The 57,671-nt window shown below is 46.1% G+C and carries 33 protein-coding genes, 16 tRNA genes and 2 rRNA genes (1 of these 51 running past the window's edge); 43 read left to right on the forward strand and 8 right to left on the reverse strand.

The window, feature by feature from the left end; genetic code table 11:
* The 13 genes from ACFQ0C_RS04470 to ACFQ0C_RS04530 all read left to right on the forward strand — a co-directional run.
* A 23S ribosomal RNA gene (locus ACFQ0C_RS04470) occupies nt 1–88 on the forward strand; the annotation flags it as partial.
* A 159-nt stretch (nt 89–247) separates the two neighbouring features.
* A 5S ribosomal RNA gene (gene rrf / locus ACFQ0C_RS04475) occupies nt 248–364 on the forward strand.
* Nucleotides 365–467: 103 nt separating this feature from the next.
* A tRNA-Ser gene (locus ACFQ0C_RS04480) sits at nt 468–559 on the forward strand.
* A gap of 15 nt (nt 560–574) precedes the next feature.
* Nucleotides 575–649: transfer RNA gene (locus ACFQ0C_RS04485), tRNA-Glu, on the forward strand.
* A gap of 15 nt (nt 650–664) precedes the next feature.
* Nucleotides 665–740: transfer RNA gene (locus ACFQ0C_RS04490), tRNA-Val, on the forward strand.
* Between the two features lie 14 nt (nt 741–754).
* A tRNA-Met gene (locus tag ACFQ0C_RS04495) sits at nt 755–831 on the forward strand.
* Nucleotides 832–864: 33 nt separating this feature from the next.
* A tRNA-Asp gene (locus ACFQ0C_RS04500) sits at nt 865–941 on the forward strand.
* Between the two features lie 20 nt (nt 942–961).
* Nucleotides 962–1,037, forward strand: a tRNA-Thr gene (locus ACFQ0C_RS04505).
* Between the two features lie 26 nt (nt 1,038–1,063).
* Nucleotides 1,064–1,139, forward strand: a tRNA-His gene (locus tag ACFQ0C_RS04510).
* 17 nt (nt 1,140–1,156) lie between these two features.
* Nucleotides 1,157–1,228 (forward strand) — tRNA-Gln (locus ACFQ0C_RS04515).
* Nucleotides 1,229–1,247: 19 nt separating this feature from the next.
* Nucleotides 1,248–1,323, forward strand: a tRNA-Lys gene (locus ACFQ0C_RS04520).
* Between the two features lie 10 nt (nt 1,324–1,333).
* Nucleotides 1,334–1,413 (forward strand) — tRNA-Leu (locus ACFQ0C_RS04525).
* A gap of 197 nt (nt 1,414–1,610) precedes the next feature.
* The gene (locus ACFQ0C_RS04530; protein WP_379364559.1) at nt 1,611–1,775 is read left to right on the forward strand and encodes an S-layer homology domain-containing protein; all 165 of its coding nucleotides are present in this window, start codon (nt 1,611–1,613) and stop codon (nt 1,773–1,775) included.
* Between the two features lie 134 nt (nt 1,776–1,909).
* Here ACFQ0C_RS04530 and ACFQ0C_RS04535 read toward each other — a convergent pair whose 3' ends face one another.
* Together ACFQ0C_RS04535 and ACFQ0C_RS04540 are read right to left on the reverse strand one after the other, a co-directional pair.
* Nucleotides 1,910–2,596 carry a response regulator transcription factor gene (locus ACFQ0C_RS04535; RefSeq protein ID WP_379364374.1) on the reverse strand — a complete coding sequence of 229 codons (687 nt, stop codon included), beginning with the start codon at nt 2,594–2,596 and terminating at the stop codon, nt 1,910–1,912.
* Nucleotides 2,597–2,673: 77 nt separating this feature from the next.
* Nucleotides 2,674–4,149: an ATP-binding protein gene (locus tag ACFQ0C_RS04540; RefSeq protein WP_379364376.1), complete on the reverse strand. Its 1,476-nt coding sequence runs from the start codon at nt 4,147–4,149 to the stop codon at nt 2,674–2,676.
* 162 nt (nt 4,150–4,311) lie between these two features.
* Here ACFQ0C_RS04540 and ACFQ0C_RS04545 point away from each other — a divergent pair, with 162 nt between their 5' ends.
* The 13 genes from ACFQ0C_RS04545 to ACFQ0C_RS04605 all read left to right on the forward strand — a co-directional run bounded on the left by ACFQ0C_RS04545 (nt 4,312) and on the right by ACFQ0C_RS04605 (nt 14,893).
* Nucleotides 4,312–5,634 carry an ABC transporter substrate-binding protein gene (locus tag ACFQ0C_RS04545; RefSeq protein ID WP_379364378.1) on the forward strand — a complete coding sequence of 441 codons (1,323 nt, stop codon included), beginning with the start codon at nt 4,312–4,314 and terminating at the stop codon, nt 5,632–5,634.
* Nucleotides 5,635–5,707: 73 nt separating this feature from the next.
* Nucleotides 5,708–6,598 carry a carbohydrate ABC transporter permease gene (locus ACFQ0C_RS04550; RefSeq protein WP_379364380.1) on the forward strand — a complete coding sequence of 297 codons (891 nt, stop codon included), beginning with the start codon at nt 5,708–5,710 and terminating at the stop codon, nt 6,596–6,598.
* A 29-nt stretch (nt 6,599–6,627) separates the two neighbouring features.
* Nucleotides 6,628–7,503 (forward strand): carbohydrate ABC transporter permease, encoded by an 876-nt coding sequence (locus ACFQ0C_RS04555; protein WP_379364382.1) that lies wholly within the window; start codon nt 6,628–6,630, stop codon nt 7,501–7,503.
* Between the two features lie 35 nt (nt 7,504–7,538).
* On the forward strand, nt 7,539–8,951 hold the full coding sequence (locus ACFQ0C_RS04560; RefSeq protein WP_379364384.1) for a sulfatase family protein: 1,413 nt from the start codon (nt 7,539–7,541) through the stop codon (nt 8,949–8,951).
* 23 nt (nt 8,952–8,974) lie between these two features.
* Nucleotides 8,975–10,105 carry a glycoside hydrolase family 88 protein gene (locus tag ACFQ0C_RS04565; RefSeq protein ID WP_379364561.1) on the forward strand — a complete coding sequence of 377 codons (1,131 nt, stop codon included), beginning with the start codon at nt 8,975–8,977 and terminating at the stop codon, nt 10,103–10,105.
* Between the two features lie 84 nt (nt 10,106–10,189).
* Entirely contained in the window at nt 10,190–11,581 is a 1,392-nt protein-coding gene (locus ACFQ0C_RS04570) for a sulfatase family protein (protein ID WP_379364386.1), read from the forward strand.
* A gap of 361 nt (nt 11,582–11,942) precedes the next feature.
* Nucleotides 11,943–12,017, forward strand: a tRNA-Gly gene (locus tag ACFQ0C_RS04575).
* Nucleotides 12,018–12,095: 78 nt separating this feature from the next.
* Nucleotides 12,096–12,170: transfer RNA gene (locus tag ACFQ0C_RS04580), tRNA-Gly, on the forward strand.
* A gap of 9 nt (nt 12,171–12,179) precedes the next feature.
* Nucleotides 12,180–12,262, forward strand: a tRNA-Leu gene (locus ACFQ0C_RS04585).
* A gap of 8 nt (nt 12,263–12,270) precedes the next feature.
* Nucleotides 12,271–12,347 (forward strand) — tRNA-Pro (locus tag ACFQ0C_RS04590).
* A 23-nt stretch (nt 12,348–12,370) separates the two neighbouring features.
* Nucleotides 12,371–12,444 (forward strand) — tRNA-Gly (locus ACFQ0C_RS04595).
* Nucleotides 12,445–12,450: 6 nt separating this feature from the next.
* Nucleotides 12,451–12,524 (forward strand) — tRNA-Arg (locus ACFQ0C_RS04600).
* A gap of 1,352 nt (nt 12,525–13,876) precedes the next feature.
* Nucleotides 13,877–14,893, forward strand: a complete 1,017-nt coding sequence (locus ACFQ0C_RS04605) for a right-handed parallel beta-helix repeat-containing protein (protein ID WP_379364388.1) — start codon at nt 13,877–13,879, stop codon at nt 14,891–14,893.
* An 80-nt stretch (nt 14,894–14,973) separates the two neighbouring features.
* Here the strand turns inward: ACFQ0C_RS04605 and ACFQ0C_RS04610 are convergent, their stop codons facing one another.
* On the reverse strand, nt 14,974–15,891 hold the full coding sequence (locus ACFQ0C_RS04610; protein ID WP_379364390.1) for an AraC family transcriptional regulator: 918 nt from the start codon (nt 15,889–15,891) through the stop codon (nt 14,974–14,976).
* A 307-nt stretch (nt 15,892–16,198) separates the two neighbouring features.
* Nucleotides 16,199–17,536, reverse strand: coding sequence for a UDP-glucose dehydrogenase family protein (locus tag ACFQ0C_RS04615; protein WP_379364392.1), 1,338 nt, complete (start codon nt 17,534–17,536; stop codon nt 16,199–16,201).
* 286 nt (nt 17,537–17,822) lie between these two features.
* On the opposite strand from ACFQ0C_RS04615, the gene ACFQ0C_RS04620 reads away from it, so the two are divergent.
* From ACFQ0C_RS04620 to ACFQ0C_RS04635, 4 genes are read left to right on the forward strand one after another with little or no spacing between them, the layout of a single operon-like run.
* A complete protein-coding gene (locus tag ACFQ0C_RS04620; protein ID WP_379364394.1) occupies nt 17,823–18,989 on the forward strand; it encodes a glycosyltransferase family 4 protein in 1,167 nt (388 codons plus the stop codon).
* Between the two features lie 31 nt (nt 18,990–19,020).
* Nucleotides 19,021–20,073 (forward strand): CotS family spore coat protein, encoded by a 1,053-nt coding sequence (locus ACFQ0C_RS04625; protein WP_379364396.1) that lies wholly within the window; start codon nt 19,021–19,023, stop codon nt 20,071–20,073.
* Nucleotides 20,060–21,121, forward strand: coding sequence for a CotS family spore coat protein (locus ACFQ0C_RS04630; RefSeq protein WP_379364397.1), 1,062 nt, complete (start codon nt 20,060–20,062; stop codon nt 21,119–21,121). The genes ACFQ0C_RS04625 and ACFQ0C_RS04630 overlap by 14 nt, the downstream gene beginning before the upstream one ends.
* Nucleotides 21,122–21,134: 13 nt before the next feature.
* A complete protein-coding gene (locus ACFQ0C_RS04635; protein ID WP_379364399.1) occupies nt 21,135–21,341 on the forward strand; it encodes an amphi-Trp domain-containing protein in 207 nt (68 codons plus the stop codon).
* Between the two features lie 115 nt (nt 21,342–21,456).
* On the opposite strand, the gene ACFQ0C_RS04640 is transcribed toward ACFQ0C_RS04635, so the two are convergent.
* Both ACFQ0C_RS04640 and ACFQ0C_RS04645 read right to left on the reverse strand, forming a co-directional pair.
* On the reverse strand, nt 21,457–23,997 hold the full coding sequence (locus tag ACFQ0C_RS04640) for an asparaginase domain-containing protein (RefSeq protein WP_379364401.1): 2,541 nt from the start codon (nt 23,995–23,997) through the stop codon (nt 21,457–21,459).
* Nucleotides 23,998–24,019: 22 nt separating this feature from the next.
* Nucleotides 24,020–25,210 carry an asparaginase gene (locus ACFQ0C_RS04645; RefSeq protein WP_379364403.1) on the reverse strand — a complete coding sequence of 397 codons (1,191 nt, stop codon included), beginning with the start codon at nt 25,208–25,210 and terminating at the stop codon, nt 24,020–24,022.
* 342 nt (nt 25,211–25,552) lie between these two features.
* Here ACFQ0C_RS04645 and bioB point away from each other — a divergent pair, with 342 nt between their 5' ends.
* The 4 genes from bioB (at nt 25,553) to ACFQ0C_RS04665 (ending at nt 29,222) form a co-directional block, all read left to right on the forward strand.
* Complete coding sequence (bioB, locus tag ACFQ0C_RS04650; RefSeq protein WP_379364405.1) at nt 25,553–26,545, forward strand: biotin synthase BioB; 993 nt, start codon at nt 25,553–25,555, stop codon at nt 26,543–26,545.
* 225 nt (nt 26,546–26,770) lie between these two features.
* Complete coding sequence (gene kduD, locus ACFQ0C_RS04655; RefSeq protein WP_379364407.1) at nt 26,771–27,526, forward strand: 2-dehydro-3-deoxy-D-gluconate 5-dehydrogenase KduD; 756 nt, start codon at nt 26,771–26,773, stop codon at nt 27,524–27,526.
* Nucleotides 27,526–28,503 (forward strand): sugar kinase, encoded by a 978-nt coding sequence (locus ACFQ0C_RS04660; RefSeq protein WP_379364409.1) that lies wholly within the window; start codon nt 27,526–27,528, stop codon nt 28,501–28,503. Before kduD ends, ACFQ0C_RS04660 begins: the two co-directional genes overlap by 1 nt.
* 56 nt (nt 28,504–28,559) lie before the next feature.
* Nucleotides 28,560–29,222 (forward strand): bifunctional 2-keto-4-hydroxyglutarate aldolase/2-keto-3-deoxy-6-phosphogluconate aldolase, encoded by a 663-nt coding sequence (locus ACFQ0C_RS04665; RefSeq protein WP_258217264.1) that lies wholly within the window; start codon nt 28,560–28,562, stop codon nt 29,220–29,222.
* 457 nt (nt 29,223–29,679) lie between these two features.
* On the opposite strand, the gene ACFQ0C_RS04670 is transcribed toward ACFQ0C_RS04665, so the two are convergent.
* Nucleotides 29,680–31,989 carry a helix-turn-helix domain-containing protein gene (locus ACFQ0C_RS04670; RefSeq protein WP_379364411.1) on the reverse strand — a complete coding sequence of 770 codons (2,310 nt, stop codon included), beginning with the start codon at nt 31,987–31,989 and terminating at the stop codon, nt 29,680–29,682.
* A 181-nt stretch (nt 31,990–32,170) separates the two neighbouring features.
* On the opposite strand from ACFQ0C_RS04670, the gene ACFQ0C_RS04675 reads away from it, so the two are divergent.
* From ACFQ0C_RS04675 to ACFQ0C_RS04715, 9 genes are all read left to right on the forward strand, one after another.
* Nucleotides 32,171–33,703 (forward strand): extracellular solute-binding protein, encoded by a 1,533-nt coding sequence (locus ACFQ0C_RS04675; RefSeq protein ID WP_379364413.1) that lies wholly within the window; start codon nt 32,171–32,173, stop codon nt 33,701–33,703.
* Between the two features lie 329 nt (nt 33,704–34,032).
* Nucleotides 34,033–35,574 (forward strand): extracellular solute-binding protein, encoded by a 1,542-nt coding sequence (locus ACFQ0C_RS04680; RefSeq protein WP_379364416.1) that lies wholly within the window; start codon nt 34,033–34,035, stop codon nt 35,572–35,574.
* A gap of 195 nt (nt 35,575–35,769) precedes the next feature.
* A complete protein-coding gene (locus ACFQ0C_RS04685; RefSeq protein WP_379364566.1) occupies nt 35,770–36,693 on the forward strand; it encodes an ABC transporter permease in 924 nt (307 codons plus the stop codon).
* Nucleotides 36,694–36,720: 27 nt separating this feature from the next.
* Nucleotides 36,721–37,602, forward strand: a complete 882-nt coding sequence (locus ACFQ0C_RS04690) for a carbohydrate ABC transporter permease (protein WP_258217259.1) — start codon at nt 36,721–36,723, stop codon at nt 37,600–37,602.
* A 65-nt stretch (nt 37,603–37,667) separates the two neighbouring features.
* The gene (locus ACFQ0C_RS04695) at nt 37,668–42,647 is read left to right on the forward strand and encodes a fibronectin type III domain-containing protein (RefSeq protein ID WP_379364418.1); all 4,980 of its coding nucleotides are present in this window, start codon (nt 37,668–37,670) and stop codon (nt 42,645–42,647) included.
* A 24-nt stretch (nt 42,648–42,671) separates the two neighbouring features.
* Complete coding sequence (locus tag ACFQ0C_RS04700; RefSeq protein WP_379364420.1) at nt 42,672–47,516, forward strand: pectate lyase family protein; 4,845 nt, start codon at nt 42,672–42,674, stop codon at nt 47,514–47,516.
* Nucleotides 47,517–47,596: 80 nt separating this feature from the next.
* Nucleotides 47,597–49,399: an S-layer homology domain-containing protein gene (locus ACFQ0C_RS04705; protein ID WP_379364422.1), complete on the forward strand. Its 1,803-nt coding sequence runs from the start codon at nt 47,597–47,599 to the stop codon at nt 49,397–49,399.
* 89 nt (nt 49,400–49,488) lie between these two features.
* The gene (locus tag ACFQ0C_RS04710) at nt 49,489–51,930 is read left to right on the forward strand and encodes a dockerin type I domain-containing protein (protein ID WP_379364424.1); all 2,442 of its coding nucleotides are present in this window, start codon (nt 49,489–49,491) and stop codon (nt 51,928–51,930) included.
* Nucleotides 51,931–52,176: 246 nt separating this feature from the next.
* On the forward strand, nt 52,177–53,136 hold the full coding sequence (locus ACFQ0C_RS04715; RefSeq protein WP_379364426.1) for a DUF4850 domain-containing protein: 960 nt from the start codon (nt 52,177–52,179) through the stop codon (nt 53,134–53,136).
* Nucleotides 53,137–53,237: 101 nt separating this feature from the next.
* On the opposite strand, the gene ACFQ0C_RS04720 is transcribed toward ACFQ0C_RS04715, so the two are convergent.
* Nucleotides 53,238–57,671, reverse strand: the 3' portion of a protein-coding gene (locus tag ACFQ0C_RS04720; protein WP_379364428.1) for a glutamate synthase-related protein. 117 nt of this gene lie beyond the right edge of the window; 4,434 of the gene's 4,551 nt are visible here — the last part of the coding sequence; its start codon lies beyond the right edge, outside the window; it ends in the stop codon at nt 53,238–53,240.

Here is a 57,671-nt window from a genome sequence, read left to right on the forward strand (position 1 = left end):
CTTGAAGACGACGAGGTTGATAGGTTCGGGGTGGAAGTGCCGCAAGGTATGGAGCTGACGAATACTAATCGGTCGAGGGCTTATCCATAAATATCTGCGATGTGTCACATCGTTAGAACAAAGCGTTGCTCGACGCTGCTTGTTTCGGATCTAGTTTTCAGGGTGCAAGCCGCCTTGAATGGAAGTAAACGATGCTTCTTGGCAGAAGCATTCAACAAATTAGTTTTGCGCAAGCAAAACACCATCGTTTGGTGATGATGGCGGAGGGGAACCACGCGTTCCCATCTCGAACACGACCGTTAAGCCCTCCAGCGCCAATGGTACTTAGACCGCAGGGTCTTGGGAGAGTAGGACGTTGCCAAGCAAANCGCCAATGGTACTTAGACCGCAGGGTCTTGGGAGAGTAGGACGTTGCCAAGCGAAAAAGGAAAAAAACAGCTCTGGTTCGATAGAACTGCATGTTAAACGGAGAGGTGTCCGAGCTGGCCGAAGGAGCACGATTGGAAATCGTGTAGGCGTCACAAGCGTCTCGAGGGTTCGAATCCCTCTCTCTCCGCCATTACATACTTAGTAAGGCCCGTTGGTCAAGTGGTTAAGACACCTCCCTTTCACGGAGGTAACAGGGGTTCGAGTCCCCTACGGGTCACCATTGTTATAATGATATGGGCGCTTAGCTCAGCTGGGAGAGCATCTGCCTTACAAGCAGAGGGTCGGCGGTTCGATCCCGTCAGCGCCCACCATAATCATTTTTTATCGCGGGGTGGAGCAGCCCGGTAGCTCGTCGGGCTCATAACCCGAAGGCCGCAGGTTCAAATCCTGCCCCCGCAACCAATTTTATCGAAGCTTATTACTTCGAAATAGCGCGGAGCCGTGGTGTAGTGGCCCAACATGCCTGCCTGTCACGCAGGAGACCGCGGGTTCGAATCCCGTCGGCTCCGCCATTTTTATTTAAAAGTTTTCTGCCGTTGTAGCTCAACTGGTAGAGCAACTGACTTGTAATCAGTAGGTTGGGGGTTCAAGTCCTCTCGACGGCACCATTTTTGATTTTCCATAGCTTAATATGGCGGTCGTGGCGAAGGGGTTAACGCACTGGTCTGTGGCTCCAGCATTCGTGGGTTCAAGTCCCATCGATCGCCCCACTTTTTTTGTTTTTTAATGGGGATTAGCCAAGCGGTAAGGCAACGGACTTTGACTCCGTCATGCCTAGGTTCGAATCCTAGATCCCCAGTACTTTACCCCAAAATTATGAGACATTAGCTCAGCTGGTAGAGCACCTGACTTTTAATCAGGGTGTCGTAGGTTCGAATCCTACATGTCTCACCACTAATAGCGCGCGCGTATGGCGGAATTGGCAGACGCACTAGACTTAGGATCTAGCGGGCGACCGTGGGGGTTCAAGTCCCTCTACGCGCATCACAAAAAAGCTCCAAGTAGATATTTCTACTTGGAGCTTTTTTTGTTGTTTTTTTATATTGACTTGGATTGACGGAAGACGATGGCAGGTTTGCTTCTTCGAAGGGTACCTCAAGAGCCCAGTTTACCGCCATGCTTGTTCGGAATTTGTATTTGAAGGGGAGTGGTCGAGCATACTTTGACGATGTCCTCAGGATATTTGGTACGCTCAGGCAGTTGCAGCAGCGGCAGAAGCTGGATTCATGACAGATCATACAAACCAATTATTTGCTCCCAATGAGCCTTTAACAAGAGAGGAAATAGCGGATAACCTAGTAAGAGCAGCAGAAGGGTTTGAGTCAATTTCATGCAGAATAACTTAGATAATAAATAAGATTAACGAGCAAAGTTGCCGCTATGCTTGCATCGCAAATCCCCTGTTTGGTTTGAAGTACAGCCAAACAGGGGATTTGTGTGGAATCAGATTTATTATTTTAGGACTTTAATAATAAACAGACTATAGCTTTTTTAATACTTCAAAGATACGTAATTCATTAACGGAGCGAATTACTTCAGCGATGCTGGGTAGCTGAAACTTTTTCAGCAGGCTATTGATCTGCTTTTTGATGGTTTCGTATTCAACGCTGCGTTCTTCTGCGATCTGCTTTCTGGATTTACCCTCGCAAAGCAATCGAAGCACTTGCAGCTCGCTTGGTGTCAGCTCGGAGATGATTTGGATGATGAAGAGCAGGCTGCTCTCGGTTCGCTTAATTCTGGCAAATTCTCCCCTTATTTTCTCAGCGATCATGGGACGGATAGGCGATCGGTTATGATAGGCGGAAAGAATAGCCTCGAGCACCTCTTCATTTGTAGATGTTTTGAGAATATAATCGATAATTCCAGTTTGGAAAGCGGAAAAAATAAAGTTTTCGTCTTTATGCACCGTAAGTACAATGATTTTGATATGGGGCAGCTTCTCGTTGATTTGCCTGGCCGCATCAATTCCGGCATAAGAGCTTTCCATTTCGATGTCCATTAGAATGATATCCGGCTGCTCGATTGCAGCGTGCATGATTGCTTCATATCCGGAAGAAGCTTTGGCTACACATTCCATCTGATTGCATTGAGCGATAACCCGTTCTAATCTTCTGCGATGGGCTTCCATATCATCCGCAATTAGAATGCGAATTTTTTGTTCTGACATGGCTGACCCTCCTTTTTTCTATCAATAAAAAAATACTTGGCGAGCTATAGGGTGAATAATTTATTCCCCCCTGTTATCTAAATTAAAGGTAAAAAAATAGTAAACTTGGTGCCTTGGCCGAGCGTGCTTTCCACCTGGATTTTACCATCGTGGCCGGATACGATCTTATGACAGTAAGAAAGTCCGATTCCCCAGTTATTTACAGAAGATTTGGTAGTGAAAAAAGGATCGAAAATCATATCCAATTGATCCTCGGGAACGCCTGGCCCATTGTCTGTGATCTGAATCAAGCCCCAACCGTTATGATGGAAGGTTTCAATGGTGATGGAGCCATTTTCCACAAGGGGCAGGGAATCGATTGCATTTTCCAGCAAGTTATACAGAGTCTCGCTCATATGATATAGATCCATATAGGCTAGCGATTGCGGTTCTTCCAGCTTCACCTGTATGTCGGCCTTTCTTTCTCTAAAGTTAATGAGTGACAGGGCTTGTTTCACAGGTTGATCAAGGGAAAGTGGTTGCAAATTTAATTCGATGTTCTTCAACTTGTCGGCTGCTTGGTCAATGCTGGTCATGGCCGAACGGCAGGATTTCAGAATAAGCTCTAAGCTGTAGGCTGTTTCTTCATCCCCGCTATGACGTTCCTTCACATATTCGGTCTCGGATTGGATCGCAATCAAGTGATTTTTTAGAGCATGTGTGAAAGCCCTCGTACCAAGGGTAGCGGTATCAATGCTTTTATTAATCTGAATATCGCGGTTTTTACGGTAAGATTCGATAGATTTAAACTTATAAACAATAAAAATAATGAAGGTTAAGGCCAAATAAAAAGCATAAGGAAGCACATACAAGCTAATTGGATGGGAGTCGAAAGGAGGCTGCAGATAGTTGTAGTATCCATCCAAATAGGTAGCTTTGATCAAAATTTTGGGGGCCCACGAGAAAAGCAGCAAATGAATGATAACGACCGGAATCAAAGCAAGAATATGGAATGCCGTCAGGTTCTTGATAAATTTAATCTTGGGGTAGTTGATGTAATAGTGCAGCAGTAAGCCGAAGGCTAAGATCACCATGGCGTATTTTAGATTCTTTAATACAAAATCCAAAGATGCAAGGATGGGGCTGGAGCTCATTTGGATTTCCCATAAAATATTAAGTGATGGATCATAAGCAAGCAGTTGAACTACAAACAAAATAGCTACTGCAGCATACATACAGCGTTGGAGCTTCGGCTTCATATTGAGTGTGAAGGAAACGGCAAAAAGAAGCACTGAGCTGTAGAAAATAATGACTCCGCCGTTCAGCATGCGAATCAGGAGGTTGGGATTAAACTGGGTTAGTACTAAATAGTTCCAGGTCCCAGGGCTGAAGTTGAAGAAAGAGTGAATGATATTGTAATAATAATTGAATTTGCTTAAGTAGAGAATGAATGAAATAAATGAAAGCACCCATCCGACGATGATCCCATACAAGAAACGGGTGGAAGAGTTGCTCAGCTTTTTATAGGTAAACAAGATAGAGGAGATCAGAAACAATAGGGTCACGAAGATCATAGGCTACCTCTTAATGAAATGACGCCCGGTTCCAGAAGTGTCCGCATCGCACCTAGGGGGAATAAAACATTCAACTATCGGGCATTTCTTTTCCCAAATATAATAAAGCTGCAGCTGATAAAAGCGTATTCAAAGCATAACAAAACAAAAGGTGGTTGTAAAATGAAAAAAATCTTGAGCCTGGCGCTAACAGGCACATTAGTTGCAGGGATTGCCGCGGGCTGCTCCCCAGCCAAAGAGACGGCTAAGGAAGGAAGCGCAACGCCGCCTGCCGGGAGTGCCAAGCCAGTTGCTTTAAAGATGACTGTTCTGCCGGATGATCTTGACACCTTCAAGCTGGTGTTTGATGAATTTAAAAAGGAGAATCCGAACATCTCACTTCAATTGGATACGATTCCCCAGCAGCAGTATTATGACAAGCTGCGCCTTCAGCTATCTGGTGGGGAAGAGATTGATTTGATAGGCGGTAATATGGACGTATTCCTGGACACCGGAATTTTGGAACCGCTTGATGAGTACATCAAGAAAGGCAATGTCGATGTCTCAGGATTCGGACCACTGTATGATAACCTTAAGGTTAACGACAAGATGTATGGTTTGCCTTACCGGAAATCCAATTGGATGCTGTACTATAATAAAACGCTTTTCGATAAAATGAATGTGCCCTATCCGAAATCCGATATGACGTGGGATGATTTCCGCGAGCTGGCCAAGAAAATGACCCAAGGCGAAGGTGCAAGCAAAATATATGGTGCTTTCCTCCACCCGTGGGCACAAACCTGGTACATCCAAGCGGTACAAACCGGGGCTTCGATTATTGATAAGGATTTGACACCGTTTAAAAAAGCTTTGCAGTTCCGCATGGATTTGGAAAAGGACGGCTCCATCATGTCCTGGGCAGAGCAAATTACTACTTCTGCCCATTACAATTCAGCATTCCAAAAAGGCAATGTAGCCATGAATCTGATCGGGGACTGGCATATAGCCCAGCTAAGAACGGCGGAGGAAGAGAAGAAAATCAGCTTCGATTGGGACGTAGTTCCTGCGCCACATCCGGCCGGAGTACCTGCGAACACGAGTCTGGCAACGCCGGTTTCCTTAATGCTGAACAAAGCATCGAAGCATAAGGAAGAAGCGTTTAAACTTCTCCAGTTTATGACAGGTGCGAAAGGCGCGAAAATATTTGCTTCCAAAGGCTTTCTTACAGGCTACACGAATGATGACATTCGCAAAGCTTATATCGGAGACGGCAGTATGAAACCGAAGAACATTCATTTCTTTGTGGAGCAAAAGGAGTATCCGGAATATCCGCTGCTGCCGGGTATAAAAAATATTGTGCTCAACAATATTTACAAGCAAGAAGGAGAAATGGCGCTGACCAAAGCACAAACGGTTGATCAGGCTATTCAAAAAATAGGCGAGCGCATTCAGAAGGAATGGGCCGACAAGTATGGCAAGGAATTCAAGGCAGCATCGAAAAAATAAGCGGAATATGCATTCCCATTCGAACTTCACTTGAGGCAAGTGAAGTTCGAATTCTAAGAAAAGGAGTCGAACCATGATGAAAACCAACAGAACCTTCCTGACACGAGGTCGCAAAGTGGGGTATACCTTCTTGCTGCCGAACATAATTGGCTTTCTGGTGTTCATCTGCTTCCCGGTGCTGGCCTCGTTTCTGATGAGCTTTACTGATTGGAACGGGTTCGGACAGATTGAGTTTGCCGGACTGTCTAACTACACCCGACTATGGGGAGATGAAACGTTCCGGATATCGCTTCTGAACAGCTTGATTATGACAGTTGTCTCTGTACCGGCCACACTATTTCTTGCGATTCTGGCTGCTGTTGTGCTTAACAAAGGGGTTAGAGCCGTCAAGCTATTCCGTACCGCGATCTTCATGCCCCATATCACTGCCACAATAGCTGTAGCTGTCGTATGGCAGTTGCTCTACAATCCTACGATGGGACCTATTAACGGGCTGCTACGAAGCTTAGGTGTGGAGCACCCGCCTATGTGGCTGGCATCTACCAACTGGGCACTTCCCTCTGTAATTATTGTAAGCATCTGGCATTCCGTTGGTTATTATATGGTGCTGTATTTGGCTGGACTACAGGGTATTCCAAAAGATTTGTATGAAGCAGCTTCGCTTGATGGAGCCGGGAAGGCTTCTCAATTCAAGAATATAACGGTGCCGATGCTTTCGCCGGTTATTTTCTTTACAGTCATTATCGGCATAATTAATTCATTTAAAGTATTTGATATGGTGTACGTTCTGACCAAGGGCGGACCGGGACGCTCGACACATGTGCTTGTTTATGATATTTACTACACGGCTTTCCAAAGATACGAGTACGGTTACGCTTCAGCTATGGCATATGTATTGTTTGCTATCATTTTAGTTATTACCTTGATTCAATTCAAAGGGCAAAAAAAATGGGTCAATGATTAAGAAATGCAATTAACAAGGAGGAAATCAGCATGAGTACTATCGTGGAACCAACGGCATCATATTCTGTTTCAAAGCCCTTTCGCTTGTCGGTTTTCATACGCCAAATACTGCTGTACGCTGTTGTTATCCTGGTATCTTTATCCATGGTTGTCCCGTTTATATGGATGCTTTCTGCTTCTGTTAAGTCGGAAGCAGAAGTTTTTTCCTTTCCGATCCAGTGGATTCCGAGCACGTTTTATTGGAGCAACTATGAGAAGGTCTGGTTTAAGCTCCCTTTTTTCTCCTATTATCTTAATACGATTAAAATTGCGGTTGCAACAACCATACTCCAGATCATTACCTGCTCTTTGGCGGCTTACGCCTTCTCTAAAGTACGGTTTCCGGAGCGGGATAAATTATTCTTTTTATATGTAGCTACGATGATGATCCCCTTTCAGGTTATGATGATTCCACAGTTTATGTTGATGAAGCAGCTTGGTCTGCTGAACTCGCACTGGGCATTGATCCTGCTTGGCGCCTTCAGTCCATTTGGTGTTTTTTTGTTTCGTCAATTTTTTATATCGATCCCGGAGGAGCTTTCAGAAGCTGCCAGAATTGACGGCTTAAGCGAGTTTGGTATTTATTTACGTGTAATTATGCCTTTGATGCGGCCTGCTATCGCCAGCTTGACGATTTTTACGTTTATGCACTCGTGGAATGATTTTCTAGGACCGCTGATTTATATTAATTCCGATCATTTGTTTACTTTGCAATTGGGAATGCAGCATTTCCAATCCGAGCATGCGACTGAATATGGGCCGTTGATGGCTGCAGCCGTATCTGCGATCGTTCCTACCATTCTTATCTACTTTTTTGCCCAAGACCACTTTGTGGAAGGCATTGCTGCCGGAGCCATAAAGGGATGACGGTATTTAACTTATGGAGAAGGAGCTGATCTGGAATGAGCAAGCCGAATATCATCTACATTTTTGCCGATCAGTGGCGCAAGCAAGCTGTCGGTTATCGAAACGAAGACCCTGTAGTCACGCCGAATATCGATCAATTTGCTGGAGAAAGCTTGGTTTTCGAAAATGCATTAAGCTGCACACCACTTTGCTCACCGCATAGGGCTGCTCTGCTAACAGGCAAATATCCGCAATCCAATGGCGTATACACCAATTGTAAGATTGGCGCTGATGTGATGCTGAGTCCGGAAGAAGTCTGCATTGGCGATGTGCTGAAGCAGGTAGGGTATGATACGGGGTATATCGGTAAATGGCATTTGGATTTGCCGGAAGAGAACGTTTGTCCGGAGCCTGCGTCAGGCGCACGCGGATGGGATGCTTACACACCGCCTGGCTTGAAGCGGCATGGCTTTGATTTCTGGTATTCCTATGGCGCATATGATAATCATCTGGAGCCGCATTATTGGAAGGACAACGCGAATATGATTTCGGTGAAACAATGGTCCCTTGAACACGAGACAGATGTGGCATTGGAATACATTCAGAAGCACTGTGACAATGACAATCCCTTCGCCTTGTTTGTTTCATGGAATCCGCCCCATAGTCCGTTTGAATTAGTTCCGGAAACATATAAAGCTGTATATGCGGATCGTCCTTTGAAGCTGCGGCCTAACGTACAAGCAGAATCCCTTATGGCTCATACCGGAGAACCGTTCGATAGCGGAATGGAAAATCTGGAGCGATATACGCGCGATTATTTTGCTGCGATAACCGGATTGGATCAGCAGTTCGGAAGAATCCTGGATGCAGTCCGTGATCTTGGGATTGAAGGCAATACGCTTATTGTACTGTCATCTGATCACGGGGAGCTGATGGGTTCTCATGGTTTGATGGCGAAGCATTCCTGGCATGAGGAATCCGTAGGCATTCCATGTTTGATGCGCTGGCCCGGTCAGGTCAAGGAGGGACGTACATCTCTGCTTTTTAACAGTGTGGACATTATGCCTACCTTGCTGGGACTTGCTGAAATCCCGATTCCTAGCTCCGTAGAGGGAAGAGATTTTTCTAATGTAATTATCGGACAGGATGAACAAACGGATGTGAGTTCGGCTTTTCTCTGTGCCTTTCCCGGTCGTAAGGAGGTTATTGAGCAGTTTGCCAAGCAAGGGCTGGATAACCGGAAATATGGTTGGAGAGCGGTTCGTACACACCAATACACGTATGTCATTCATAGAGGTTATGAGCCTGGCGAGAAGACGCAACGGTTTCTTTATGATCTGAAAAAAGACCCTTACCAGCTTGATCCATTAATCGTTACAGAGGCGTCGAGCGACGAGGTGACAGTAGAGCTGGAGCGGGAGCTTCAAGCTTGGCTGTTAAAAACAGGCGACCGATTCGAACTATACTAACGAAATGAAGGTGTCAGACGATGATGTGGAAAACAGCTATTGAAGATGCGATAGATAAAATAAGAAATAACATTACTAAGTTCGGAGATGCTTATCCTCATGTGGGGCAGCAAGGCAGATACAGTGGACATTTAAATGCGAATCAGGAATGGACCTCAGGATTTTGGCCGGGGATGCTCTGGCTCGCTTACGAATATACGAAGGATCCGTTATTCCGCGATGCTGCAGTTAAAACGGTGGAGAGCTTTAGCAACAGACTCCGAACAAATGATTCTATTGATCATCACGATATTGGTTTTCTGTATTCGCTATCGTCCAAAGCTCAATGGATCATCGAAAAGGATGAGGCGGCCAAGGAGCTTACATTGAAGGCGGCGGATAAGCTGATGTCCCGTTGGAGGGCCAAGGGGCAGTTTATCCAAGCATGGGGACCTCTAGGTGATAAGGAACAGGGAGGCAGAATCATCATAGATTGTTTGATGAACTTGCCTCTCCTTTATTGGGCTTCACAAACGACAGGTGATGATAGTTATGCGAAGGCAGCTGTGATTCATGCGGAGAAGAGTATGCGATATTTGGTTAGGGGAGATGATTCGAGCTATCATACCTTTCATTTTGACCAAGAAAGCGGGGAACCTCTTGGAGGCTCAACCGCGCAAGGTTATCGCAATGGATCAACGTGGACAAGAGGGCAGGCGTGGGGAGTATATGGGTTTGCACTATCATACAGATATACGCGTGACCCGTTATATTTGGAAACGTCTAAAAGGATGGCAAAGTACTTCCTGCGGCATCTGCCAGAGGATCAGGTTGCACTCTGGGATATCGATGTGCCGAGTGATCCCGTGCCCTATCGTGACAGTTCTGCTTCGGCCATCGTCTGTGCCGGCTTATTGGAGCTTATAGAGCTGCTGCCTTCCGATGATATTGACCGCGATGAATTGCAGCAAGGATTGGAACGGTCCATGACATCACTTATGACGAAGTATGCGACTATAGGAAATAGGGATTCCGAAGGATTACTCCAGCATGGTTCCTATAGTGTAAGAGGCGGAAATGCACCGGATGACTTCATGATTTGGGGAGATTATTACTATTTGGAGGCGCTTCTTAGACTGGAACGGGGAATGAAAGGGTATTGGTATGAATCCTGACAAGGTAATGATAGCCCAGTGGGTAGAAGGATGGCTTTATCAACATCGCCATAGGCGAAGCGAAATGCCATTGAGGACTGTCCAATGAAAGAAATGACACAGAAACGGCCTAATATTGTTTTTATTCTATCCGACGATCAGGGAGCTTGGGCGATGGGATGTGCCGGTAATTCAGAGATTCGAACTCCGAATTTGGATCGGATTGCTTCGGAGGGAATGAGGTTTTCAAGCTTCTTTTGCACCTCCCCGGTTTGCTCACCGGCACGAGCTTCTTTGTTGACAGGACGAATTCCTTCCCAGCATGGAGTTCATGATTGGATTTGCGAAGATCCGGCAGGAGCTGAATCCCCGGAGTATTTACAGGGACAAATTGGTTACACCGATATTCTGAAGGCTAATGGTTATCATTGCGGGATAAGTGGCAAATGGCATCTTGGCAATAGCTTTCAGGCTCAGAAAGGGTTCTCATACTGGTATGTTCATCAAAGCGGTGGAGGCCCCTACTATAACGCTCCAATGATTAGCAATGGACAACTGCATCATGAGGAAGGGTATGTTACGGATGCAATCACGGATGGCGCACTTCGGTTTCTTGATAAGGTGGACGACTCCCAGCCGTTTTATTTAAGTGTTCACTACACAGCGCCCCACAGTCCATGGGTGAATAATCACCCGAAGGATATAGTCGATTCATATGAGGATTGTCCTTTTACAAGCTGTCCCCAAGAACAACCGCATCCGTGGGCGATTAAAACAACGCCGTGGGGGGATGATACGAAGCAAAATCTGCAAGGCTATTTTGCCGCAGTGACGGCTATGGATCAAAATATCGGACGGATCCTCGACAAGCTGGATAATATGGAAGTGCGCGAAAAGACTTTGATATGCTTTATGAGCGATAATGGGTTTAGCTGCGGTCATCATGGGTTCTGGGGGAAGGGGAACGGCACGTTCCCGCAAAATATGTACGATAGCTCGGTGAAAGTACCGGCTTTATTCAGTCAGCCCGGACGCATACCACAAGGGATCGTCTGTGATGAGTTGGTTAGTGGTTACGACTTTATGCCGACCTTGTTGGAGTATGTTGGTTTGGAAAAGCCGGAGCATGCCGATATATTACCAGGCAAAAGCTTTGTGCCGCTGCTCTTGGGTGAACAGAGTGCCAATGAAAATCCAATTGTTGTTTTTGATGAGTATGGTCCTGTGAGAATGATTCGCACTAAAGAGTGGAAGTACGTGCATCGATATCCGGACGGTCCGCATGAACTGTATGATTTACTTCACGATCCGGAGGAAATTTATAATCTAATTGATTGTAAGACGCAAGCAGAGAAAATTAGCGAAATGAAAGCCTGTCTTGAAAGCTGGTTTGTACGCTATGTTGATCCTGTGTTAGACGGGATGAAAGAGCCGGTGAGCGGAAACGGGCAACTGAATTTGATCGGCCCAGCTGGGAATGGGGAGAAAGCTTTTTAATAGCTTGAAGAGAAGGCAGATAGGGTAAATTGAAATAGTGGTTTGAGCGAAACAATTAAAAGGGTAGATAAATAATTTCATTTGATCTGCTCTTTTAATTTATTATTGACTAACGGTGGCTTGTTTTATTCCACATCATAATTAAAAGGCTGAGCGTTTTCGACCTGCCATGGAGCTGAATAACGACCTGTGGATACTAGCTTGGAAAATTTCTTTGAAAAACATTTGCATTTCGTTAAGAATCCTGATATATTACTACTTGTCGCTAATTTAGCAGAGCGGAAATTACTAGCTCCATATTAGTCATTGGATCTAGCGATTGACCGTGAGGGTGGAAGTCCCTCTACGCGAGTTCTTGTTTGCGGAAGTGGCTCAGCGGTAGAGCATCGCCTTGCCAAGGCGAGGGTCGCGGGTTCGATTCCCGTCTTCCGCTCCAATTATTAAATTTATATGTTGCTTTATTGATGGAATTGTGTTAAAGTATTACATGTGTCTTTGAGAGACTTATTGTTATGCGGAAGTGGCTCAGCGGTAGAGCATCGCCTTGCCAAGGCGAGGGTCGCGGGTTCGATTCCCGTCTTCCGCTCCAATAGCATAAGCCGGTATGGCGGAATTGGCAGACGCGCGCGACTCAAAATCGTGAGGGAAACCGTGGGGGTTCAAGTCCCTCTATCGGCACCATATTACTTCGGGATGTAGCTCAGCTTGGTAGAGCACCTGGTTTGGGACCAGGGGGTCGCATGTTCAAATCGTGTCATCCCGACCATTTTTAAGTTTGTTAATATGCAAGCGGGTGTAGTTCAATGGTAGAACTCCAGCCTTCCAAGCTGGTAGCAGGGGTTCGATTCCCCTTACCCGCTCCATTTTATGTTTCAGTAGCTCAGCTGGATAGAGCAACGCCCTTCTAAGGCGTCGGTCGGGGGTTCGAATCCCTCCTGGGACGTTAGTCAAAAGCCACTAGTGGCTTTTTTTGCGTTTCAGGAGGCTGATGAGAACTCCCGACGAGGGGGGACGTCGAAGCCCGTAGCCATCTTAGTTCGATGGCTACGCAAAGTCTCGCCCATAGGGCGAGCATCCCTCCTGGGACGTTAGTCAAAAGCCACTAGTGGCTTTTTTTGCGTTTCAGGAGGCTGATGAGAACTCCCGACGAGGGGGGACGTCGAAGCACGTAGCCATCTTAGTTCGATGGCTACGCAAAGTCTCGCCCATAGGGCGAGCATCCCTCCTGGGACGTTAGTCAAAAGCCACTAGTGGCTTTTTTGCGTTTCAGGAGGTTGATGAGAACCCCCGACGAGGGGGGACGTCAAAGCACGTAGCCATCTTAGTTCCGATGGCTACGCGAAGTCTCGCCCATAGGTCGAGCATCCCTCCTGGGACGTAAGTCAAAAGCCACTAGTGGCTTTTTTGCGTTTCAGGAGGCTGATGAGAACCCCCGACGAGGGGGGACGTCGAAGCCCGTAGCCATCTTAGTTCCGATGGCTACGCGAAGTCTCGCCCGTAGGGCGAGCATCCCTCCTTGGACGTTTTTTGACACCAGAATTTTAGAAGGTAGAGGTATGGACTCGAACCTATCGAGGCAAATAGATTTCGATGAGCACACGGGTCATCGATCCGGTACGGATAGCCAACCCTATATACAGTATAGGGAAAGGCTCTATTTTGAGGGGAGAGGAATCCATCATAGGCTATGTCTTTGGATCATCTAACATGAATCACGCTGACTAACGGAACATCAAGCCTCTATTGTTTGAAAATCCATCCGATTTCATGAAGTCGCGGAACTACGATGCGTTATTCCGACTTTAATAGACAGAAATGCCATATTTTAAGCAAATAAGAGATCCTAGTTCCGTTTTAGTTGAATATTAGCGTTAAAACGATGAAATAGCGTACCTCATTTCCTTAAGAGAGTGATTTGCAGCTAGGGGATGAAGACACGCCACCGCATTAGCTTTGAAGGTACATAGGGGATACAACAAGCTGATGAGAACTCCCGACGAGGGGGGACGTCGAAGCACGTAGCATAGTTCCGATGGCTACGCGAAGTCTCGCCCATAGGGCGAGTATCCCTCGTGGGACGTTAGTCAAAAGCCACTAGTGTTTTTTTTTGTGTTTCAGGAGGCTGATGAGAACCCCCGACGAGGACGTCGAAGCGCGTAGCCATCTTAGCCTGCCAAGGGTTTGTATTACATGACGATACGTAATGAAATCATATTTCCTCGTAACCAATGGAAAATGTAAGCGGTTTATTGTTGCTATAATAATTTTGCAGGTAAAATTTGAATCGATTAAGGAGTGAATTACATTGACAAATTTATTCGGAAAGGGACGGCTGCAAGGAACAAATTCAAACGATCGCTTGGTATGCTTGGAATTACTGCAGCAATGCTGGTTTCCATGATCAACCCGGTTGCGGCTGCAACAAGGACCATTAATTGCAGTGATGTCACCTGTTTGAAAAACGCGCTAACAAACGCCAAGGCGGGCGATGATATCGTATTGGCCGCCGGTACGACCTTTAAAGATAAATTCGTAGGTACGGCGAGTGGCACCTCCAGTAATCCGATTACTATACGCAGTGCAAGCACAAGCAGCCTTGCAGTGTTGAACGGTGGAGGAACTGGAAGCGGCTACGGCCTCCAAATTACGGGGAATTACTGGGTCATCAAAAATGTAAAGGTAACGAATTCGCAAAAGGGAATTATGCTGGACAACTCCAATAACACCGTAATTGATAACGTAGAGGTCTACAACGTAGGACAAGAAGCGGTTCATTTCCGTGATGGCAGCTCGAACAATGTTATCAAAAACTCCAAAATACATGATACGGGCCTGGCAGATCCGGAATTTGGCGAAGGCGTCTATGTTGGATCGGATAAGGGCAAGTGGAGCACCTATGCAAAGGAGGCGGATAACAACCGTATCACCAACCTGACCTTCGGTCCGAATGTGAGCGCAGAGCATGTGGATATCAAAGAGGGCACTACGGGGACCATTGTTGAGAACAGCACCTTTAACGGCACGGGAATCAGCGGAGCTAATTATGCGGACAGCTTTATTGATGTCAAAGGAAATGATGTGATCATTCGTAAAAACACAGGCAATCGGAATAATAATAGCAAAATTGTCGATGCATTCCAGGTACATCAGCAGGTATCCGGTTGGGGCTTGAACGCTCAATTCCTGGATAATACATTGAATTTGAACACTGCTACGCCATATGTTGTCAATGCTGCCAGTGGCACAACAGCTAAAGCTAGTGGAAATGTACGAGTACCTTCCGGCAATATGTATACAGGCAGTGTAAAATAAGTAGTGTAAAATAAAATATTAGGCCAGACAAAGACCTGCTTTCCATGGCTGAAAGCGGGTCTTTGTCTGGCCTAAGTGAGCTAGGACAGTTCTCCGGTTATCCCGGGACCGGCCGTTTGTGCGGCGCGATAAGAGGAAGGCGTGATTCCGAACTTTTCCTTAAACACCTTGCAGAAATAAGAAAAATTATCGAATCCGACCTCTACTCCGATGCTTCGAATTGGCTGTTCTGTCAATTTGAGCATCATAGCGGCCTGTCTTAGCCTTCTGGAGGTAATATATTCCGAGAGAGCGGTGCCTGTTTCCTTCCGGAATAAATAAGACAAATGATTAGGAGATAGATGGACGAGCCTGGCTAGCGTCTGCAGCTCGAATTTATCGGAGAAGTGACCTTCGACCCAGTCTAAAATTTGCTTGATGGCGGGAGAAATTCGCTCGTAGTATTCTATATGGGGTCCTGTGGAGCCGCCTAAACGGCGGTTGCTATGCTCATAAACTTGCTGGAGATAATGCAGAATTTGAAGCAGAACCAGAGTGTTTTCTTCCATGCTGTAAGACGCGTTCGATCGTTGGCCGAACCTCGCGGCTACACCTGAGAAATAGTCGCTTACCTCGGCGGGGTTTGGCACTTGTACAACTTGAGGGGAGTGGGAGTTTTTCCATAAAGTTTCTATAAAGCGTACCAGGAAGTCGAAAGGCTTGAAATAATCCCACAGCAGGGCAGGCTCGAATAAAAACATGGAACGGATGTAAGGGTTTTCGGCATTAATATTCATTTGTACCTGGTGCTGCTGATAGGGCTTGTAATATAAAAGAGTTCCCGGTTGGATAATGTACCTTTGTTGATTTAGTACAACATGGCCACATCCTTCATGAACATAGATAATTTCAAGTCCTGGATGGGAATGCCTCACTTCCCGGAAGCTTGCGGTGCGGTCGAGTGTCAAGGAGATTTGTGCTGGAAAACGGGTTATATTCAAGTAATTATCGATTCGCATGACAATACCCCCAAAAATCAAGTCATAACGAAAATAAATCCTAATGCCGCTATAAGCGAATTGTAAGAAGGACAAATAAATGCAAACGATTACAATCCAATAATAACCATTTTGAATTTCCAGACAAGGATTTTTTTTATGTGTTTTTGTTATTTTATTAGGTTTACACAAGAAAAAGAAATATAACTCCCTGTGACTATTCCCTCCATGGCTCTAGGCCTCAGTCGGGGCCGCGGCCTAAGGCATAGATGTTCATGTAACGGCGTTTTTTAAATGATACCGACAAGTGACTTTCTTGAGTTTCAGACTAAGATAATTTCCCAAGACCGATTCCATCGTACTGAAAGCCAAGCTCCTGCAATGTTTTCTTATCCAGGAAATTTCGGGTATCCAAAATATAAGGATGCCTCATGGATAGGAAAATTTTCGGCCAATCGAGCTTTATGTAACACTCCCAGTGTGTTAACAAAACCAATCCGTCTACTCCTTGTGCAGCTTCTTCGCCATTATTGCAGTATGTTATGGGCAAATCTCCATTTAAAGCGCTAAACATAGGCATTCCCATGGGGTCATGAACGTGGATGGCCGCACCTAATTCAATCAGTTTCTTAATAATAACCGTTGCTTGAGTGGCTCGGGCATCATCTGTATCCGGTTTGAAGGTTAAGCCCAGGATAGCGATAGTTTTTCCACGAAGATCTCCTAATTGACGTACGATTTTGTCCACACAATACAAATGCATGTTCAGGTTGGCGGTGATCGCGGCGCTTACTATGGAAAGCTCAGAGCCATATTTAAAGCTCGTTGCGAGCAGCTCGGCGGTATCTTTGGGGAAACAGCTTCCGCTCCACCCGCTGGATACTTGCAGAAATTTACTTCCAATCCGAGAATCCAAGCCCATTCCTTTTGCGACATCGGGTACATGCGCATTCAAGGCCTCGCACAGCTTCGCAACCTCGTTGATATAACTGATTTTTACTGCTAAAAAAGCATTTGACGCGTACTTTATCAGCTCTGCGCTTTTTGCATCTGTCTCGAAATAAACGACTTGGTCAGCTGAATTTAGCTGGATGAGAGGCTCATACAATAATCGCATCTGCTTTCGCGCTCTTTCGTTACTGGTTCCAATGACAATCCGATCGGGTGTCACTACATCCTCCAGCGCAAATCCTTCCCTCAAAAATTCCGGGTTACTGACTACGGCAAAATCTTGTTCCGCTTGCAAGCCGGATTCTTCCTCCAATATCGAGGTTACCAAATCTGCAGTGCCAACAGGAACGGTAGATTTATTAACTATTACCGTAAATTTACCCGGGTTTAAGGCCATGCCAATTTGTTTAGCTGCCGTCTTAATATAGGTTAAATCTGCCGTTCCATCCGCTAGGGAAGGAGTGCCTACACATATGAATACGATATCAGCCTCTTTGATGGGTTCATAGGTGGAGACGGCAAATAAAGTACGACCTGCAACTTGCTGTATCAATGACTCCAATCCAGGCTCGTAAAGGGAGCTTTTCCCCGCATTGATCATCTCCACCTTATTTGAATCAACGTCAATAACTACCGTATGGTAGCCCAACGCAGCAAAAGCAACCGAAGTGACACTACCTACATATCCGCAGCCAATGCATACCACATTCTTCATCCTCATGTTCCTTTCCAGATGTCTTTATTAGGAAGGCAAAACTATCAAATTTTACCTTGTGATAATAAGTTATGAAGATAGATTCAAATGGTATAGACAAGTAGATTAGTAGATTCGCCGTTCCTTAACAAATAATTAATCATATTTTATTAGCAAGGGTAAGTGTTGTCGGCTTTCCTTATAACTCTATTATATTAAGGGGGGATTACCTGAAGCGTTAAGATTTTTTAAATAATAGGAAGGAGTACTTCTTTAACATCTCTGCAACAAGATCGGAGTGGGGGTAATGAAAATAGCTTTCATATGTACGGAAATGATGCCCGTTCCTCCTATTCGGGGAGGGGCCATTCAAATTTTAATTGATGGGGTTGTACCCCATATAAGCAATAAGCATGATTTGACCATCTACTGTATAGCGGACCTTGAGCTTCCTGCTCGGGAGGTGGTAAAGGGTGTAGAGTACATTCGGGTGCCAAGCGAGGATTATGTGTTTAATGTTGCGAAGGAATTAGTCAAGAAACATGCCGAGAAAAATATGTATGACGTAATTCACGTATTCAACCGTCCGCGTGATCTTCTTGTATATAAGGCAGCTATGCCGAACAGCCGATTTGTGGTCAGTCTTCATAATGAAATGTTCAGGGAAGGTAAAATCTCGAGTGAAATGGGACTTCTAGCCATCAAAGCAGTCGATAAAATCATGACAATCAGCAATTATATCGGACAAACTGTCATAGCCAGATTTCCTTCAGCCAAATCAAAGGTCAAGACTGTGTATTCGGGGATCAATTTGAAAAAGTACAAGCCGGTCTGGGATGAAGAGGGCCAAATTGTGAGAAAGGAACTCAGGAAGAAGTATGGAGTCGAGAATAAAGAAGTGGTCTTGTTCGTTGGGCGCTTAAGCGCAGTAAAAGGACCGGACATTTTGATCAAAGCTATGATGAAGGTCATTCAAGAGCATAAGGATGCGGTGTTGGTCATTGTAGGCAGTAAATGGTTTCACGACGAACGAATAGATGATTACGGGCGAAGCATTCGTCAGCTCGCGGAATCGCTTGGAAAGGAACGTGTAATCTTTACAGGGTTCATACCTCCGAGTGAGATTCCGTCCCACTTTTTGATCGGGGATATTTTCGTATGCAGCTCGCAGTGGCAGGAGCCTCTGGCCAGAGTGCACTACGAAGCTATGGGTGCAGGAATTCCTGTCATAACTACCAATCGCGGTGGGAATGCCGAAATAATAGAGCATTGCAAGAATGGTATTTTAATCGAGGATTATACGAACCCGCTTGCTTTTGCAAATGCGATATCATGGCTGCTATCCAATCCGGCGGAGGCTTTATCCATAGCTCTGCAGGGCAGATTATTCGTCGAAAGCAACTTTGGATTCGAGCATGCAGCCAGAAGACTAGAGAATCTGTATCTCAGGGCGATGCTTAGAAATAAAGCTTAACTTAGTTGAACAAAGGAGGCGGGTTTTAAGGATGGATACTACTTTTTCAGAGGTTGTAACTAAAGTGATCGCCTACTACCCATTGAAGGCAGGGGAAATTTACCTGTTGTCTTATAAAGGGAAAAAGGCGGTATGGTCTATTCAAACAGACATGGGTGAAGTGATTATGAAGAAGGTGCCCTTTGATGAGGGTCATATTAAGTTCATGATTCATGCCATTGATTATTTAAGGGATAAAGGAATTCATACGCCCAAGGTATACAAGACAAGCTCGGGAGAAGGCTTTGTGAAAGTGGATGAAGAGTATTTCGTTGTTTTTGAAGCTGTCTATGGAAGATCTCCGGAATATGAGCATGAAGAGGAGTTGAAGATGATTTTACAAGGAATGGCATCCTTCCATAAGGCATCTCAGGGGATTGAATCGCCAATCGGCACATTCCCTTCATTTCTTTTGACGGAGTGGAAATCGGACTTGCAGAGAAGGTGTGAACGTTTAATAGAGTGGAAGAATCGGAGGCTCGCTGCAACGGATAAAAACAAATTTGACGGGTTATTTTTGCAATATGTCGATTTCTTCTTGAAGCAAGGGGAAGTTTCGCTAGCTATGTTTGATCATTCCTGTTTTGATAAGTGGGTGGAGGAAACCAAGGTGAACAAAAGCTTGTGCCACCAAGACTATGCGGCAGGCAACTTGGCGATTGGTGATGACGGTCATTTGTATGTTTTTGACATGGATTCTTTGACGGTTGACCTTCCTGTGCGGGATTTGCGAAAAATAATAAACAAAGTGATGAAGAAGCTTGATGAGTGGGATCAGGAGCTGTTGCTGACTATGCTGCAGGCTTATCAGACGGTTAATCCTTTGACGAAGGAGCAGCTTCATATTCTTGTAGCGGATATTCAGTTTCCTCATTTATTTTACGGTCAGGTGTCCAAGTATTATGACAATAGGGAAGAGAAATGGACGCTTGCCAAGCATATTGAACGTTTGGAGGATATGATAGCTACGGATATAAGCAAGGGTAAGGTTCTGGAGGATTTGCTTGTTCGTCTGGATGAGGTGGTTAACTATGGACATGAATAATGAAGAGCTTTTATTAGGGCGGCAGCTAATGACAGAACATTATCCACATGTGGATATCGCTGAAATCGAGGTTATCCAAGGTGGTGGAATAAAAACCGTTTGGAAGCTTCGGACCTCCTTGGGCACAGTATGCTTGAAGCGGATCCGCAAATCAATTCCGATTGTTAAATTCACTACGGCAGCGCAAGCTTATCTTTATGAGAAAGGAGCTCTTGTGTGCGGCATTATTCCGACGGAAGCTGGAGGATTGTATTTTGTCCATGAGGGATATGCTCTTGTTCTTTATAATTGGATTGAAGGCAGCGATCTTGAGATGGATAAAAATCCGGAGCACTTGTATGCGGGTCTTAAGGGTTTGGCGCAATTTCATCAAGATACGGTGGGCTTTGTTCCTCCTGATGATTGTGAGACTTATAACCGTATGGGGGTTTGGTTGGAGCATTATGAGAAAATGCTGGGGGAATTGAAGCAATGGAAGAGTAAGGCTGAGGCGGAAGTTAAGCTGGAAACGGAAGTGGAGACAGGAGCAGCAATGGATAATTTGCAGTTTTATAAGCTGTATTTGAGCACGGTGGATGAAATGATCTATCGGGCTGAGGAAGCCATTCGTTTGCTCGATTGCTCCTGTTATGCCGAATGGGTAAGCTCTATCGGGGAATACGGATATTTGTGCCATCAGGATTATGGGAAGGGCAACGCTCTACAAACGGACGCAGGAGTGTATGTGCTCGATCTGGATAACTTGACCTATGATATTCCGATACGGGATGTGCGCAAGCTGGTGACCAAACGTATTGAACAGCTGGACAATTGGGATCTGGAGGAAATAGAGCGTATGATCCGCTGTTATGAATCTATCCTACCTCTTACTCAGGGGCAAAAGGAAATTCTTTATATCGATTTATTATTCCCGCATAAGTATTATGGCTATGTTAAAAATCCTTTCAAGAAAGGCGAACCTGGCGAATTGAAAAAGCTGATGAAAAACTATCAGTTTGACCTGGAAGCTTTGCCTGCCCTTCGGTTAGTGCTGAATATTAATGGATGAAGAGGTGATTGGAATGAAGCTGGAGGAAGAATTCGTTGGCGGAACTGCCCAATTCGCGGCGTTGCTAAGGAAAATAGCTGATCAGTTGGAAGCGGATAACTTAACTGTCCGGGGAAAAAAGGTGACGCTGCCTGATATAGACATGGAGCATAAGATCAGTCATAAAAATGATCTCGGAGCAAACAGATTCACTATAACGATTGAATGGCTGGATGGTTAATTAAAATGCCGCTTGCTTATAAGTGGCAAATACTAAAAAAACAACGTGTTCCCGGCCTGTAGGCAAGGGGACACGTTGTTTAGGTTTTCGGTGGAGCTGAACTATTCGGATGACTTTATTTTTTTGTTTGCGTCATCTTCAGAAGAATGGTTACGGCTTCCGCTCGGGTAGCTGTTTCGGTCGGTTCGAACCTGTTGCCGTCTCGACCTTCGATTACGCCTAGCTTGCGAATGGCCTCTACGGAGCCTTTGGCCCATTTCGGAATCATGCTGTCATCCGTGAATCCGGTTGTAGCATCGGCCTGTGGCGCCAATTTTAAAGCTGCTGCGATCATGGATACTAGCTCAGCGCGATTTATCTGCGCATTAGGTCGGAATGTGCCGTCCTCGTAGCCCTTGATAATTCCTGCTTCAACTGATTGAGCTACCGCTTTCTGAGCCCATGCTCCGATCGTATCCTTATCCGTTAATTCAAGTGCGCGTCCTTCACCCTGAGGCTTGAGAACATTCATCAGCATCAGTGTGAACTCTGCACGGGTAACTGAATGATCGGGTTTGAAGGAGCCGTCCGGATAACCGCTGACTATGTTTTGAGAGGAGGCCCATTTAATAGCTGCTTCCGCCCAATGTCCGGTTGTATCCGAGAAGGAAGGCTTCCCTTCGGTTGTTTCCGCTGCTTTGTTCTCTACAGCAAATACGGCAAACTTGGTGAAATGATCGACATCAACCTTTATTTGATTGCCCTGGACAGTGCCTCCGATTTCAATCCAAGTTTTCTTCTCCTCATCGTAGTAGAATACGGAAGGATGTTGATTGGCTTCGACTTTTGCCGGATCGAAAAGGAATGAGATGGTAACCGGCTTATCAAAATTTTCACTAAAGTTTTTCAAGATTTCAAATATCGGACTGACCAGCTTGCTTCCCTCTGAAATCAGGTTGCTTCGATTGGTCAATTCTTCCACCGTTACCCGCAGCTCTTGGCCTGATGCACCTGCCGGTATTGTAATCCAGATAGCGTTGTTCAAGCTTACGGTGCCTGTTCCGCTCGGTGCGATAGTCAGTTCGCTTTTGGAGGAAGTGGAAGCTGCGCCGCCGCCTGATGATCCCGGTCGGGAAGGCCGGCTGGCTGGCAATGTCTGTATGGTCTTGCTCAGTCCTGCGCTCTGATTGCCTGCAGCATCCTCGGCTTTGACGGTGAATGTGTAGGTTGTGCCTGCAGTAAGACCGCTTAGGTTGTAATAATATACACTCCCTGTAACGGAGGAATACGTGCTTCCGCTAACTGTCGAGTAAACTCCATTAGTAACCGTTGGATAAACACTTCCGACAACTGTGTTGCTTCCGGTGTCATAAATACGGTACTGTGTCACGCCGATATTGTCTACTGCAGCAGGCCAAGTCAGGGTGAGAGCTGTCTGCCCTACGTTCGAGGCTTCCAAACTCCCGCCTGCTGGCCATTCCGGTGCTTTATTATCCGGCACCTGAGAGGCGAGCTTTATTTCCTGGGTACCCACGGTTTCAAACCACTGCTTGATAGTGTTGTAGTCATTGGAGAATGCCAGGGATAGAAGGAGCATAATTCTTGCATGCTGTGCGTTCAGGCTGTCGCCGGCGATGATGCCATTGCTGCTGCCGTACATGGTGCCTGAGCCTGTTCTTGTTGTTGTTACGAAAATAACGCCCTGCTTGATTGCGTTGCTGCGAGCTGTGCTCATCTTCGAGGATATGCCGCCGGCACCTGTTCCGGCCGTTACGATCCCCTTGACGCCATCGTTGGCAAATCCGGTGATGGCGCCTCCGGCAGCGTCTTGATAAGCGTAGACGATTTCTACTGCAGGGAGCTTATCCTTGGTAATGGTCTTCAGGTTAAAAGGTGTTGCCCAATCCGGCTTGCCCGCTTTGAGGCGTTTGGCTGGGACACGATAGATGCGAATATTCGTTTCGTCTATGTAACCAAGAGCGCCAACCATAGGCGTTTGAAAAGTGTCCATACGGTGAGAGTTGGATTTGGTTACTTCTCTGGCTGCGTGAATGACGTCGTTCAGCATAAGAACGGTGCCGAAGGATTTGGTTTTACCGCTTCCTGCCAGCTTGATGGCGTTATACAAATTGGCTGGGGCATCGGTACCGATAACATCCCAAGGCCTCATGGCGCCTGTAACAACGACAGGCTTCTCGCTTCTTACGGTAAGGTCGAGGAAATAAGCGATTTCCTCCATTGTATCCGTACCGGATGTCACAACGGCTCCGTCGTATTGCTCGAGAGCAGCATCTACCGCCAGGGAAAGGTCGTACAGGTCGCTCATGGAATAGCTGCCGGATCCTTTATTGCCGAATTGATAGGTAGCTACATCCGCGATTTTATCCTTGTTAGGCAATTGGCTGACAAGATCGGCAATGGGATAAGTGCCTGCGCGATAATTTTGAAAGCTGGTCTGATCGGCTGCTTTACCGGCCAAAGTGCCCCCGGTTCCAATGACGATAACATTCGGCAGCGGCGACTGCTTGAAGCTGTCCGTCAGTGGCGGGATTGGAATGGCTTCAGCTGCGCGAGCGCTGGTTGGATGGGCGAGCATGGTGGATAAAGCGATCAGGAGAGACAAGAAAAGGAGCGAGATGAAGCTCCTTTTTGAAGTTGCGTAATCAAGATGATTCATTGAACCTTACCTCCCGCTCCTGTTATGGCTGTTCCGGTTGTACATCTTGCGTGCCATACGTGGCGAACCAGTCCTTGACCGTATTGAAATCGCTAGAGAATGCTAGGGATAGAAGAAGCATGATTCTTGCGTGCTGCGCATTCAGGCTGTCGCCGGCGATGATGCCGTTACTGCCGCCGTACATGGTGCCTGAGCCTGTTCTTGTTGTTGTTACGAAGATAACGCCCTGCTTGATTGCATTGCTGCGAGCTGTGCTCATCTTCGAGGAAATTCCGCCTGCGCCTGTTCCGGCCGTTACGATTCCCTTGACCCCTTCGCTTACGAGACCATTGATAGCGCCGCCGCCGGCATCTTGATAAGCGTAGACGATTTCTACGGCAGGGAGCTTATCTTTGGTGATGGTTTTAAAGTCAAAAGGAGTTGCCCAATCCGGCTTGCCCGCTTTTAATACTCTGGCAGGAGCCCGGTAGACACGGATGTTCGTTTCGTCTATGTAGCCCAATGCGCCAACCATAGGTGTTTCGAACGTATCCATACGGTGGGAGTTGGATTTGGTTACTTCTCTGGCTGCATGAAAGACGTCATTCAGCATAAGAACGGTGCCGAAGGATTTGGTTTTACCGCTTCCTGCCAGCTTGATGGCGTTATACAGATTGGCTGGGGCATCGGTACCGATAACATCCCAAGGTCTCATAGCTCCTGTAACAACGACAGGTTTTTCACTTCTCACCGTAAGGTCTAGGAAATAAGCGATTTCTTCCATTGTATCCGTACCGGATGTCACAACGGCTCCGTCGTATTGCTCGAGAGCGGCGTCAACCGCCAGGGAAAGGTCGTACAGATCGCTCATGGAATAGCTGCCGGATCCTTTATTGCCGAATTGATAGGTAGCTACATCCGCGATTTTATCCTTGTTAGGCAGTTGGTTGACAAGATCGGCAATGGGATAAGTGCCTGCGCGATAATTTTGAAAGCTGGTCTGATCGGCTGCTTTACCGGCCAAAGTGCCCCCGGTTCCAATGACGATAACATTCGGCAGTGGCGACTGCTTGAAGCTGTCCGTTACAGGTGGAATGGGGATGGCTGATGCCGTAACTTCCGCAGCATTTGCGGACGACGGAATCGTGAACACTGATACTGTGCTCAGGAGAGCGGGTACAAGAAGAGGGATAAGGATCTTTTTCATAAGCTTGCTGCCTTTAAATAATGTCATATAAAGATACCTCCAATGTTATGTATTTATAATAATGTATTGAATACTAATACATGTTATGTTATTTGACAAATATTTAACACTATTGAAAAAACGGTTACATCGCCTGTTTAAATGGTTTTATATCGATTTTTGACGTTTATCTGCTATTTTCATATTTATGCATTTTAATATAATGTTAGTTATATGTTATGTATTCGTGCCGCTTTTAAAAGTGGGATAGTGCCTGGTTAGGGACGGGTTGTACAGTGACTCCAATTATAGTAAAATACGTCTGTTAATTGTTAACTATAATTTAATAGTTTTAGTTGACAATTAAAATGGGATGGAGGTGCTATTTTCGTGATAAAGATAAGTGCGAATTGGAGTGCATTGGCTAACAAGGCTATTAAAGGTGAAAGGCTCACGATGGAGGAAGGATTGGCGGTGCTGCGTGCGGACGACTATGAGCTGCTTGCTGTGATGGATGCGGCGTTTCAGGTGAGAAGGTATTTTTATGGAACGAAGGTAAAGTTGAATCTTATTATTAATGCCAAAAGTGGATTATGTCCGGAAGACTGCGGTTACTGCTCGCAATCCATAGTGTCTGTTGCGCCGGTTTCCAAGTATCCAATGCTTGATAAAGACACTTTGATTGCGGGAGCACATAAAGCTATGGAGCTGAAGGTTGGAACATACTGCATTGTAGCCAGCGGTAAAGGCCCGACTAATAAAGAGCTGGAACAGGTGATAGAGGCGGTCCGGGAGATCAAGGAAGCAATGCCAATGAAAATATGCGCCTGTTTGGGTATATTATCTGAAGAGCAGGCGGAGCGGCTGAAGGAGGCTGGCGTAGACCGCTATAATCATAATCTGAACACGAGTGGACGAAGCTTCGACAGGATTACAACAACCCATACCTATGAGGATCGTGTGAGCACGGTTCAGAAAGCGAAGGCTTCTGGAATGTCCCCATGCTCCGGCTTTATAGCAGGTATGGGTGAAACGGATGAGGAAATCGTGGAAATCGCTTATGCGCTTCGCGAGTTAGATGCGGATTCGATTCCGGTTAACTTTTTGAACCCGATTGCCGGAACGCCTTTGCAGCATATGAACGCACTGCATCCGCGCAAATGTCTGAAAATATTAGCATTGCTGCGTTTAGTGAATCCATCTAAAGAAATACGTATTGCAGGAGGCCGGGAGATGAATTTACGCTCGCTGCAGGCTTTAGGATTGTATGCGGCAAATTCGATTTTTGTAGGTGATTATTTGACAACGGAAGGGCAGGACGCTCAAGAGGATCACAGAATGATCGAGGATCTCGGATTTGAGGTAGAGGTGTGTGCGCTATAAAGGAGGAAGCTGTGAGCTGAGGATGAAAGGTACAGTCTGCTGCGGGAATAAAGGAATAAATTGGTGAATACGCTTTTGAGCAAAAGGTGTTCTTTAGGTGTTGTTGTAATTTTTCGAGGTCGGTCTGGCACATTGATGTCACTTCACTTATAATAAAAGGGATGTATACTTGCTGACGGTATCGGAAGTACAAGCCGTATATAATTCGTTTAATGGGGTGTAGAAATGAGTTTTTTTGATTTGTCGGGTAAAGTAGCAATCGTAACGGGCGGTGCTGTAGGTTTAGGTGGAGGTATCTCTCTTGGCTTGGCAAAAGCAGGTGCGGATATTGTAATTGTGACCAGTAATGACCGCAATCGTGATACTCAAAATGAGATCGAAGCAATGGGGCGTAAAGTTCATACGGTTGTTGCCAATCTGTCTGATGAGAATGAACTGCCGCGTGTTGTGAGCGAAGCTCTGTCCGCTTTTGGCAAAATCGATATCTTAGTTAACAATGCTGGTATTATTCGCCGTACACCGGCTGCGGATCATCCCGCTCAAGACTGGCATGATGTTATTAATTTAAATATGAATTCAGTGTTTTTCCTGTGCCAGCTGGTAGGTCGCGAAATGATCAAGCAGGGATCGGGTAAAATCATTAACATCGCTTCGATGCTTAGCTTCCAAGGCGGTATTAATGTACCGGGGTATACCGCTGCCAAGCATGCGGTTGCAGGTATTACGAAAGCATTAGCCAATGAGTGGGCAAGCAAAGGCGTTCAAGTGAATGCAATTGCACCGGGCTATATGGCAACGGATAACACAACTGCACTCCGTGCGGATCAAGAGCGTAATGCACAAATACTGGGACGTATACCGGCAGGGCGCTGGGGTACAACGGAAGACCTGCAAGGTCCTGCTGTGTTCTTGGCATCTGCAGCGTCTGATTATATGAATGGGCATGTATTGTGTGTAGACGGCGGGTGGATGAATCGATAATGGCCACTCAACAAGCTAGCACTCAAATGTTTCAGCCGGAGATTATTACATTTGGCGAAACGATGGCGCTTATGATGCCGACAAGCTCCAAAGGAATTGAATATTCCTCGCAATTTAATGGTTTGTTCGGTGGCGCTGAAAGCAATGTTGCTATAGGTGTTGCTCGTCTTGGTCACCGTGTCGGCTGGTTCAGCCGGATGGGTAAGGATCCTTTTGGCCGTATGATTCTGAAAAAAATCCGCGGCGAAGGTGTAGACGTATCCCGTGTTGAGCTAACGGCGGAAGCGCCGACCGGCTTGATGATGCGCGAGGTCGTATCCGGTAAAACATCGGTATATTACTACCGTAAAGGCTCCGCGGCGAGCACGTTAAAGCCGGAGCATCTGGATGAGGAGTATATTAAGCAGGCTAAATACCTTCATGTTACAGGTATTACACCCGCTTTAAGCGGTTCATGCCGCGAGGCGGCAATCGAAGCTATTCGTATCGCCCGCAAGCATGGGGTAAAGGTATGCTTCGATCCGAATCTGCGCCTTAAGCTGTGGTCGATGGATGAAGCGCGTGAGGTGCTGTTGGAAATGGCCAAGGAAGCGGATTATTTCCTTCCGGGCTTGGACGAGCTTAAGCTGCTGTATCAAACGGAGAGCTTCGATGAAATTGTTGGGCACCTGAATGAGCTTCAGGCTGTTTCGATTGTTAAGGGCGGCGACGATGAAACCTATGTCGTGGAGCAGGGCAAGGTTAACTCCGTTCCTTATTTCAAAGCCGAGCAGGTTGTAGATACAGTAGGCGCCGGTGACGGCTTCTGCGCGGGCTTTATCGTAGGCTTGTTGAAAAACTACAGTCATACCGAAGCTGTCAGGTTGGGTAATCTGATTGGCTCGATGGTTGTGCAAACCGAAGGTGATTGGGAAGGTATTCCGACTTGGGAGCAGGTTGAAGCGGTACTTAATAACGTGAAGCATGTAGAACGTTAATAGATCAGCAGCAACCAGGTTAAACAAACTAGATGCAAAGGAACGGTTGAATCGATATGAAGAAAATTAAGCTGCTCCAGCAAATGAGCAACGCAGGCGTCGTGGCCGTATTACGTGGAGAGACGGCCGATGAAGTAGTTGAGATGGCGGAGCAAGCCATCGAGGGCGGTATTAAAGTCATCGAGGTAACGATGACAGTGCCTTTCGCACTGCAAGCAATCGAGAAGCTTGCGAAGAAGTACTCCAGCGAGACGCAGGATGCGTCCAAGTACGCCATCATTGGCGTAGGTACGGCGCTGGATCCGGAGACGGCACGAGCTGCGATTCTTAGCGGGGCCGAGTTTGTCGTAGGCCCGGCGTTGAACCCGGCAACGGTAACGCTGTGCAACCGGTACCGTGTGCCTGTTATGCCCGGGGTTATGACGATTCAAGAGATCCAGCAGGCGCTGGAGCTGGGCGTTGACATCGTCAAGCTGTTCCCGGGCAACCTGTACTCGCCGGCAACGATCAAGGCGATCAAAGGGCCTTTGCCGCAGGCGAACATTATGCCAACCGGCGGCGTATCGCTGAGTAATCTGGCTGATTGGATCAAGGCTGGAGCTGTAGCTGTTGGTATCGGTTCTGATTTGACCACCGATGCGGTAAAAACAGGTGATTACAGCCTGGTAGCCAAGAAGGCTGCTCAATACATTGAAGCTTACCAAGCTGCCAAGCAATAATGGCTGGTAAGGTGAGTAGCTTCGATGTAAGTAATAGTAGATAGGCATGCCCATAATAAAGAGTTTTTTTAATATAGAATGTTACCTCTGATCCCGCCGATGGCGGGATTTTTTCTGCTTGTGCGTATCCTGCAACTTGATTGCTAAATGGGTTAATCGAAAACGGTTCTCCAGGTTACCTTTGCCTCTAGATCAACAAGTGGTTGAAGGGAACTGGGATGCGTTATTTTAATTTGCACACGTTATCAACCAAGTGAAGCGGAACTAGGATCACTTATTTGCTCGAAATAGTGGAATTTTAGCCAATTGAAGACTAAATAACGCATCGTACTTCCGTAACTTCATGAATTTGAGGAAGTGCAAGGTAAATAAAGGAATGACGTTCCGCTAGCTAGTTGTGGCGTTGCATGGCGGTCGGTCGAATATTAATAAGGACGCCTTTCGGCGTCCTTATTAATTATTTGCGATGCGATTCCCGAAACTGCCCGGGAGTAACACCTTCTTGCTTGCGGAAAGAACGTATGAAGTTCTGAGAGTTGATATATTGAAGCTTCTCTGAAATTTCTTTAATTGTAATATCGGTCTCCATTAGCCATTTTTTAGCCATATTGAGACGATAAGAGGATAAATATTCGCTGAAGGTTACGCTGGTTTCTTTGCGAAAAACACCGCTCAAATAGTTAGCGTTATAATGCATCTCGGTAGCGCATTTTTCAATGGTGAGATCGGTGTCGTAATATTTATGAATCATATCCATGATTTTCTCGGATATATTGTGATATTGAGAATTTTGCCTGTCCCGGAAAATACGAATCAGAGGTGTAATGACGCGAGACCAGAACCATTCTTCAATTTCATGAGTGATCTGAAGCGCGTTTAATTCCTCATATAATGAGCCTCCGCCGGAATGCAGCTGGTTCAACGAAATCCCGGACTGCTGCATGGAAACCATCAGGCTGTTAAGGAACCTGAAAATAGATACCTGATATTCCTGAGGATTCATTTCCTGCTTGAAAATAAGCTGCATAAACGCTTTTAATAACTCCCGCGACTTCTCCTCGTCGGCAATTAATATAGCGTCAAAGAGCTCTGTTTCTGCCAAGCTTGGATACTCAGCCAGCAGCTTTTGCTTGCCTGCATTAATATTCGCATAAGGAATAATTACATGCTCGCCCAAATAAATGCGGTGCTTCAACGCCTCAAGCCCCTCGTGGTAGGCGGCAGAGGCTTTTTTAATATCATGAAAGGGAAGGCTGATTCCAATGCTGACTTGCAGATCGAGCACCCGCTTTATAGCACTCTGAATAGATTCGGTTGTTGAATAAATAAAGCCGTTATACTCGGGCTGAGCTTCAGAATTAACGCCTCCGATAAGGGTGATCTGGGTATGTTCGATAGATACGGGCGGCAATCTGACTTCCGAAGGTATGATTTCCTCTACGATGTTATTAATAGCAAATAACAGCAGCTCGAGGTCATCCTTAGAGTAACGTGTACCCTCCAAAGTATCAATTTGCAAAGCGATAACCGACATTACCTGCCACTGGGCAAGCTTTTCACTGAATCCGAACAGCTCCATTTTCTCCGTCAGTTCATTTCTTCGAATGTCCTTTTGAAACATATTCATCAGAAAAAAGGTGCTGGATTGCTGCAAATGTCGGCTGGCTTCCTGCTCCAGCTGTGATTTGGATTGAAACAGGTTTTGAACCTGGTTGCTGATGATTTCGAACTCGTTCATTCCGGGCTTGACGCTTGATGGGGGGCTTCCTCCAATTTGCTTCAATAAGCTTTGGATCGGATTGTACATTTGACGGGAGCCCAGCCATGCAATAACTAAAAATACGGCAATTATGATCAAGCAGAAGAAGATAAGATAGCGGCCAATTTTTTTGGAATCCTGAGTTAAGCTGTCTATTGAGATAATAGAGAGATAAATCCAGTTATTAAGAGATGAGCGCAGGTAGGTAGCTGAATACTTTTTCCCTCCCAATTCCGTTTCGAACTGGCCGACAGGCTGTGAGAAGACATGGGAATCACTAATAAAGCCTGTGCTGATTGCATACTTACCGATCATGGAAGGGTCTGTGTGAAATAATATCCGTTCTTGATCATCCATAATTATAACGGTCTCAGATTCCGCGGGGGTATAATTTAGAATGCTTCCTATACTGCAGGTGGGTAAATTTGCGAATGCCAGTCCAAACTTATCGAGCTTCTGATCCGGTAATTTCTTCACCAGGCTTATCACATATGGACATTCGTAAGCATTCGCCTTCTCTTCACTGTAAAACCATATGCTGGGGTTCAAGGACCAAGAGATTGTATTGGGAAGAAGCATCTGATTGGCTATTTGAGTGTGATGCAGATAAGTGTTGAATTTATAATAGCCAGAATTTTTAATCATCCAATTTTGCTCTATGTTAACGATTACAATATCTTCAACTTTTGTGAAATAGGATTGCGTGTTGCTTATTTCCTTTCGTAAATTTCTGTACAGCAGAAAGTCGTCAGGAGAAAAAGTCTCATTTAATGCCCTTGCCACAACGGTAGAATTTACCAATTGGTCAAAGGCGTGATTTACCGTTCGCAGCACTTGCTCGACATTGGAGTTCATCAAAGTTAATACTTGTATTTGTCTGGAATTAACTTGTTTTTGAATTTCATTAGATGATTGAATGTAGGAGAATATACCAAAACAAATAGCGGGAAGTGTGCATAGAAGGCATCCAAACATGATTAGCCTTGTAAGATAACTGAAGTGTTGCATCTATGTACCTCATTCCTGACTTAAGAAAAAATAGTAATTCTGTTGTTCTATTTTAGCAATCAGTGGGAGCAATGAGCAATGACTAATTTTTATAAAAGTTTTCGTAAGCCAGATGCATTACAATAGAGTTATCTTTCATGTATAATAAATGCAATCGTTTGCATCGGGGGAGAGGGTTTCCATGAGTAGAAGGAGTCTGTTTGTTAAAATGTTCATATACAGACCCGTCTCTATTATAGTTGCTGTCGCCTTGCTATTAAGCGCTTGTGAGGGAATAGATACGAAGAAAAGTAGTATTCCGGCGGAAAAACCTCTTGATATTAGTATGATGGTACCGCTTCACCAGGTCAAAGCTCCGCCCGATGAACTAATCAGCAGCATTGAACAAGCAACTCAAACGAATCTTGACATCGAATGGGTCCCTTATGATATTTATAAAGATAAAATGATGAATGCGCTGGAGACGAATTCACCTAAAAAAGTAATTTTTGTAAGCCAGCCTGATTATGTGTATGTGAGAAATGAAATTCGTTCCGGTATGTTTTGGGAAATTGGCCCGTATTTGGACTTTTATCCAAATTTGAAAAAGTTGAATAAAACTACGTTAAATGAAACATCGGTTGATGATAGGCTATATGGTTTGTATACGGAGCGTCCCGCATCAAGACAAGGCGTCATCCTCCGGAAGGATTGGTTAGACCGTCTGGGCCTGAAGGAGCCATCCTCGATTGATGAATTATACGATGTTATGAAGAAGTTTACCTACGATGATCCGGACGGTAACGGGAAGCAAGACACTATTGGGCTGGTCGACCGCAGCGATCTTGTATTCGGGGCATTCAAAACATTGGGATCCTATTTCGGAACGCCTAACAATTGGGGTGTAGTAAAGGATAAACTGGTTCCGGAGTTTATGACGCCGGAATATATTCATACGATGGACTTTATGAAAAAGCTGTATGACGAAAATATACTGAACCGAGACTTTTCAATTACGAGTAAGCAGGTAGAACGATATATGATTATCAGCGGTAAAGCAGGTGCATATATTGGCAGCTTGGAAGATACGCCCAGATTATTGGACGAGCTGCAAAAATTGAATCCTACAGCTGAATTGACCATACTTAACCGTATTCGCGGTCCTCAGGGATATGGAGTCTGGTCGATCCCGAGCTTCAACGGATTGTTTCTCTTTTCCAAAAAGGAGATCAAGACAGAGGCGGAGCTGAGAATGATTCTTGCCTTTTTCGATAGAACGATGGATGCCGATGTTAGCAACATAATGCAATATGGCTTAGAGGGCAAGCATTACGCAGTAGAAGAGGGACGAGTCGTGAAGACTCCGACGATGAGTCAGCTGCATAACATAGAGGTGCTACCGCTGTATTCTTTAATGATAGCCAGCCTGAACAATTCGATAATGAAGCTTAAGGAAGAAATGCAAGATCCACTTCAAGTTAAAATTAGTAAGCTGACCTCGGATAATGAAAGCATCTTGATTCGGGATCCGGCTCAATCCTTGTTCTCTCCGACTTACGATATGGTTGGAGGAGAGCTGTGGCCAATTGTCATTAATGCTACGTACAGCTATATTCTTGGTCAAATAGACTTGAATGGCTTCGAGAAAGAAATCGACAAATGGGAGAGAAAAGGGGGAGGCCAGATTATTAAAGAATATTCAGAGGCTTACCAAAAAAAGATTTCAAATAAATAATTGCAGGGGCTGTCCCAGAAGGGTAAACCCAGGTGAGCGAATCTTATAAAATGTAAAAAAAGAACCTTCAGTTCCACTTTAAAAGTGGAACTGAAGGTTCTTTTGCATTACGAACAAAGCGGAGGATGAGATTCCCAGACCCCAAATTCCCTAATAACATCCATGATCATTATCTCAGATACCTATCTCATTTAGCCTGAAAAGCCCAGTGGCACAAGTGTTTGTGAGGCAATGATTGTATATGGAATGGAAAAGCACCTCTATGATAAAAAGGAGAGCAGGACGAGAGCATGTTTGATTCTGCAATGAAAAATGGAGGTTGGAATAATTTGAGAAGAACAAAGGGTTACGCCAAAAAGGCTGCTGTTTTTTGCGCTGCGGTGTTAGCGGTCACATCGATCCTTGCAGGCTGCGGCGACAGCGTCAAGCCGGAGGCAACAGGGAAGGATACGTCAACGAATACGGAAAATACGAAAGTGGAGCCTATTTCCAAAATAACTATTATGGCGAACCTGCAGACACCTGAGGTTCCATCGGAGACGATCAAGAAAATACTTGAAGAAAAAACAAAAACCCAGATTGAGTTCCAATGGGTACCGGACGGTTCTTATGATGAGAAATTTCAGGCCGCCTTTGCAACGGGATCTTTGCCGCAAGCTGCTTATATTAAAAACCAGTCGTCTTTCGTCCTGCTTCGCGATGCTATCAAAAACGGACAATTCTGGGAGCTAGGCCCTTATCTAAAGGAGTACTCCTTCTTAAGTAAGATGAACCCCGATATTCTAAAAAATACGAGTGTGGACGGCAAAATTTATTCGCTTTATCAAGAAAGACCGCTGACGCGTCAAGGTATTATCTACCGTAAAGATTGGGCTGATAAGCTTGGTCTCGCAGAGCCTAAAACAACCGATGATATCTACAATATGCTGAAAAAATTCAAGGAAGCGGATCTGGCTGGTGGAGGTAAAACTCTAGGGCTAGCGGATCGCAACGATCTGGTTTACGGCTCTTTTAAAACATTAAGCTCATTCTTCGGAACTCCTAATGGCTGGGGGGTTGTCGATGGGAAGCTTACTCCTGAATTTGCTACTAAAGGGTACATGGAAACGATGAAATTTATTAAGAAGCTTCGTGACGAAGGTTTGATTAATCAAGACTTCCCGGTTACGAGCAAAACGGATCAGCAGAACATGATGTACACCGGTAGAGCGGGTATGTATATAGGCTCGATGCCGGATGTCGAAACGATGCAGGATAAAACGTCCAAAAACGTTAAGGAAGCTCAATATGACTTGGTTAACCAAATTACAAGCAGCTCGAACAGTAAGCCGGCGACATGGGCGCTTCCAGGGTATGGCACTATGGTTATGTTCCCTAAAGCTGTAGTTAAAACGGAAAAAGAATTAAAGCAAATTTTGGCTTTCTACAATTATTTCCTAAGTCCGGAAATTGCTAACCTGCTTAAGTATGGGGTTGAGAACACCCACTACACCGTTAAGGATGGCAAGGTAGTTCCTGGAACCGACCAGAAGCTGCTGGAGAAGGATGTTAAGCCATATCAAAGTATCGCACTTGCTGACACCACTAATGTCACCCCATCTTTTTACAGCCTTCCGGTTCGTGAAAAGGCCGAAAAACTTTCCAAGGATGCTATCAGCTTTGGAGTTCCAGATCCGACGGTATCTCTGGATTCCAAAACGTTTAACGAGAAGGGTGCAAGACTTCAGGACATTATCAAGGATGCTACTTATAAATTTATGTTAGGTACAATCGATGAAAATGGCTTCCAAGCAGCTGTGAAAAAGTGGCAGGACGAAGGCGGAGCCAAAATTATCGAAGAATACAATACAGCCTACAAAAACGTTAAATAATTAAAAAATACGCTTTGTTGGGGGCTGTTGAAACCATTCAACAGCCTTCACGAGTTGAACCTCGACGTGTTCATCATCCTCAAGGACCGGTACAGCCGATTATCCTTGATTCAATCATGTACAACAAGGCTTTATTGGCCTCCGTAAGAAAGGAAGTCGTGTGTAATGAATAGTAGTGTCGTTCAGTCTAAGCCGATGCCGGTACCCAAATCAAGCAGCTCATTAGCCAAACGATTAGTCAGGAACCGGTATATGTATTTGATGATCCTTCCTGGGCTTATCTATTTTATTATTTTCAAATATTTCCCCATGTATGGGCTGCTTATTGCCTTTCAGGATTATTTGCCATACAAGGGAATGTCGGGCAGTGAGTGGGTAGGGCTGAAGCATTTTAATAAATTGTTTAGTGAACCGGAGTTTTGGAACATTTTTAAAAACACGTTTATCTTGTTCCTCTACAATATTGTTTTTTATTTTCCGGTCCCCATTGTGCTTGCTGTGATGTTGAATGAAGTGGCAAACGTATTTTTTAAACGGTTGGTGCAGTCGATCGTATATATCCCGCATTTCTTGTCATGGGTCATTATCGTATCCATTGCCTATGTAATGCTAACGATGGACGGCGGAATTATTAATCAATTAATGCTGTACTTTGGATTTCCCAAGGTTAACTTTTTGCTGAGCGAAGGCTGGTTTCACCCCATGTACATTGTTCAGGTTATTTGGAGGGAAGCGGGCTGGGGAACGATTGTGTATCTGGCTGCAATCGCAGCGATCGACCCGCAGCTGTATGAGGCTGCAAGAATGGATGGAGCCGGACGGTTCCGGCAAATTTGGCATATCACCTTACCTTCAATAAGAAGTGTAATTGTTGTGCTGTTAATTCTTCGAATAGGCAATGTTCTCGATCTCAGCTTCGAGCATGTGTATCTGCTGCTCAATTCGATGAACCGTTCCGTCGCCGAAATTCTGGATACCTATGTATACACAGTCGGTCTGAAACAAGGTCAATTCAGCTTCAGCACGGCAGTAGGTTTCTTTAAATCATTTGTTGGCTTATTTCTGGTTGTACTTTCTAACAAATTAGCCAAAAAAATCGGCGAGGAAGGCATTTACTAATCGACTGGGTCATAAGGAGGTACCGCAATGGTTCAAGACAAGACATTACTTAACAGAATGTTCGATTTCTTCAATATCTTTTTTCTCATCCTTATAGCGTTGGTTACGTTCCTTCCTCTCATGCATGTTATTATGGCTTCTTTTGCAACTGTAGAGGAAATAGCACGCAAACCGTTTATTTTGATTCCGACCGAGTATACCTTGGATGCTTACCGCTACATTTTATCGACGAGTGCGATCTTTCGTTCATTAAGCGTATCGGTGGGGGTGACTCTCTTCGGAACCTTAATCAGCATGTTTGTAACTTGCTTGATGGCATACGGTCTAACGAGAAGAGATTTGGATGGGCGCCGCTTTTTCATGTTCCTGGTTGTGTTCACACTGCTCTTTAATGGAGGTTTGATACCGACCTTTTTGGTAGTTAAGGCAATGGGGCTTGTGGATTCATACTTTTCTCTGATCGTCCCGACCATGATTAATGCATTCAATCTGATTATTATGCGGAGCTTTTTTATGAACCTGCCTGAGGGCCTTGAGGAGTCCGCCAAAATCGATGGCTGCAATGATCTCGGAATTTTGTTCAGAATTGTTATTCCGCTGTCTATGCCGGCGATCGCCACCATATCTCTATTTTATGCCGTTAACTACTGGAACACTTACTTCAATGCCATTATCTTTTTGAATGATGCGAATAAATGGCCTATCCAGGTACTGTTAAGACAAATCGTTCTTGTAGCAAGCGCGTTTAGCGCGGATACTTCGGACTTTGGCAGTGATTTTGTTAAACCACCGGATCAAACGATTAAAATGGCTGTCATTGTTGTTTCCACTCTACCTATTCTGGTTGTTTATCCGTTTCTGCAGAAATATTTTGCAAAAGGGGCATTAGTAGGCTCCGTCAAAGGGTAGATGCTATAGGATGGTCTATCAACGCCTTAACGACTGCACACATATATATTTTGGAGGTGTTATTTTTGGCAATACGACGCAAAGGTATTTCCTTGCTTATGAGTTTGGCAACATTCGTCTATGGATTTTCAGGTTTGACGCTTGTATCGGTGCCGGCAGCTTCAGCTGCATCCGTCTATCTCGTTAATGAAGATTTCGAAGCGGGTACGGTTCCATCCGACTATATTATTACTCCCAATCCGGCAACAGCTAACAATTTTGCAGATGTTAGGATTGACCCGAAAAATGCAGCTAATAAGGCGCTTTTTCTAAATGATGCGAATAGCACGGCTTCAACCGATATTACATCGATAGAGAAGTCATTTACAGCCCAGACAAGCGGACAAGTTACGATTGAATTTGATTTTTTATCCAGTCTGGGAGTTAACTCAGGGGCTAAAATTATCCGGTTATTGTCTTCAGAAGGTGTGGTTGCCGCTAATATTGAAACGAAATCCGGCAGTATCTTCACTTACAGAAGGCAACCGGCTGTTTATTATGACCTTCCTGCTTATGTGAAGGATACATGGTACAAATTTAAAGTTGTTGTTGATATCGATTCCCAGAAAGCGGATGTTTACATTGACGGAGACAAGAAGCTTAGTCAAGTTCCTTTCGATAATTCGGTTACGAATATTGCCAAGTTTGACTCTGTGAGTCCAGGCTCCTCCAGCCGAAGCCACTACCTGGACAACATCAAGGTTTATAAGAACGAAGCAGCAGCTTCGGTTCCGGATAAACCAGCTTCTTTACTGGCGGCTCCCAAAAGCCAAAGTGTCGACCTAAGCTGGGGGGCGGTGTCCGGCGCGACCTTTTACACAGTGAAGGTTGGAACAGCCAGCGGCAATTACACGAGCTCTTACAAAACGCCTGACGCTACCATGACTTCTTATACATACGAAGGCTTGACCAACGGGACTCCCTATTATTTTACTGTAAGTGCTTCAAACGCTGTTGGGGAAGGAGCTAATGCGGCCGAAGCTACTGCAACTCCATTGGCGGCTCCTGGAAAGCCGACTATTACGAGTCTGGAGGCTGGTCCAGCTCAAGCCAAAGTGAAATGGTCTTCGGTTTCAGGAGCTAGCTCCTACACCGTAAAGAGCAGCACAACTGCCGGCGGACCTTATGCTGTGGTTGCCTCCAGTCTTACAGGAAATGAATATCTCTATACGGGTCTAACTAATGGCAACACCTACTATATCGTCGTAAGTGCCAACATCAACGGTGTTGAAGGAAACAATTCCAATGAGATGTCGGTTACTCCGATGTCGAACACACCGCTGCAAGCTCCCAAGAACTTAAGAGTTCCCGCTATGGCCTATGATGAGAAGAGCATCATTCTAGCGTGGGAGAAGCCTGATGAGTATTCCAACATTGTTGATTATAAGGTTTACATGAATGGCCAACCGACGGCTATTGGAACGGCTAATAGTAACGCAGCGGTCTATTCTCCGGCCAAACCGTTTATTGACAAGTTTTACGAAGAGGATACGGACAACCGTCATGTAAAAATAAGCATTCATAATTACACGGTTACAGGTCTTACGCCGAACACCCCGTATACATTTACTGTAAAAGCAGTGGACAGCAATGGGATTGAATCGCCGGCAAGCAATCAAGTAACCCAATCTACAACTGCCGTTCCGCAAGTATTTAATATCGTTGATTACGGTGCGGTTGGCGATGGAGTCACTTTAAATACGAAGGCCATCCAAGATGCCATTGATGCAGTAACACCAGGTGGCAAAGTACTGGTACCTGCAGGTAAATTCAAGACAGGCTCCATTTGGCTGAAAAGTGATATGACCTTGGAGGTAGCTAAGAACGCGACTCTGCTTGGTTCCGAAAAGCCGGAAGATTATGCATTTGATTACATGCTGTACGATTATACAACAGTTCCGAGATTTTACTCGCTGATTAACGCACACACCTATGACTATGGAAGCTTGCGGAACATCCGGATTGTAGGGGAAGGTACTATTGACGGAAATGGTTGGGTAGCACCAACTCGAACGGACGATAATTTCTTTCCAGTGCAAGCAGGAAGCAGTAATACCAATTACAACACCTACGGAATTCTTGCTAAGAACCAGACCAACTATGCTAGAGATACGCTCGGTATGGATCAAACAAGCGCATACTCTACACGATCCAATCTGATTACGCTGCGTGGTGTCGAGAACGCGTTTTATGGCGGGTTTACCGCACTGAATCCATCCAACCATACCTTGGTTAATTTGAATTCCAATCATGTCACTGTTACTGGCGTCAAGCTTCTGACCTTTGATGACAATAATGCAGACGGAATTGAATTCGGTGGTGGCGACGGACTTACGGTGTTTAACAATATTTTTGACACCGGTGATGACGCTATGAACTTTGCAGCAGGCCAGGGTGCTCAAGGGCAGAAGGATGAGCCTACCCGCAATGCTTGGATATTCAACAACTACATGAGAGAAGGACATGGCGGCGTAGTAATGGGAAGCCATACAGCTGCTTGGATTGAGAACATCCTGGCTGAAGATAATGTTATGAAGCAGACTGAAATCGGTCTCCGTGCCAAAACGAATACGCCAACCGGCGGTGGAGGCAGGAACGTGGTTTTCAGAGATACAGCGATGAAAAATGGCAAAAACCAAGCTTTTATTTTCACATCGGCCTACTCCGACGTCAACTCAGCTATTGAATACGAGCCGGCTGCAGTTCCATCACAGTTTAAAGATATTACGGTTAAAAACGTTTCCGTAGACGGCTATAAGAAAGAGGCTATCAATGTTGCGGGAGTTGACGGAGGCTTCCATGAAGGCATTCATTTTGAAAATGTAAAATTTTATAATGCTGTGCAAACGAACATCGGATATATGCGAAACAGCTCGTTCAAGGATGTTGTATTCGTAGGGCTCGCAGCACCATGGAAAATCGCCAATTCATCAGGTCTTACCTTCACTGGTACTACAACGATGGATAGTTCCTCCAATAATGCTGCATTGGCACCGGTTTGGCCGAATAACAGTGCACTTACAGCATCCAATATTACCGATACATCTGTTAAATTGGATTGGTCGGCGGCGGTGGCAACGGATAACGTGAAAGTAGAAGGCTATCGAATCTATGAGGGCTCCACCCTAATAGGCAGCAATTCGGCATCCGGCTCCGGACAGGCTGCAGCCACCTTCACGGTAAACGGACTTTCTCCAGCATTGTCCTATAGCTTTAAAGTGGAGGCTATCGATGCATCAGGGAACTGGAGCAGCGGTCCATCCGTTACGGTGACGACAACGGGGGTCAAGGATTCTATTGCTCCAACGGCCCCTACGGGCAGCAATGTCATTCAACTTGTAGACAAGGCCAATACGACTTGGCTGAATATTAAATGGACTGCCGCAACGGATAACGTAGGCGTGAAGCAGTACAATCTATATGCCAATGGAGTAAAGAAGGGTACAGTGCCAGGAACAAGCACTTCCTTCAATGCAACAGGCTTAAACTTCGATACGGCATACACTTTTGAAGTGGAAGCGGTTGATGCCGCTGGCAACAGCACTAAATATCCGGCTCAATTAAAAGTAACTACAGCAGCAGCCTATGATACCGGAGCGCCCAAGTGGCCTGCCGGAAGTCAGGTCACAGCCAGTGAGGTTACAGCGACGAGTGTGAAGTTAAGCTGGCAAGAAGCAACCGATGATCTCGGGGTCAAAGGGTATAGAGTTTATCAGAATGGAAAAGCGATTGCTGGAGCAGCTGTGTTTACCCCTGTGAATTTAGCGAATACGGTTCCAAATTCGATGACCTCGTATACAGTGACGGGTCTTACACCTAATACGCTATATACATTCAAAGTAGAAGCGGGAGATGGGAATGCGAAATGGACGGGAACCGGACCGGTAATGAGCCTTACTACGCTGGTTTCTAATGAAGTTAACACATCTCTTACTAGTGTCCCAAGTGTGGTCTCTGGGCAGCCATTCAGTATGACTTATGGATTAAGTAATGTAGCAGCTCTTACAACCGGGGCTATCTATGCACAAGAAATCAAATTGGAATATGACTCCAATCTGTTGGAGTTTGTATCAGCGGAATCGGTGAAATCAGTGGAGTCCGTATTCCAAGTCATTGACATAAGGAGAGATGTTCCTGGACAGGTTCGTATATTTGCAATAAGCAAAGGCGCTGCTGGGGCTATTGCAACCGATGGACCGTTAATTGCAATGAATTGGAAAGCCAAAGCGCTTAGCCAACCTAAAACAGCTATAATTTCCGCAGACGTGCAGCTTGCAAACAGTCGAGGAGTCATTACTCATCTTCAACCGACCACGATCAATATTATGCTAGAGTTGGCTGGTTCCAATGCTAAACTGCTCGAAGCAGCCATTGATAATGCCCAGAATGCGTATAACTTGGCTGTGGAAGGAACGGCAGACGGTCAATATCCGCAAGGGGCAAAAGCAGCGCTGAAAACAGCCATTGATGCGGCTAATGCAGTATTGGCGGATCATACATCCACGGAGCAAAAGCTGGATCAGGCTATTGTGAACTTGAATCAAGCGCTTCAATTGTTTAGGTCTAAGGTGATTGTCGGAGCAGGACCGAACGTTAAACCGCTCGAGGCAGCCATTGATAATGCCCAAAATGCATATAACTCGGCTGTGGAAGGAACGGCAGACGGTCAATATCCGCAAGGGGCAAAAGCAGCGCTGAAAACAGCCATTGATGCGGCTAATGCAGTATTAGCGGATCATGCATCTACGGAGCAAAAGCTGGATCAAGCTATCGTGAACTTGAATCAGGCGCTTCAATTGTTTAGGTCTAAGGTGATTGGTCCGATTCACGGTGATGTGAACGGTGACCATCAGCTAGATCGGAAAGATCTAGAAGATATGGCTAAGGTGTACGGATTGACGTCAGGAAGCGTTAATTGGGATGCGTTCAAGCATATGGATTTTAATCATGATGGAGTTATTAACATTATTGACCTTGTTTATGTAGCCAATTTAATTTCCTTGTAGTCATTATCTTAAGAGGTGAAACTATTGAAGAGAAGAATTACGAACTTTATATTAAGCTCTCTGTTAATTCTGAATTTACTGCCGCTGGTACCTACTCCTGCGGCAGCAGCTACAACGGCTCCAATGCCTTTCGTTGAAGATTTCGAGAGCATCACTGACGCAACGATTGCAGCAGACTATACCTTAAAGGAAACGACTGGAAGTACGGTGCGTGTAGTGGATGATCCCGTCACTCCAGGAAATAAAGTCGTTTATCTGTATGATCCTGGAGCCGGTCAAGCGGGCATTGGAAGAGATTTCACTTCCACATCGGGAATTGCTACCTTTGAATTTGATTATATGCAGCCTGATGTAGGCGGCGGAGCTAAAGTGTTCGATTTATACAGCGGCTCGACGGTGGCACTTGAAATCCAGGCTCAAACGGCGGGGAACTTCACCTATACAGGTCCGGGAACTGTATTCGGACAGGGATTATTAGCAGCTAATACATGGGTTCGTTTCAGGATTGTTGTGGACATGAACGCAGGCGCTGCCAGACAAGTAACCATCTATGTAGGAAAAAGAGGAGAGACGCTGCAAGAGGTTACGGGGATTACTACATTTAAATCCGCAGTAACGAGCGTCAATAAATTTGATTCTACAACGCCTGGGGGCTCTGCCAAGAGCCAATATCTCGATAATATTAATTTTTATGCAGGAACTACACCGCCAGGCCCCGCCCTTCCTACAGTTGCACCTGTGGGACTCGCGGCTGTAGCGGGAGATAATCAAGTAAGCTTAACCTGGAACGCAGTTGCCGGATCTACCGGAACAGTGTATACGGTTAAACGCGGAACGCAAGCCGGAGGACCGTACACACAGGTAGGCACCGGCTCCACAACCAGCTTTATCGATAGTACGGCAGTAAACGGAACCGCTTATTACTATGTAGTAACGGCCAAAGGCTTAGGTCAATCGGAGAGTGCAGCTTCTAATGAAGTTGCTGCTTCTCCTGTTGCACCGGCCATCCCGCCGAATGCTCCTTCAGGAGTAACGGCTACAGCAGGCAATGGGCAAGTCCTATTGTCCTGGACGGCAGTAAGCAATGCTGCCAGCTATAAAATTATGCGAGGCACGGATGGGCAAAGCTTTGCCCAGCTTGGCGGTAGTCTAACAGCGGCGAATTATACCGATTCTGCTGTTACGAATGGGACGAAATATTACTACAAGGTAGTAGCTGTCAACCCTTATGGTGAAGCCAGCTCGACAATAGTAAATGCTACGCCTGTATCGAATCCACTGCCACCAGCAGCACCTGCTGGACTTACTGCTACTGCCGGCAATGGACAGGTGGTCCTCTCGTGGACTCCCGTTAGTGAAGCAACGAGCTATACGGTAAAACGGAGCACGAACGGTCAAACTTATGCTAACGTGGCAACCGGCCTTACGGCTACAAGCTATACGAATTCAGGCTTAACCAACGATACCAAGTATTATTATGTGGTTTCAGCAGTCAATCTTAATGGGGAAAGCGGGAATTCTGCGGCTGCGAATGCAACTCCACTAGCCCCTCCTGCGCTGGATTCGTATAATCTGGCTGGCTTTTCTTATGGAAACACAGGCGGAGGCAATATTCCGGAGACGGACGCTAAGTATATCAAAGTTTACAATGCAACTGATTTCGCTAAGGCGGTTAACCGTAAAAACGGTTATAAAGTAGTGGAAATTATGAATGATCTGAACTTGGGCTGGAATGAGCTGTCCGCTGAGGCGAAGACGACGGCAGGGGCTTTGTTTGTAGCGAACGCAACGCCTCAAACACATCCGGTACTAATGCAAACGGGAGTAAGTAAAATTTATCTCGATACGCTCAGCAACATAACGATTTTCTCGGCCAACGGCTCCAAGATCAAACATGCCGGCTTTACAATTAAACATGGCTCCAATATTATCATCAGAAATTTGGAGTTTGACGAGCTGTGGGAATGGGATGAGTTGACCAAAGGAGATTACGACAAGAATGATTGGGACTACATGACCCTGGAGGATGAATCCAAAGTATGGATCGATCATTGTACCTTTAATAAATCATACGATGGTGGAATCGATGTCAAACAAGGATCATCAGGAGTAACCATTTCCTGGTCGCTGTTTAAAGGGGATGACCGCGGCCCTAACAGCTGGGTAACTCAACAGATCAATGCACTGGAAGCCAATAAAGCCTCTTACGCGATGTACAAGTTTTTACGCGATCAAGGTTTAAGTGTGGAAGATATCATTGCGGTCGCGGCAGGACAAAAGAAACAGCATTTAGTCGGCGCTACCGAATTCGATTCCAAGAATCCAAACTTACAGGTTACTCTGCACCATAACTATTATAAGGATATGCAGGATCGTATGCCTCGCTTAAGAGGCGGCAATGTTCATGCCTATAATATCGTGATGGACAGTGCAAATAACTGGGCTGCCAAAAAGCGGATTAATTCAACACAAGAAGCGGCTATTTCAGCAAAAGGGTACCACTTCGGTGTAACCAGCAATGGTGCAATATCCACCGAAGGGGGCGCGGTACTGGTTGAGAATTCAGAGATCGTGGATGTCTTCTACCCAATGCGTAATAACCAGGTGGATGCTGCCAAATCGCAGTATACCGGGAAAATACTTGCCAAAGATACCATTTATTCTTTAGATGGGGTTACATTCAGAGGAAACAGCGACACACCGAATAGTCCAATGACACCGGTACCTGCGACGCCTTTGGAGTTTTCCTGGAGCGGAATGACAGATCTGCCTTATACGTATACGTTGGATGATCCATCTACAGTGAAGTCCAGATTGACTGCGGAGGATGGAGCCGGAGCAGGAAAGCTTGCTTGGCCGAAATCAAACTGGTTGCTTGCGTCTGGATATAGCTCGGATGGCAGTGCGCCTACAGCTCCGACAACGGTTGGAGGAGTTAGTGCTACAGGGACGAACAATGGTCAGGTTGCTCTGAAATGGAATGCAGTTAGCGGAGCGACAAGCTACAACATCAAACGCAGCACAGTAAACGGGGGAAGTTATCAAACGCTAACTACAGTGCCTGGGTTAAGCTATACAGATACTTCCGTATCAGTCGGAACCGCTTATTACTATGTAATTAGCGCGGTAAATTCGGTGGGAGAGGGGTCAGACTCCGTACAGGTAAGCTGCACGCCAGCAATCGTAACTGTAGTTGCTCCATCCGCCCCAACGTCGGTCAATGCTGCTGCAGGTGATGCGCAAGTGACTATAACTTGGGGAAGTACATCAGGAGCGACATCCTACAAAGTAAAGCGAAGCACCACCGATGGTCAGAATTATTCAGAGATTGCTAATAATATCACAACAACGAACTACAAGGACACTAATGTGACCAATGGTACGGTCTACTATTACGTTGTTAATGCTGTCAATGAAGCGGGAGACAGTGTGAATTCGAGTCAAGCTAGCGCCAAACCAGTCGCGGGTCAAGACGTTACGACCGGTATGAGCTTGCTTGTAAACGATAATTTTGATACTCAAACAACAGGAGCGAATCCTGATGGGTATGAGGTTTCGGAGTTAGGTGGAGCCGTACAAATCGCAAATGTGCCAAGCAGCAGCAATAAGAGTATTTTTATCAACGATACTAGTGCAAGCAGTTTTTCGCAGATTTCAAAGAGATTCCCTGAGCAAACGAAGAAGGTCATTGTTCAAGCTGACTTCATGCAGCAGACGAAAGCGAATTCCGCAAAGGTTATTCGTGTTCAGCCAGCCCAAGGGGGAACTCTGCCAGCCGTATCCATTGAAACCGTCAGTGGTAACCTTACTTACCGTGTGGCCGGAGCTACGGATACTTACACTGTATTATCAGGCTACAATGCCAACACTTGGTATACGATTCAAATTGTTGCCGATATAGAAACTCAGAAAGCGGATGTTTATATTAACGGTGTATCGAAGACTCAACAGGCGCCTTTCTATGCAGCCAATAATTCCTTGTCCTTGCTCGAATCCTATACATCCAATGGGGGCACGGTAGGACATTATATCGACAATGTTAAAATCTATGGTGCTCTTGATCATCTTGGGCTAGCAGCATCCTTGAGTGAAGTTCAACCGGTGGGGTTGGGCCAATCCTTCAGCTCCAATTATGGGTTGAGCGGCGTCTCTTCAAGTGCAAGTGCAGCTATCTATGCTCAGGATGTGACCATCCAATTCGATGCAACCGCAGTGGAGTACGTCTCTGCCCAACCATTGAAAACAGGATTATCAATCGTTCAAGTAAAAACAGATATACCGGGTCAAATACGGATGATAGTTGCCAGCCAAGGGCCATCCGGAGCCGTAACAACGGACGGACCCCTGATCAAGCTTAATTGGAAGGCTAAATCTACAGGGCAATCAGCAACAACTACCATCTCTGTATCGCAAGCTCAGCTCTCAAATAGCCAGGGTGATATTACACAGGCAAAAGCAGCATCGGTCAACATTCAGTTCGTTGGTCTGAACAAGTCAGCGCTTCAGTCAGCTGTAACCGGGGCACAGGCAGCCTATGATACAACAGTTGAAGGTAACCGTATGGGTCAATACCCTACTGGTTCCAAAGCTACGCTGAAAGCGGCTATCGACGCTGCAAATGCGCTCTTGGCAAATTCTGAAGCTAATCAGCAGCAGCTCGACAGTGGCGCATCCGTCCTGAGCCAGGCGCTGCAGCAATTCAAAGCATTAGCTCAAAAGCCTAATATTGGAGATCTGGGCATAGTGGCAGCTGCCTATGGTTTGAAATCCAACAGCCCGAATTGGAATGAAATCAAAATTTATGATGTCAATAATGATGGTGAGATTTCCATTACTGATCTTGTGGATGTAGCTCGACAAATGCCTTAAAGCAAGTGTGAGGTGAGAGATCAGGAGGACAGCCGTTAGGCTGCCTCCAGGTTTTTTTTCAAAAGAAAGGACGGACAAATATGACGAGACTCAAATTGTGGATAACAAGCTTGGCTTTATTGATAATGACGATGCCTGTCCTGCCCGCATACATTTTTGCAAGTGGCGGTCCCACGTATTCGTTAACTCTAAGCACTCCAAGCGTGGAAATGAACAGAGAATTGACTGTCACGGTTCAAGGACAAAACGCGGTGGATTTGTACGGCTATGAGGTTGTACTTCAATTTGATAATCAGAAGCTAAGCTATAAAGAGGCGAGCACGGGCACAACCGGGTTTTCGGTTAAGCCTGAACTGTCGGGTAATTCCATAAGGCTTGCCCAGTCCAAAGTCGGCCAAATAGCTGGGGATAATGGCAATGTCAATTTAGCTAGCGTTACGTTTAATACAGTTGCAGTGGGAGCTGCTGAAATTAAATTAAGTAAAGTAATCGCGGTTTCTTCCCAATCTCAAGAAACCCTTTGGAGTGAATCCGCTGCTGCATCTGTTAACATTACTTCTCCTCAGCACAGTAGCAGCAAATCAAGTGGCGGTGAAGGATCGGGTGGTACCGCATCGCCGTCACAGCCGACAGTTGGAGCGAGCCAAAGCGGGGCGCTTATTACAGTAAAGGAGACTACCAAGTCAAAAACGGACACGGGGAAAGAACTTACCGTAGCGTCCATAAGCAAGGATAGCCTCTCAGAGGCGATAAAGCAGCTTCAAACGAACACCAGCAGCACTAATAATATTACGGTTGAAATGAGTAACCAAGGAAGTGCGGTCAAGGTTGAACTGCCTGCTTCTTCATTAGCAGAGATCGCCAAGCTGCCGAAGGATACCGTAATTGTTGTGAAGAGCGATGCGGTAACCTACTATTTGCCAGTGAAAGTGGTAGACATTTCGAAAGCAGCTCAAGCATTAGGAGCAGATGCAAAAGATGTGACCATCAGTATTGTCATTGAAAAAGTGAGTGGGACGGATGCACAGAAGGTGGCAGACACCGCGGGTCAATCTGGCTTGAGGCTGTTAACAGGCGCCGTTGATTTCAGCATCACTGCCCAGGGCAATGGGAAGACGGTGAGCATCAACGAATTTAATGGAGCTTACTTGCCGAGGAATATTGAAGTTCCAGCTGGAACAGACCCGACTAAGGCAACAGGAGTACTCTATAATCCTGCAACTGGAGAGATGACCTTTGTGCCGACCTTATTCCAAACCGTGGACGGCAAAACAATAGCAACTATACAGCGTCAAGGAAACAGTATTTATGCGATTGTAGAATCTAATAAATCATTTAATGATTTAAACGGGCATTGGGCTAAGGAAGATGTACAGATCCTTGTATCCAAGCTGCTGGTCAACGGTAGAACTGAAACGACTTTTGTGCCGCAAGGTGACATTACGCGTGCAGAGTTTGCGACACTGCTTGTGAAAGGGCTTGGCTTGACTGAAGATAAAAGCAGCAAGTTCAAGGATGTTTCGGCCTCGGATTGGTATGCGGGATTCGTTGGCGCTGCTTCCAAAGCTGGCTTGGTTGACGGGCTTTCTGCGGATACCTTCGCACCAAATGCCAACATTACCCGAGAACAAATGGCAGCTCTAATTAGTCGTGCTATAAATTTAGTGGGTAAGCAAAAAGCGGTTGACGCGAAAAAGGTGGATGTATTCAAAGATCAGGCTGCAATTAGTGCATGGGCTAAAGAGTCAATAGCGCAAACGATCGATGCCAAAATCATGAACGGTAAAAGCGCTGATAGGTTTGACCCTTCCGCCAATTCTACACGTGCCGAATCGGCAGTAGTTTTAAAACGCTTGCTCCAATATATTAGCTTCATTAATTAATTATCGAACTGCAGTTGAGCATGGCCTTGGATGGAAAGATGCAGTTATCTGAGGCCAATCTACGGGAAATATAGGAGGGAAGCATCCAAATGAAAGCCTCAAGATTGAATAAAGCGCTTGGTATTATAATGGCTTTGGCTATGGCGTTACCTATGTGTCCGCTTGCTGCATGGGCCGACAGCTCTTTGCCTCAAGGGTGGTCGGAAACCGTAATGAACGGTTCGACTACAAGCGGGCAAACTGCATATGTAAGCCAACAAAGCTCAAGCTTTGCCAACGGCAAATTTACCGTTGCAGCCAATCGCGGTAAAATTCAAAGTACAACCCCAACAGGTGGAGACACTGCCTATTTCCTGAATGTCCCAGTGAGCGGGGACTTCACTATGACCGCAAGGGTTGCTACAGTAGGCATTGAACCGGGGAACACAGTTATAAATACGGAGAACCGGGCTATCCTGATGGTAAAAGATGGAGTGACAAATGAATCCAATTCTCTCTCCATTTTTCTAAAGCCAACGTCCGTTGCCGGACCTGTTACAGGGGCAATAGCAGGGTATAGAAGGTTCGGAACGGATGTCGGAGCGGCGACAACGACGCCTTCAAGTATAACGGCAAATGCGCCGGTTTATTTAAAGATGGAGAAGACTGGGAATACGTACAAAGCATTCTATGCAATGGACGGCATCTCCTTTTCACAGTTTTACTCAAGGACGGATACACTCAACACGCTCGCATCGCCAACATTAAATGTAGGCTTAGCCGTTACGGCAGCCACAGTTGAGTTTGATAATGTAAGCATTGTTAGATCGGATGGCACAGCCGTTTTCGGCACAGCAGCTCCGCAGAACGTATTGGCCGTCAGTGGCAACGGCAGCGTATCCGTGGGCTGGAATGCAGCCTCCGGTGCGAATTCCTACACACTCAGCCAGAGCACAAACGCGACCGGACCTTTTACACCAGTATCCTCAGCAACGAATATTCAAGCACTAAGCGCATCGATTACAGGCTTAGTTAACGGTACGAAATATTATTATGCTGTAACGGCAAATGGGACGAATGGCTCTACAAGCTCGGCAATAGTTAACGCCACACCTGCTCTGCCTACACCTGCTGTACCTGCTGTGCCTACCGGGCTCGCGGCGGCGTCAGGTAACGCACATGTAGGCTTAACATGGAATACGGTAACAGATGCAACTTATTATATGGTGAAGCGTGGCACAGCAACAAACGGTCCTTTTTCACTTATCGCTACAAGCGTGACGGCCGCTGCTTACGATGATTTCAGTGTAACTAATGGCAGTACCTACTATTATGTGGTAAATGCCGTTAATGCCACCGGTTCTAGTGCCAATTCCGCCTCTGTCAGCGCTACACCGTCAGCGGCACCTGCAACGGTTCTCGTGGATAGCATTCAAGTTGCCTCCTCAGGAGGAAGCTCCATCTCTACAAAGAACGGTACGCTGCAGATGTCGGCGGCGGTGCTTCCGAATAATGCCACGAATGCAGCCGTTGCTTGGTCTGTTTATGAAGCAGATGGAGTTACAGCTACCGACAAAGCAACAATAAGCAGTAGCGGTTTGCTTCAGGCTGTCAAGGATGGAACTGTAAAAGTGACAGCTAAAGCAAAGGACGCCTCGGGCGTGTCCGGCAGCAGTACGATTACGATTTCCGGACAAACGCCAGCTCCCGTAATCGTTCCTAATGTTACCTTGGCCGGTCTTCAGCAGGCTTCATCCGGACAGCTTTTCAGCTCTAGCTATGGGCTGAGCAACGTTGCAGCCAGTGTGTACAAAGCTATTTATACACAGGATGTTACGTTCCAATATGATGCGAATGTTCTGACCTTTGTGTCGGCGGAATCATTAAAGTCAGGTTTCTCGTTATCGCAAATTATTACAGACACTCCTGGGCAAGTTAGAATTGTTGCGGGGGTTCAGGGACCGGCAGACGCTGTTACAGCGGATGGCGAGCTCATTAAACTGAATTGGCAAGCCAAAAACCTTAGCCAGCCAGGAACAGGTCTGATCACCGTAACTTCAGCGAAGCTTTCTAATAATCAAAGCGGTCAAATAGAGGCAACAACAGCATCGTTATCCATACAAGTGACAGCAGTGAACAAAAGCTCGCTTCAAACGCTAATTGCATCGGTTCAAGCCGCCTATAATACGGCTGTGGAGGGTACTCATAATGGGCAATACCCGGCTGGCAGTAAAGCGATTCTAAATGCTGCTATAACGGTAGCAGCTACAGTAGCGTCCGATGCATCCGCATCCCAGCAGCAGATGGACGCTGCGGTGCTTCAGCTCAATCAAGCGTTCACAGCATTCCAAGAGTCTAGGCTCCAAGTTGCTGCGGGTGATGTGAGTGGGAACGGCATAATAAATGTCGGTGATGTTGGTATAGTTTCGTCAGTTTATGGCCTTACTTCCAGCAGTCCGGACTGGAGCTCTTACAGTCAAGCCGATGTTAATAATGACGGTGTTATTAATGATCTTGATCTAGCCTTTATTGCAGATATAATACTCAAATAACCGTATGAAGTGAATTTGTCAGCGGCAGGGTATTTTAAATTTATGAATTAATAAATAGCTCGTTTCGGACTCGTTCCGAAGCGAGTTATTTGTTGAAGGCAGACTATGGGGTTGCGTGAGTAATCAGTGCTCAATAGGGAGATCGGGAAGATTGGACCTGGAGAATTCGTGCCCTAAAGGGCGGATGCAACTAAAGGTATTGTGGAAGCGTCTAATATTTACTCAATGAAAAAAGGACGGGTAAACATGGGAGCAACTATTTGGAGGCATAGTCTAATTATCATCGGTGTTTCTATTATTGCAATAGGAAGTTTAGGTTGTGAAGGGAAACGTGCTGCCGATGGTTCACAAACTTCAACTCTGAATGCAGCTCAGCCAACCGCAGTCTCGTCTTCAGAAAGAACAATGCCTTCCGCTGCGAAAACATCACCAACAGCATCACCACAACAGTCGCCTTCTAACAGCACAGAATTAAAAGCGGACCAGAAGCTTGAAGTGCAGCCTTCTGAAGATGCGGAGAACAAGGTTGATAAGCAGCAGTTGGCCGTTGATTGTGGAAAGCTTGCTTTTGGAAAAGGGGAAAAGGCCGCAGAAGTACAATTGCCATTGATCTGTATCCGTGCAAGCTACGGTGTAGACGATCCAAGCCATCCTACTACGGTTACCCTGAAAATGCCCTTAAAAGCCGTGTCTTACTCCATACCTTCTGCGCTGCAGGAGCAGCTGGCTGCTTATTGGATGAACCTTGGAGACAATGTGAATGGTGTGCTTTTGCTTGCTCCCAAAGACTGGAATGTTGCATCAGGGGAAGTTGGTGCTAACGGCTCTTCCGCAATTCGACTAGAAAGTCCCGATGATCCTGAACAGTTTATTGCCTATATGGATAGCGGCGGCTGCCAAGGCTGTATCATTGCTAATATTGGAGCTTATTTTCCGGAGCTGCGAGATTGGTCAGAGGAACAAGGGTTCACACCCGATTCTATTGCCGACATGAAGCAGCGGTCATTACTTAATCCAAATCTGATGGCATACAGTAAAAAATCAAAGGTCGACGGGTACGAGTTAAATGGAGTTGCTTATCAAGAGCATGGTGGGGGCGGAGGTATTTTCCGTATGCAGGAGGTTCAGCTTCCAGCGGCCAAGCATGGCTCATCACAGGCTATGCTCAATTTATTCATTGCGTTAAATCGGGGAAGCGAGCATTGAGGCTGCTTCATTCGGTGACGATGTCGTACTGAGCCATACAAAGGCAAACAGAAAAATCCCCTTGGAGCTTTTCTCCAAGGGGGTTTCTATGGAACTTGGTATTATTCCGTTGCAACCGATTGGTCAGCTTGCAAGTTAACAGGTGCAACACGGACGAAGTTGGCTTCAAGATTGGCCAACAAATATTCAACGGTTGCTGCTGCATCAGTTTGACCGGAACCTAGAAGCTCTTGGTGATAAGCGCCCAGCAGTTCGTTCAGATCTTTGATGCTCTGTGGTCCGATCTTTTCGATCTTCACCTTGGCACCTTTGGCAATACGACGTGTGATTGCTGCTTCGTCCAATCCCATATCAGGAACTAGACGCTGGTAGATAACACCGCCGGTCATACCCGCACAAATCCATGGACCCGGGTCGCCAAGCACTACGGCGCGCCCGTTAGTCATGTATTCGAAGGCAAAGCCTTTCATGTTGGCGCGGCTCGCAAGACCACCGAGCTCATCTTGAATCGGGGAAGTAATTTCACCGCCGAATACGACATCGGCTCCTGAGAAACGAATGCAGGCACGAGTATCCGCATTGCCTTGAACCAGGAACAAGCCTTTTTGCGCACCGTAGCCGAATGATTTACCTACGGATCCGTTGATGAATTGCTTGTTTTTGCTCAGTGATTTCAAGATGGCCACTTTACCGCCGAATGACATTTTGGCAACGCCGTCTTCAGCACCGCCATGTACCGTAATATTCAGGCCGCGTGAATTGAAAGCGCCCAAGCCGTTACCGGGAACGGAACCATCTATTAAGTTCAAGGATACTTCAGGCAAGCTATCGTAGCTTCCGTCGAATCGGTCTCTTACACGATGGCTGGCATAACGTGTTCCCAAGATGCGGGATTCCGCGTCCACTTTGGACCAGTTGCGTACGATTGGAGCATCGAAGGAAAGCGAATCCGGGAAAAATTCCTGACCTTCAGCACCTGCTGCTATGCGGATATCGGATGAAACGGTAGCCGCAGCTTCCAATTCAGCCTCTTGAGCTGCTGCAAATGAAATCGGAGCCGGACGTAGAATATCGGATAGATCGATTTTATCCAGGCAGCTGATTTGCTGCAGAAGATCGGAACGTCCAACAAGCTCTTGTGCGCTAGCAAAGCCCAATTGAGCCACAATTTCACGAATTTCCTGACCCATGCCGCCATACAGACGAACGAGTGAATCCACAGCGGTCTCAAATACACGTGGCACGAAACGGCGAAGACCTTTTTCTTCCGCTTCTTCCATGGAGTCAATTTGGGTGGCAATCCCTACGTGGCAAGTATCCAAATGACAGCCGCGGCAAGTGGTACAGCCAATAGCCTGCATGGAGATACTGCCGAAACCACAGCGATTAGCGCCTAGTAACATCATTTTGACGACATCCGCACCGGATTTCAATCCGCCGTCAGACCACAACTCAACTCTGTGACGAAGACCAGCTTCGATCAAAGCCACGTGAGCCAGCTTGGTACCGATCTCGGTTGGCAAGCCTACATGCGTCAAGGAGTGAATACGCGCAGCGCCTGTGCCGCCGTCAAAGCCGGATAATGTGATAACATCAGCTCCCGCTTTGGCAACACCGACTGCAATCGTACCGATGCCAGGAACGACAGGTATTTTAACATTGATTTTGGCTTTCCGGCCGCTTGCTTCCTTTAGCTCGGAAATGATTTGCGCCAAATCTTCGATAGAGTAGATATCATGATTGTTAGAAGGCGAGATCAGGTCGGAACCGATAGTTGCATTCCGTGCTTCCGCTATTTTGGCTGTAACCTTGGAGCCAGGCAAATGGCCGCCTTCACCAGGTTTTGCTCCTTGACCAATCTTGATTTCCAAGAAGGCCACGGCATTAGCCAATTCAACGTTAATCCCAAAACGTCCGGACGCTACCTGCGCGCCACGTGTTCTTTTGTAACGGCCCAGCATATCCTTGATTTCTCCGCCCTCGCCGTTCATGGTTACCATGTTCAGACGCTCGCCGGCTTCCGCATAGGCACGGAACGCAGTTTCGTTCTGGGAACCGAACGACATGGAGGAGATTAGGATTGGCAAATCATGACCGCCGATTCCGATATCGACTTTCGATGGGTCCAGAGGCTTACGGCCTTCCTGATGAGCGAGATCATAGTTGAAATCGGCCACGTGACGAATGGAAATCGGATTTCGCTTCTCTTCTTCGCGCAGCTTGTCGCTATAATCGCTATAGGGTGCCGTGCCTGAAGCGGTTTCTCCAAGAGATTTCCACATACGTTGGAAGAAGTGGAAGTTACGCGCAGCTTTGGCTTTTGGATTAGAGAAGTCTTGATAACGAGCTTCGGCATCCTTCTCCAATTCAGCGAAGCCGGTACCTGCGTTCACGCTTCCCAAGTAGTTCACGATATCTAACACATCGGATACTTCCGGCTTTAAGCCGATGGATGAGAAGAAGCGGGTATAGCCGCGCAGCTCATGTGTACCAATAGTGGATATAACTTTCTCCAAGCCTTTGCTAAGGGCACTGTATACTTTGCGTGCCGCTGAAGCTCCGTTCTTATCTGCTGCAGTTCCAAACAAAAGATAAGGCGAGATCAGGTCAGCGCCCAAGCCACAGGCTACTGCAATATCATGCAGGTTGCGGATTGCCGCTGTACGCAGCACTATTGTAGCTTGACGGCGCAGGTTATCGCCAAAAGCTAATTTCTCTGCTCTGAGCGCAATATCGATTTGCGAAACAGCTAGGTGAGGCTCAAGGAACAAGCGCTCGTTCTGATGTGCATCGGCGTCATCAAGGATCAGCAACATGGCGCCATTCTTCACAGCTGCAATCGCATCGGCGGCAAGCTGAGCCAATGCATCTTTAATGGAAGAGCCGCGGGCGAATGTTGTAGACAATACAGCAACAGCGTTGTCACCTTGAGCGGCAAACAAATCTCGCAGCTGCTCAAAGCTCAGCTGTCCAAGCTCTGACACGGAATCAACAGCATTGCTGCCTTCTAATAATAGAGGCGTCAGCAATTCGATTCGTAAACGCTGATCCAGCTGGCCATAAACGGATGGGCGGGGTCCGACAATGATACGTGTGGAGAAATGCTCCATCTCACGGTCACGGTCAATCGCCGGGTTCGTTACGACAGCTACGCTTTCTTTTATAAAGTCAGGGATGTTTTGACGCTCCCAGTTGATTGCTGCATGTGGTCCGTCATGTCCAAGCGAACGAATCGGCTCTGCACCGGTTTCGGACATCGTTTCGATCATCTGAATACCTTCACGGTCCCAGCCAAAAGCACTATAAAGCGCGTCGGTAATAGCCACATCCTCTTGTGCAACAGCCTCAACAGATGGTCTCTCATCCTTCAAATGCTTACGCATACCTTCAAATTTAACCTTGCTGCTGGCACGTGTATAAACCAACGATTGAACTCCTGAATAAGGAATCACCTGAACATGCTCGCCTGGTGTCAAGATAACGCCAACTTTCTCACCAGGTGCGATTGGCTTCGGATCGGCTACCATTTCATCGACCGTAATTACACCTTGCTCCGAGGAGAAGTAAAGAGAAGTGTCACTTTCTACCATCCAAACCGGACGTAAGCCTAAAGCATCTACGCTAAAAATACATTCATTTCCATAACGGGAAACAATTCCAGCCGGACCTTGGGCGTAGTGCCCCCAGACTTGACGGTAGTAAACATATAAATCTTGCAGTTCAGGACGGAATTGTTTCATTTCATTAATGATAGGAGGGAATACGATTTCCATTGCTTCGAACAAGCTAATGCCAAATCGGTGGATGAACGTTTCAATCGTACGGTTCATGTCTTGAGAATCACTGCCGCCGTCAACGAGTTGAACGCCAACCATGTCTGCTTCCAGACGCAGTTTCTTAACGGTATTAATTTCTCCATTATGTCCAAGTAGGGAAAAGGGCTGTACGCGGAAAAAGCTTGATTGTGTATTAGTCGAATAACGGTTATGACCGATTGTGACTTGGGCAGCAAAAAGTGGATCGCGGGTGTCGTTGAAGTATTTTGGAAGGATGCTTGCAGCACCCATAACTTTGTAGGCTGCTGTTACATTGCTTAATGTAGCTACGTGCACGTTGTAGAGGCGCTCAATCGCAGTGTGCAGTTCAAATAAATGATCTGCTACAACAACCTCTTGTTTGTCGCAAATAGCTGCAATTTGCCAGAAGGTTGGTTCATCATTCAAACCGTTGGCACCCAGTACGCTGCTGTCAACTTGATTTTCTTGCTCCAGAATAATGGTGATATGGTGTTGAGCGAACAGTTCGCGAATGCCATTCTGCATATCTGCTGCCGAAATATCCAGCTTGCGAGGTACGAAAATATGGGCAACCGAGAAGCGTTCATTGTACGCAAGTTTACCATCGAGCCCTGCGTCAATCAGTTTCTTCTCCCAAAGAGCTCTTGGAATATCGGTCAAAATACCGCATCCGTCTCCTTCGCCGTTAATAAAACCCGAACGATGTTCCATTTTTACAAGGGCATCAATCGTTTTGCG

The sequence above is a fragment of the Paenibacillus sp. GCM10027630 genome (assembly GCF_042676305.1).
Classification (GTDB): Bacteria; Bacillota; Bacilli; order Paenibacillales; family NBRC-103111; genus Paenibacillus_S.

Coding starts and splice junctions, on each gene's coding strand:
- ACFQ0C_RS04535 (WP_379364374.1), bottom strand. CDS start 2,596: ATGTCAGAACAAAAAATTCGCATTCTAATTGCGGATGATATGGAAGCC.
- ACFQ0C_RS04685 (WP_379364566.1), top strand. CDS start 35,770: ATGCCGGTACCCAAATCAAGCAGCTCATTAGCCAAACGATTAGTCAGG.
- ACFQ0C_RS04570 (WP_379364386.1), top strand. CDS start 10,190: ATGAAAGAAATGACACAGAAACGGCCTAATATTGTTTTTATTCTATCC.
- ACFQ0C_RS04645 (WP_379364403.1), bottom strand. CDS start 25,210: ATGACATTATTTAAAGGCAGCAAGCTTATGAAAAAGATCCTTATCCCT.
- ACFQ0C_RS04675 (WP_379364413.1), top strand. CDS start 32,171: ATGAGTAGAAGGAGTCTGTTTGTTAAAATGTTCATATACAGACCCGTC.
- ACFQ0C_RS04555 (WP_379364382.1), top strand. CDS start 6,628: ATGAGTACTATCGTGGAACCAACGGCATCATATTCTGTTTCAAAGCCC.
- ACFQ0C_RS04665 (WP_258217264.1), top strand. CDS start 28,560: ATGAAGAAAATTAAGCTGCTCCAGCAAATGAGCAACGCAGGCGTCGTG.
- ACFQ0C_RS04565 (WP_379364561.1), top strand. CDS start 8,975: ATGTGGAAAACAGCTATTGAAGATGCGATAGATAAAATAAGAAATAAC.
- ACFQ0C_RS04670 (WP_379364411.1), bottom strand. CDS start 31,989: ATGCAACACTTCAGTTATCTTACAAGGCTAATCATGTTTGGATGCCTT.
- ACFQ0C_RS04620 (WP_379364394.1), top strand. CDS start 17,823: ATGAAAATAGCTTTCATATGTACGGAAATGATGCCCGTTCCTCCTATT.
- ACFQ0C_RS04630 (WP_379364397.1), top strand. CDS start 20,060: ATGGACATGAATAATGAAGAGCTTTTATTAGGGCGGCAGCTAATGACA.
- kduD (WP_379364407.1), top strand. CDS start 26,771: ATGAGTTTTTTTGATTTGTCGGGTAAAGTAGCAATCGTAACGGGCGGT.
- ACFQ0C_RS04540 (WP_379364376.1), bottom strand. CDS start 4,149: ATGATCTTCGTGACCCTATTGTTTCTGATCTCCTCTATCTTGTTTACC.
- ACFQ0C_RS04615 (WP_379364392.1), bottom strand. CDS start 17,536: ATGAAGAATGTGGTATGCATTGGCTGCGGATATGTAGGTAGTGTCACT.
- ACFQ0C_RS04560 (WP_379364384.1), top strand. CDS start 7,539: ATGAGCAAGCCGAATATCATCTACATTTTTGCCGATCAGTGGCGCAAG.
- ACFQ0C_RS04545 (WP_379364378.1), top strand. CDS start 4,312: ATGAAAAAAATCTTGAGCCTGGCGCTAACAGGCACATTAGTTGCAGGG.
- ACFQ0C_RS04690 (WP_258217259.1), top strand. CDS start 36,721: ATGGTTCAAGACAAGACATTACTTAACAGAATGTTCGATTTCTTCAAT.
- ACFQ0C_RS04625 (WP_379364396.1), top strand. CDS start 19,021: ATGGATACTACTTTTTCAGAGGTTGTAACTAAAGTGATCGCCTACTAC.
- ACFQ0C_RS04660 (WP_379364409.1), top strand. CDS start 27,526: ATGGCCACTCAACAAGCTAGCACTCAAATGTTTCAGCCGGAGATTATT.
- ACFQ0C_RS04640 (WP_379364401.1), bottom strand. CDS start 23,997: ATGAATCATCTTGATTACGCAACTTCAAAAAGGAGCTTCATCTCGCTC.
- ACFQ0C_RS04635 (WP_379364399.1), top strand. CDS start 21,135: ATGAAGCTGGAGGAAGAATTCGTTGGCGGAACTGCCCAATTCGCGGCG.
- ACFQ0C_RS04550 (WP_379364380.1), top strand. CDS start 5,708: ATGATGAAAACCAACAGAACCTTCCTGACACGAGGTCGCAAAGTGGGG.
- ACFQ0C_RS04610 (WP_379364390.1), bottom strand. CDS start 15,891: ATGCGAATCGATAATTACTTGAATATAACCCGTTTTCCAGCACAAATC.
- ACFQ0C_RS04715 (WP_379364426.1), top strand. CDS start 52,177: ATGGGAGCAACTATTTGGAGGCATAGTCTAATTATCATCGGTGTTTCT.
- ACFQ0C_RS04705 (WP_379364422.1), top strand. CDS start 47,597: ATGACGAGACTCAAATTGTGGATAACAAGCTTGGCTTTATTGATAATG.
- ACFQ0C_RS04710 (WP_379364424.1), top strand. CDS start 49,489: ATGAAAGCCTCAAGATTGAATAAAGCGCTTGGTATTATAATGGCTTTG.